Source organism: Blautia sp. NSJ-140, assembly GCF_022868965.1.
Classification (GTDB): domain Bacteria; phylum Bacillota; class Clostridia; order Lachnospirales; family Lachnospiraceae; genus Blautia_A.
Genome location: NZ_JALIFS010000012.1, coordinates 57672 through 115342, shown reverse-complemented (window position 1 = coordinate 115342; position 57671 = coordinate 57672). Strand labels below are relative to the sequence as shown.

The 57671-nt window shown below is 44.2% G+C and carries 39 protein-coding genes and 3 pseudogenes (2 of these 42 cut by a window edge); 22 read left to right on the top strand and 20 right to left on the bottom strand.

Annotation, left to right across the window (positions count from 1 at the left end; translation table 11 throughout):
* From serS to MUB50_RS13690, 5 genes are all read right to left on the bottom strand, one after another.
* Positions 1-547, bottom strand: partial view of a serine--tRNA ligase gene (gene serS / locus MUB50_RS13710; protein WP_015526534.1) — the 5' portion only. Its footprint begins 749 nt before the window's first position; the window shows 547 of its 1296 coding nt (coding positions 1-547); it begins with the start codon at positions 545-547; its stop codon lies off the left edge, out of view.
* A 44-nt stretch (positions 548-591) separates the two neighbouring features.
* Complete coding sequence (locus tag MUB50_RS13705) at positions 592-1113, bottom strand: DUF4446 family protein (protein WP_118516132.1); 522 nt, start codon at positions 1111-1113, stop codon at positions 592-594.
* Between the two features lie 8 nt (positions 1114-1121).
* The gene (locus MUB50_RS13700; RefSeq protein ID WP_118516133.1) at positions 1122-2054 is read right to left on the bottom strand and encodes a ParB/RepB/Spo0J family partition protein; all 933 of its coding nucleotides are present in this window, start codon (positions 2052-2054) and stop codon (positions 1122-1124) included.
* The gene (locus tag MUB50_RS13695) at positions 2054-2821 is read right to left on the bottom strand and encodes a ParA family protein (protein WP_244791652.1); all 768 of its coding nucleotides are present in this window, start codon (positions 2819-2821) and stop codon (positions 2054-2056) included. The genes MUB50_RS13700 and MUB50_RS13695 overlap by 1 nt, the downstream gene beginning before the upstream one ends.
* Positions 2822-5415: 2594 nt before the next feature.
* A complete protein-coding gene (locus tag MUB50_RS13690) occupies positions 5416-5592 on the bottom strand; it encodes a hypothetical protein (protein ID WP_158293314.1) in 177 nt (58 codons plus the stop codon).
* Between the two features lie 928 nt (positions 5593-6520).
* On the opposite strand from MUB50_RS13690, the gene MUB50_RS13685 reads away from it, so the two are divergent.
* Positions 6521-6970 (top strand): SseB family protein, encoded by a 450-nt coding sequence (locus tag MUB50_RS13685; protein WP_138276878.1) that lies wholly within the window; start codon positions 6521-6523, stop codon positions 6968-6970.
* A gap of 1164 nt (positions 6971-8134) precedes the next feature.
* Positions 8135-9088 (top strand): alpha/beta fold hydrolase, encoded by a 954-nt coding sequence (locus tag MUB50_RS13680; protein WP_138276877.1) that lies wholly within the window; start codon positions 8135-8137, stop codon positions 9086-9088.
* A 253-nt stretch (positions 9089-9341) separates the two neighbouring features.
* On the opposite strand, the gene MUB50_RS13675 is transcribed toward MUB50_RS13680, so the two are convergent.
* Positions 9342-9932 carry a TetR-like C-terminal domain-containing protein gene (locus MUB50_RS13675; RefSeq protein ID WP_015526541.1) on the bottom strand — a complete coding sequence of 197 codons (591 nt, stop codon included), beginning with the start codon at positions 9930-9932 and terminating at the stop codon, positions 9342-9344.
* Positions 9933-10437: 505 nt separating this feature from the next.
* Between MUB50_RS13675 and MUB50_RS13670 the strand changes: the two genes are divergently transcribed.
* The gene (locus MUB50_RS13670) at positions 10438-14103 is read left to right on the top strand and encodes a YhgE/Pip domain-containing protein (RefSeq protein ID WP_244791650.1); all 3666 of its coding nucleotides are present in this window, start codon (positions 10438-10440) and stop codon (positions 14101-14103) included.
* A gap of 542 nt (positions 14104-14645) precedes the next feature.
* Here MUB50_RS13670 and MUB50_RS13665 read toward each other — a convergent pair.
* From MUB50_RS13665 to MUB50_RS17250, 8 genes and pseudogenes are all read right to left on the bottom strand, one after another.
* Positions 14646-16205 (bottom strand): DUF4340 domain-containing protein, encoded by a 1560-nt coding sequence (locus tag MUB50_RS13665; RefSeq protein ID WP_244791648.1) that lies wholly within the window; start codon positions 16203-16205, stop codon positions 14646-14648.
* Positions 16205-17734, bottom strand: a complete 1530-nt coding sequence (locus MUB50_RS13660) for a GldG family protein (RefSeq protein WP_244791646.1) — start codon at positions 17732-17734, stop codon at positions 16205-16207. The genes MUB50_RS13665 and MUB50_RS13660 overlap by 1 nt, the downstream gene beginning before the upstream one ends.
* A 13-nt stretch (positions 17735-17747) precedes the next feature.
* On the bottom strand, positions 17748-18611 hold the full coding sequence (locus MUB50_RS13655) for an ABC transporter permease (protein WP_244791644.1): 864 nt from the start codon (positions 18609-18611) through the stop codon (positions 17748-17750).
* Positions 18608-19678 carry an ABC transporter ATP-binding protein gene (locus MUB50_RS13650; RefSeq protein WP_244791642.1) on the bottom strand — a complete coding sequence of 357 codons (1071 nt, stop codon included), beginning with the start codon at positions 19676-19678 and terminating at the stop codon, positions 18608-18610. The genes MUB50_RS13655 and MUB50_RS13650 overlap by 4 nt, the downstream gene beginning before the upstream one ends.
* A gap of 303 nt (positions 19679-19981) precedes the next feature.
* Positions 19982-20701, bottom strand: coding sequence for a 16S rRNA (guanine(527)-N(7))-methyltransferase RsmG (rsmG, locus tag MUB50_RS13645; protein WP_118625701.1), 720 nt, complete (start codon positions 20699-20701; stop codon positions 19982-19984).
* 189 nt (positions 20702-20890) lie between these two features.
* Positions 20891-22777: a tRNA uridine-5-carboxymethylaminomethyl(34) synthesis enzyme MnmG gene (gene mnmG / locus MUB50_RS13640; protein WP_118516185.1), complete on the bottom strand. Its 1887-nt coding sequence runs from the start codon at positions 22775-22777 to the stop codon at positions 20891-20893.
* A gap of 903 nt (positions 22778-23680) precedes the next feature.
* Entirely contained in the window at positions 23681-25057 is a 1377-nt protein-coding gene (gene mnmE, locus MUB50_RS13635) for a tRNA uridine-5-carboxymethylaminomethyl(34) synthesis GTPase MnmE (protein ID WP_022427294.1), read from the bottom strand.
* Between the two features lie 176 nt (positions 25058-25233).
* Positions 25234-25371, bottom strand: a pseudogene (locus MUB50_RS17250) (DUF6783 domain-containing protein); the annotation flags it as partial.
* Between MUB50_RS17250 and MUB50_RS17245 the strand changes: the two are divergent.
* Positions 25309-25530: pseudogene (locus MUB50_RS17245) on the top strand (DUF6783 domain-containing protein). The pseudogenes MUB50_RS17250 and MUB50_RS17245 overlap by 63 nt on opposite strands.
* A 143-nt stretch (positions 25531-25673) precedes the next feature.
* Here MUB50_RS17245 and jag read toward each other — a convergent pair.
* The 6 genes from jag to MUB50_RS13605 all read right to left on the bottom strand — a co-directional run bounded on the left by jag (position 25674) and on the right by MUB50_RS13605 (position 29326).
* Positions 25674-26681, bottom strand: a complete 1008-nt coding sequence (jag, locus tag MUB50_RS13630; RefSeq protein ID WP_118516184.1) for an RNA-binding cell elongation regulator Jag/EloR — start codon at positions 26679-26681, stop codon at positions 25674-25676.
* Between the two features lie 21 nt (positions 26682-26702).
* Complete coding sequence (gene yidC, locus MUB50_RS13625) at positions 26703-28019, bottom strand: membrane protein insertase YidC (RefSeq protein ID WP_330590889.1); 1317 nt, start codon at positions 28017-28019, stop codon at positions 26703-26705.
* An 86-nt stretch (positions 28020-28105) separates the two neighbouring features.
* A complete protein-coding gene (gene yidD, locus MUB50_RS13620) occupies positions 28106-28318 on the bottom strand; it encodes a membrane protein insertion efficiency factor YidD (protein ID WP_015526553.1) in 213 nt (70 codons plus the stop codon).
* Positions 28296-28658 carry a ribonuclease P protein component gene (gene rnpA, locus MUB50_RS13615; protein ID WP_059086518.1) on the bottom strand — a complete coding sequence of 121 codons (363 nt, stop codon included), beginning with the start codon at positions 28656-28658 and terminating at the stop codon, positions 28296-28298. Before rnpA ends, yidD begins: the two co-directional genes overlap by 23 nt.
* Positions 28659-28740: 82 nt before the next feature.
* Entirely contained in the window at positions 28741-28875 is a 135-nt protein-coding gene (gene rpmH, locus MUB50_RS13610) for a 50S ribosomal protein L34 (protein WP_005423866.1), read from the bottom strand.
* 205 nt (positions 28876-29080) lie between these two features.
* The gene (locus MUB50_RS13605; RefSeq protein ID WP_138276867.1) at positions 29081-29326 is read right to left on the bottom strand and encodes a hypothetical protein; all 246 of its coding nucleotides are present in this window, start codon (positions 29324-29326) and stop codon (positions 29081-29083) included.
* A gap of 121 nt (positions 29327-29447) precedes the next feature.
* Between MUB50_RS13605 and dnaA the strand changes: the two genes are divergently transcribed.
* From dnaA to MUB50_RS13515, 18 genes and pseudogenes are all read left to right on the top strand, one after another.
* Positions 29448-30815 carry a chromosomal replication initiator protein DnaA gene (gene dnaA / locus MUB50_RS13600; protein ID WP_118516181.1) on the top strand — a complete coding sequence of 456 codons (1368 nt, stop codon included), beginning with the start codon at positions 29448-29450 and terminating at the stop codon, positions 30813-30815.
* Between the two features lie 277 nt (positions 30816-31092).
* Positions 31093-32208: a DNA polymerase III subunit beta gene (gene dnaN, locus MUB50_RS13595; protein WP_138276866.1), complete on the top strand. Its 1116-nt coding sequence runs from the start codon at positions 31093-31095 to the stop codon at positions 32206-32208.
* 436 nt (positions 32209-32644) lie between these two features.
* Positions 32645-32851 (top strand): RNA-binding S4 domain-containing protein, encoded by a 207-nt coding sequence (locus MUB50_RS13590; protein WP_021650164.1) that lies wholly within the window; start codon positions 32645-32647, stop codon positions 32849-32851.
* Between the two features lie 4 nt (positions 32852-32855).
* A complete protein-coding gene (gene recF, locus MUB50_RS13585) occupies positions 32856-33947 on the top strand; it encodes a DNA replication/repair protein RecF (protein WP_118625799.1) in 1092 nt (363 codons plus the stop codon).
* Between the two features lie 55 nt (positions 33948-34002).
* Positions 34003-36888 (top strand): hypothetical protein, encoded by a 2886-nt coding sequence (locus MUB50_RS13580; protein ID WP_147419630.1) that lies wholly within the window; start codon positions 34003-34005, stop codon positions 36886-36888.
* A gap of 27 nt (positions 36889-36915) precedes the next feature.
* Entirely contained in the window at positions 36916-37791 is an 876-nt protein-coding gene (gene rsmA / locus MUB50_RS13575; RefSeq protein WP_118625713.1) for a 16S rRNA (adenine(1518)-N(6)/adenine(1519)-N(6))-dimethyltransferase RsmA, read from the top strand.
* Positions 37792-38237: 446 nt separating this feature from the next.
* Positions 38238-38705 (top strand): DUF1002 domain-containing protein, encoded by a 468-nt coding sequence (locus MUB50_RS13570; protein WP_118516176.1) that lies wholly within the window; start codon positions 38238-38240, stop codon positions 38703-38705.
* A gap of 1191 nt (positions 38706-39896) precedes the next feature.
* Positions 39897-40799: a 30S ribosomal protein S1 gene (locus MUB50_RS13565; protein WP_129975740.1), complete on the top strand. Its 903-nt coding sequence runs from the start codon at positions 39897-39899 to the stop codon at positions 40797-40799.
* A gap of 29 nt (positions 40800-40828) precedes the next feature.
* On the top strand, positions 40829-42499 hold the full coding sequence (locus MUB50_RS13560; protein WP_118625717.1) for a putative manganese-dependent inorganic diphosphatase: 1671 nt from the start codon (positions 40829-40831) through the stop codon (positions 42497-42499).
* Between the two features lie 13 nt (positions 42500-42512).
* Positions 42513-43100, top strand: a pseudogene (locus MUB50_RS13555) (flavin reductase family protein); the annotation flags it as partial.
* Positions 43101-43339: 239 nt separating this feature from the next.
* Positions 43340-43852, top strand: a complete 513-nt coding sequence (locus MUB50_RS13550) for a shikimate kinase (protein WP_044961515.1) — start codon at positions 43340-43342, stop codon at positions 43850-43852.
* 199 nt (positions 43853-44051) lie between these two features.
* On the top strand, positions 44052-45344 hold the full coding sequence (locus MUB50_RS13545) for a UDP-N-acetylglucosamine 1-carboxyvinyltransferase (protein WP_021651440.1): 1293 nt from the start codon (positions 44052-44054) through the stop codon (positions 45342-45344).
* Positions 45345-46167: 823 nt separating this feature from the next.
* On the top strand, positions 46168-47025 hold the full coding sequence (locus tag MUB50_RS13540; protein ID WP_244791636.1) for an Rpn family recombination-promoting nuclease/putative transposase: 858 nt from the start codon (positions 46168-46170) through the stop codon (positions 47023-47025).
* A 907-nt stretch (positions 47026-47932) separates the two neighbouring features.
* Entirely contained in the window at positions 47933-48637 is a 705-nt protein-coding gene (locus MUB50_RS13535) for a hypothetical protein (protein WP_244791634.1), read from the top strand.
* A 50-nt stretch (positions 48638-48687) separates the two neighbouring features.
* On the top strand, positions 48688-49068 hold the full coding sequence (locus MUB50_RS13530) for a helix-turn-helix domain-containing protein (RefSeq protein WP_244791632.1): 381 nt from the start codon (positions 48688-48690) through the stop codon (positions 49066-49068).
* Positions 49069-49434: 366 nt separating this feature from the next.
* Positions 49435-55458, top strand: a complete 6024-nt coding sequence (locus MUB50_RS13525) for a SpaA isopeptide-forming pilin-related protein (RefSeq protein ID WP_244791630.1) — start codon at positions 49435-49437, stop codon at positions 55456-55458.
* A 68-nt stretch (positions 55459-55526) separates the two neighbouring features.
* Positions 55527-56933 carry a SpaH/EbpB family LPXTG-anchored major pilin gene (locus MUB50_RS13520; RefSeq protein WP_244791628.1) on the top strand — a complete coding sequence of 469 codons (1407 nt, stop codon included), beginning with the start codon at positions 55527-55529 and terminating at the stop codon, positions 56931-56933.
* 160 nt (positions 56934-57093) lie between these two features.
* Positions 57094-57671 carry the 5' portion of a class C sortase gene (locus MUB50_RS13515; RefSeq protein ID WP_244791626.1) on the top strand. The gene runs 283 nt beyond the window's last position, so only the first 578 of its 861 coding nucleotides appear in the window; it begins with the start codon at positions 57094-57096; its stop codon lies off the right edge, out of view.

Below are 57671 nucleotides of genomic sequence, written 5' to 3'. Positions count from 1 at the left end.
AAATTACTGCGGAATGAAGGCGTGCGATATCTCCCATCAGATAATAAAATCCATTACCGGCAACACGTCTTGCGCTGTCAAGGTCGATTCCGTCAAAGTTCTCCATGATATCTGTATGATACGGAACTTCAAAATCCGGAACAACCGGCTCACCAAATTTTTCAATCTCTACGTTCTGGCTATCATCTTTACCAATCGGTACAGAAGGATCGATGATGTTCGGAATCACCATCATATCTTTCAGAAGCTCTTCCTCAACCTCTTTCTCTCTCTGAGAAAGTTCCTCAATACGAGTTCCGGATGCAGCAACCTGTTTTTTAACCTCTTCTGCCTCTTCTCTTTTTCCCTGGCCCATAAGAGCACCGATCTGTTTGGAGATCTTGTTTCTCTCAGCACGGAGAGCCTCAACCTCCTGCTTAATCTCTCTGTTTTCTTTATCAAGTTCGAGAACCTTGTCAACCAGCTCCAGTTTGCTATCCTGGAACTTATTGCGGATATTCTGCTTTACAACCTCCGGATTCTCTCTCACAAACTTAATGTCTAACATGATATTCCTCCTGTATTAAAAATATTCTTAATCTTTGCAGTTTTTTATTCCTTCTCAATCTCACCAAGACCAAAGTTTACTGCTTTTCTCAAAGCTTCCACTTCTTCCTGACTAAGTACAACATAGGACTCACCTTTTACGATCTCCTTTAAATAAAGGAAACAGTTATCGCGGCTGTGAACCGCATTCAAAATCAGACCTGTATTGTTTTTGTCAAGAAGCGCCAGTGCAAAGCTGAGTTTTCCACCTACATCATCAAATGCATCATACTTCTCAACGCCATATTTGCTGAACATTACATTCATATTTTTTTTGATAAAGCTGATGTCATGATCATGATCTTCCTTTGCTTCATACAGCCGGTCGATCTGTGCAAATTTTCTTACAAAAACTTTTTCCAGTGACTGTGCATCTCCGCCTCTCATAAACATCTTGTACTTCCGTTCCAAACGTCTGAGACGCATATTGCTGCTCACCACATTGATCAGAAGAATGATGGTAAGGATCAGCAAAATAATGATCACAATCCCGGAATCAATTCCCATGCTTTCAAAAATCCCGCTCATTCTGCCTCCTATCTGATAGATTCGAACAGATCAATGATCCTCTCCAGTTCATCTCTGGAATAATATTCAATTTCAATTTTACCTTTGTTGTTTTTCTTTCGCTGAATGGATACCTTTGTTCCCATGATACCTTTCATTTTTTCTTCCAGGCTCTCATAAATGGCATCCTCTGCTGTGTTTCTCTCTGTTTTTATTTTTTTCGCAGGAGAAACCAGATTCTTTACAAGTTTTTCCGTCTCACGAACACTGAGTTTTTCATCAAAAACCTTCATGGCTGTTGTTTCCTGAAGAGCTTCATCAGAAATTCCCAGAAGTGCTCTCGCATGACCAGCTGAGATCATATCTGCAATTACCATTTCCTGAACTTTTGAAGAAAGCTTCAGAAGACGCATGGAATTAGTTACTGCAGTTCTGCTTTTGGCAACTCTGTCTGCGATTTCATCCTGTTTCAGGTGAAACTCTTCCATCAGACGTTTGTATGCCATCGCTTCCTCTATAGGATTCAGGTCTTCCCGCTGAATGTTCTCGATCAGGGAAATTTCTACTATTTCCTGGTCTGTAAACTCTTTTACAACAACAGGAACTTCCTTGAGTCCTGCCATCTTGGCAGCTCTCCAGCGGCGTTCGCCTGCAATGATCTCAAAATAATCCTTCTTATCGGATACCAACAACGGCTGAAGAACACCATACTGTTTAATGGATTCCGAAAGTTCCAGCAGCGCATCCTCATCAAAATGTCTTCTGGGCTGATTCAGATTTGGTTCTACGCTGGAAATTTTCACAAGTCGTTCTGCGGCCAGATTATCTTTTTCAGTTGGTTTATCTTTTTTTACAACTGCAGATCTTGTCTTTTTTGCAGGTTCCTTTGATGGACCGCCTGCTTTGTTCGGGATCAGTGCGTCAAGACCTTTTCCAAGGCCTCCTGTTCTTCTTCCAGCCATCACTCGCCCTCCCTGCCTATAACTTCATCTGCCAGGAGGCGATAACTCTCCGCTCCTGTAGATCGTGAATCGTACAGATTGATCGGTTTTCCATAGCTGGGTGCCTCTGCAAGTCGTACATTTCTCGGTATGATCGTTTTGTATATATTCTGGTCCAGATTTTCTTTTACATTTTCTACAACCTGAAGTGACAGATTTGTTCTGGCATCATACATGGTAAAGACCACGCCTTCGATCTTCAATCTCTTATTCAATCGGTCCCTTACCAGTTCGATGGTATGTATCAACTGTGACAAACCTTCCAATGCATAATACTCACACTGAATCGGCACCAGAACGGAGGTTGCGGCTGTCAAAGCATTAATTGTAAGCATACTCAGTGACGGCGGACAATCCATGATTATGTAATCATATTTCCGGCGAAGTTTATCCGTGATCTTTTTCAGGATAAATTCTTTATCCTCAAGACCAACCAGTTCAATTTCTGCACCGGAAAGATTCATATTCGACGGTATCAGGTCAACATTATCTACAACGTTCCTTATAATAGTATCCTTGATCTCTGCTTCTCCAAGCAGCAGCTCATAAAGGGTGTTTTCTACTGCATTCTTGTCTGTGCCAAGTCCACTGGTTGTATTTCCCTGCGGATCAATGTCGATGGCAAGAACCTTTTTCCCTTTTTCAGCAAGGCAGGCCGATAGATTGATGGCTGTCGTTGATTTTCCAACCCCGCCTTTCTGATTGGCAACTGCAATGATTCGTCCCATTGTACCCCTCCTTTTTATTTTTTTAAGGGATTTTTACTCATTGGATATCATTATAACACTTTTATTTTTAAACTGCCACATAATGTTTCACGTGAAACAATAGAAAATAGGTTTTGAATTATTTTATTTATTGTATAGTATACCCAAACTCATTCTGACCTAAACAGGAGTTTTACAGTAACCGTACATCAATTGCAAAATCCATCAACTCTGCATAAATTTCCGGTTTTATTTTTTTCAATCAAACTATATATTTTATGCTATAAAAACGTGCTAAGAAATGAAGTTCCCTCTTATATAAATATTTTGATGAAATTGTTCTGATTTATCGTAATCTCAAAAATAATTCTATTTTCTTGGTATAGATCTATTATCTTTTATGGAAGCTTCCTACTGCTACATAGGCATCGAAATCCCTTGCTTTTACAGATTTTACAGCATTTTCAATTTTTATCTGCAAAAAAAACATTACTATAGCGATCCTCATAAATAATACATTTAAGACAGTTCAGCAGAGTGCAAAAAACAAGGAAGATATCTGCAGGCGTGCTGACGCACGGCAAAGATATCTGACGCAGGATTTCACACTCTGATGGGCTGGATTGAGATGTATTATTTTAGAGGATTGCTATAGTACAGCAAAGATATTTGACGCAGGATTTCACACTGTGATGAGCTGGATTGTTTGCATTAATTTATGGAATTGCTATAGAATGTCAAGCGAATAAAACCATTCTCAGATACCTTCGCAATTCTACAATGAATAACTGCTTCGCGATTTATCAGGAAGACTACAAACTTCCCTACCCTGATAAAAAGCAATTCCTCGATCACTGCTTATCGATTCCTTCAATGGAATCAGAAAATCAGATAATTTCCTGATTCGAGTCAAACAAACATTCGCAATCCGCAGTTGCTTCGCAGCTCTACACTGAATAACTTCTCTGTAATTTACCAGAACTTACTTGTTCTCTTCCTTAAGCAAGTACCCAACCGCTACTTATTGCGTTTTGCAATTAAGGCAGAGGACCTCCTGATTCAATAAAAAACTATATCATCGCTACCGTAAAACGCCTATAGCAAGTCACGCCCACCGCTTATTGCTTTTTGCAATTGAAGCAGGACATCTCCTAATTCGGTTAAAAAACTATATCATCGCTACCGTAAAACGCCTATAACAAGTCATACCCACTGCTTATTGCTTTTTGCAATTGAGGCAGGGGGACCTCCTGATTCAGTTAAAAAATTACATCATCGCTACCGTAAAACGCCTATAGCAAGTCATACCCACTGCTTATTGCTTTTTGCAGTTAAGGCAAGGGACCTCCTGATTCGGTTAAAAAACTATATCATCGCTACCATAAAACGCCTATAGCAAGTCATACCCACTGCTTATTGCTTTTTGCAATTGAAGCAGGGAGCTTACTTGATCCGGTTAAAAACTATATTAAAGTTACCATAAAGACATAGATACCAGACTTACAGCTGTTTTTATTTCTGCAATTGTAAAAGATGGGATTATATCTCTCTATTTTTAAGATACCTCTTAATGTTTCACGTGAAACATAAAAAAACAGATCATCAAATAGATATTCTTAATTGAAGCAGAGGCCTTACTTGATCTGGTTAAAAATAAAAATGCCATCAAGAAAATCACTCAAATATGTGATTTGACTTATAACTTCAAAAGTACTGAACAGTTACGAATACGTTATAAAACCAACAAGAAATATCAAAAAAACTCTGATATATGATCTCTGGTATTATCTGTATCACAAAAGTATGTAAAAAGTACAAGAAAATTCATCCACAAAATAATGTGGCAATTATCTTTATATTCCACCAAAACATCTATATATAGTAAATGGAAACATATATTTTTAGAGTGTTTTTCATAGTGTGAAATGCATGTATCTTTCAACCAGAAATATAATATTGTGAAACTTAAATTTTCGATTTTTGTTTATTTTATTATATTTACAAAAGATTTACGTATTTCTTTCATTTTTCTTCCAATCCTGTTATATATTCGTTATATACATGTTAAGTGAAGGTTTTTTCAAGCATAGTTTCATTTTGTAATATCCAATATCAAATGTATCTGAACAAGATTCTGGCACGAAACTGGCATAAAATAATTTCACCTAATAAGCTTTTTCTGCTAAGTCACGCCGAAAAAGCACTGCCTTGTCTTCCCTTTATCCCAGTCATGTGGATAAAAACATCTGCATTCGGTGCATAGTTTTACACCGAAGAGTTTTTTTACAGTTTGTCATGAATAGTACAGGTAATTTCACACCCAAAGCTTATTGTTTTTCATAATCGAAGCAAACGACTTCCTTTATTCGATCAATCATCATTTTACATGTTTAAAGTAGAGGCATATCTATATTTTATTTTTATCATACTATGATATTTTTCTTTTTAGCGTATGTGTGCAGGTGCACATTTCTATATTTCGCAGGTTTTTTATGTATTTTTGTATAAAGTACATTTTATTGTACTCTTTTAATTAAAGTACTATAATTTGTACTTTATCGTTTTTTTATTTTGCAAATATCCTATTACTTCTATTTATTCTCCAGTATTTTCTTTCATAAAGTACCTTTTATTGTACTTATCATTTGTATTTTAATCATTTTTGTAGTCATTTTATTATCATGGTGTGTTCTTCGCAGAAACAGTCTCTTCCTTCTCTTTATTTTATCCTTACTCTTATATCCCCCTACAAAGTCCATCTTATTTTCTGCCTTACTCTCCGTTTTTTTCATATAAATATATCTTTTTACTATATTCGCTTAACTTGTTAATTTCTCGTACAGTGGTACAGTGCATAAAAGCATCTGACCGGAACTCACAGAAAATACTGATAATCGTATCTGGCAGCTTACCTTCAAGCACACAAACATATCTACCCAACTTTGGATCAATCAGATAAAAGCATTCGCTACACAGTTCTACACCAAATAACTACTTTGCAATTTATCAGTAGGGGGCAATACTTCTCCTGATACAAGCAAGTCCTCACCCGCTGCTTATTGCTTTTCACAATTGAATCAGGAGACCGTTACTATTTACTCCGTTCTCAGCAACACGCTTCGCGCTGCGCAGAATTTATTCTGATCGCCTAAATTCGCGCAGTATGTCTCGGGTTTTCTGTGACCTTCACTCACAAAAAACACCTCGCGAAATGTTGCCAGTGAATAGTACAGCGAAAATTAAGTTTCTGCTATATTGACGCAGGATGATTTCTTCATCTACAAGGCAGAGGAATGAGGCATAGCGGTGACTACGGTGACCGACGACAACGCAGCAGATGGAAAATCAGACAATTCAATATGGCGGTTGGCGATTACTTAATATTCGCTGTACTATAGCAATCCTCGTAAATAATGCATTTAAGACAGTTCAGCAGAATGCGAAAGGCAAGGAAGATATCTGCAGGCGTACTGACGCACGGCAAAGATATCTGACGCAGGATTTCATCCTCTGATGGGCTGGATTAAGATGCATTATTTTAGAAGATTGCTATAGTAACAGAAGACTTACTTGATTCATTTAAAAACGCTTCTTCTCTTGCTTCATTTTCCCTTGAAATGCTATAATCCATAAAGAAAGTATTCGCAAACTCCCCGCAGTTTGCGGCTAGTGTACTGACCACTTGTAATTTATCATCTGATCGAAAGGAATATTTTATACATGAACACCACAAATAATCGCAACGATTTCTATAAAGAACAATTAGACAAGACTTTAAATGGCAATGAAAAGATTGAAACTGCCATCGCAGCACTCCAAAAAGAAACAAGCGAAGAAATGCTTGCTTATGCTCTCACAGTAATCCGCCGCAGAATGAAGGAGCAGGCGCAGCTGATCATTGCCATAGAACCTCCAAAAGGTGATGGTAAAATTTCTCTCCACGCGATCAAAACCAATGATGGAAAGCAATGGTGGGCTGCATTCACCAGCTTCGACGAAGAATTAAAAGGCAGTGACAAGATCATGTCCACATTTACTGCAGATATTGATAAGATTTTTGCTTCTGCATTGCAGGAACCGTCTATTGAGGGAGTCATTCTCAATCCATGGAACCGTACACTAATGCTGAACAAAACTCTTATCAACATTATCCTCGGCAATCCTGTATGACTCCAGGTCTGGCGGATAACAAGTCCAATGTTTCACGTGAAACACTTGGTATTTTACTGAAGTATAAAATCATTTAAGTAAACATTTGTTCCATATATTTTTTATAAAAATTGCGTGTCTAACTCATCACTGAAGTAACTGTAGCAATCCTCGTAAATAATGCATTTAAGACAGTTCAGCAGAGCGCGAATGACAATGAAGGTATCTGCGGGCGTGCTGACGCACGGCAAAGATATCTGACGCAAGATTTCACATTCTGATGGGCTGGATTAAGATGCATTATTTTAAAGGATTGCTATAGGATGCGATGCGCAGTTATTCAAGCGGATAAAAGCATCCGCTTCGCAACTTACTCATAACCAAATAACTACTTCGCAGTTTATCAGAAGGAACTTTCACTCCTTTTGATACAAGCAAGTCCCCGTCCTCTGCTTATTGCTCTTCGCAATTGAAGCAGGGGACTTACTTAATTCGGTTCAAAATCTGATTTCTATGTATCATGAAGCGTATTGGCGATGCCACTGTTCACTGGTAATATCGTAATATCCCGCAAAGTGGCTTTTGTGAACGAAGGTCGCAGGAAGCCCAAGACCATACCCCTCGACAATTTATGCGATTAACTTAGATTCTTTACATTGCGAAGCGTATTACTGAAAACAAACCAAACAGCAACTTAGCGATCGTTACAATATTCCGTAAGTTTTTTTGTAAACAACGGTCGCAGAAAGCCTGAGACCATACCGCGCCAATTTATGCGATTAACTTAAATTCTTTGCATTACGAAATGTGTTGCTAAAGACAGAACGACAGCACCTTGGCGGTCATTGTCAAGAACAGAATGGGCAGTAGTATCAGCAAACGTTACTGTTAACTGGTAATGTCCGGCGAGGTGTTTTTTGTGAGTGAAGATCACAGAAAATCCAAGACATACCGCGCCAATTTACGCGATCAGCATAAATTCTGTGCATCGCGGAGCGTGTTACTGAGAACGGAGCGAACAGTAGCCAGCAAACAATAACAAGGTTAGGGTTCCTACAAAAGCATTGTAAATTTTTCGTTCCTGTCGTATAATAAAGCAAAGAAATATTCAGAAAAAATCAGATCAGATACCTGAATTACGTTACATCTGTCTTGATTATTTTTACGAATTCCAGGAGGCTTTTTATGAAGAAAAATGGACACAGACTACTTACTCTTGCAGCTTTAGTCGGAACTGCCGCAGGTGTTATTCATATTGCTAACCGTTTCATAGATGCCACATCTCAGCTTAAAGACATGTTGGAACAGCCACATAGCAAAACCTATGACTGGCGTTTTGGAAAGATTTTTTATACAAAACAGGGACATGGCACCCCTGTTCTTCTTATTCACGATATCATGCCAGGTGCTTCCGGTTATGAATGGAATGCCGTAGAGAAGCAGCTCGCAACCGAACATACAGTTTACACCATTGATCTTCTTGGATGTGGACGTTCCGAAAAACCGGATATTACTTATACCAATTTTGTATTTGCTCAGTTACTCTGTGATTTTGCCAAGAATGTGATTCGCGAAGAAACCGATGTTATTGCCAGTGGTTTCTCAGGTTCTTTTGCGATCATGGCTTACCGTAACAATTCCGACTATTTCCGCAAGATCATGCTGGTCAATCCACCAAGCTTCAGTTCCCTGAAGCAGGCACCTTGTAAAGACAACAAGCTCTTTAAGTATTTTATCGAGCTTCCGATTTTCGGAACTCTGATCTACCATATGGTAGCTTCCCGCGAATCCATCAGCAGTCTGTTTATGGAAAAGCTTTTCTACAATCCCTTCCATGTAACAGATACACTGGTAGACACCTATTATGAATCCGCTCACAAGGGCGGTTCCAACGCCAAATATCTGTATTCCAGCTACATTGGCAAATACCTGAATATCAGCATTAATAATGCCGTAGAATCTTCCGATGCATGCATCTATATTATTTCCGGAGAAAAAGAAGCTTCAGCTTCTCTTATCGCAGAGGAATACCAGAAGCTAAATTCTTCCATTGAAACCGCTGTGATCTCGGAAACCAGACATCTTCCTCATCTGGAAGATCCGGAACATTTCCTGGAACAGGTATCTATTTTCCTGTAAAAACAGCTTATGATCCGGCAACAAAGACAAAATTTCTCTATAGTAATTTGGGAAATCAACGCATCAAAAGAACATTGTTCATGTTCGGAGCCGTTGAGCTTCATGCAGTAATTTGTGGAGATGCTATAAACCAGCAAAAAGCCAATAAAAAAAGAGTACTGTTTCACGTGAAACATGAATTTTCTCTCAAACAAACGTGAAACAATACTCTTTATTTTTTACCAGACTCACAGCATGCATCCGGACATTTCTCTTATCTAAGGGCCTGCTCCAGATACATGTGTGTTGTATTATCGATCAGCTTATGTGTCAACTCTGCCATATGCTGTGTACTCTCCTGATTCTCAGAAGACAACCATGTCTTAATCATTCCCACGCATCCATTCAGACAAAACGCATACGCATACTCAATATCACGGTTGTCCTTCGGAAGACGAATTGACAAGCGATGCAGCACTGTATCTGCGATCAGTTTTTCTATACGATTCACGAAAGCCATATCTCCATTCTTTCCAAGAAGTGCGATACAAATATCCTTATTATGATCCAGGATCGTAAATATCTGCTCAATAAAAGGATACGAGCTCTCCTTATTATTAAGAGGATCCAGAGGATAGTCTGCCACCAAATGCGTGATTTCCTCCATCAGTTCAGCCTCTATGGATTCCAGCATCTGATAGATATCTGTATAGTGAAGATAAAATGTGGAGCGGTTGATATCAACTTCTTCTACCAGTTCCTTTACCGTAATTTCCTTAATACTCTTCTTCTGCATAAGACGGGCAAGCCCCGCTCGCAACTGTGCCTTGGTCTTACGTACTCTTCTGTCAACTTTTTCCGCCATCTTAATCCCCCCTGCAATTCAAAAAAGCAAGCCTGTTTCCTCCATCACCTATTACTTACGATACTCTGCAACTGTCATACAATGTGCATCCTTCAAACGAGCAAAAGCATTCTCTTTCTCTACACTGATCTGCATGATACCAGAAATCTGCTGCGCAATTTAGTTGAAACAGAGGAATCCTGTCTGCATTTAATATTACCAACTGCACATAAATTCAAAGTAAATAAAGTACTTTTTGTCTATTATGCAGTTTTTTATTTGTAATAGACACTTCCATTATTTTCGTCTATTAATATACATTCAGTAAATTTTTAATGGTTGTATCTGTGGTATGTGTTTAGTATAATACATCACGTAAAGAAAATCAACACTTTGTTTGATAATGGAGTGCAAAGCTATTAATAGATTTTAATATGATTAATAGATTTCGTTACCATTACTGGAATAAAGTTTGATTAATCAACTATGTTTGATAATACAATTTAATAAGAAAGGGATAGGTAATATGATCAAAAACGAATGGAAAAGCTTACTTCGTAACAAGCTCATGCTTATCGTCGTAATCGCCATTATCGTAATCCCGATCATCTATGCAGGTCTGTTTCTGAAGTCCATGTGGGATCCTTACGGAAACGTAGACAGCCTGCCAGTGGCCGTGGTAAACGAAGACAAACCTGTCGAGTATAATGGCAAGACCCTGAGCATAGGTAAGGACATGGCGGATGAACTGAAAGACAACGACTCAATGGCATTTAACATTGTAGACAGCAAGACAGCAGAGGACGGTCTGGCCAACGGAACCTATTACATGGTTATCAAAATTCCGGAAAATTTCTCCGCAAACGCAGCCACTGTAATGGATGACGATCCAAAACAAATGGAACTGTCCTACGAGACTAACCCGGGAACCAACTATATCGCCTCCAAGCTCAGTGAGACAGCAATGCTGAAGCTTCGCGATAACATCGCTTCCAAGGTTACAGAAACCTATACAGAAACCGTTTTTGATTCTATCTCAGAAGCAGGTGACGGAATGCAGGAAGCAGCAGACGGATCCGGAAAGATCGAAGACGGACTGAATACAGCAGCTGATGGTAATACAACGATCACTAAGAACCTGAAAAAGCTTTCTACCAGCACTCTTACCTTTGTAAGCGGTGCTGACAGTCTCACAGAAGGTCTTAAGACCTACACCGATGGTGTTGCAAAGGTTAACGATGGCGCAAAGAGCCTGAACGATGGTGCAGGGCAGCTGAACAGCGGCGTTGCAACCCTCACAGAAAAGGTTCCTGAGCTGACAACCGGTGTGGATACTCTGGATAAAGGTGTTCAGCAGTACACCGCTGGTGTGGATGAGCTTAATAAAAATTCTGATGCATTGAAATCCGGCGCAAGCAGCCTGGAATCCGGTGCAAACCAGCTGAACAGCGGTGTTGCAGCTCTGACAGAAAAGGTTCCTGAGCTGACAACCGGTGTAGATACTCTGGATGAAGGTATTCAGCAGTACACCGCTGGTGTGGATGAGCTTAATAAAAATTCTGATACATTGAAATCCGGCGCAAGCAGCCTGGAATCCGGTGCAAATGCATTAAGTGCAGGTATTGATACTCTTTCCGACGGAGCAACACAGTATGTAGCTGGTGCTGACACTCTTGCAGATGGAACTGCCACCTATGTGGCTGGTGCTGGCAAACTCGCAGCCGGTGCAAAAAAGCTTGCCCCACTTGAAAACGGACTCACAACCGTTTCCAATGGTATCTCTCAGCTGAATACCGGTGTTACCAAAGGAACCGATGACTCACAGTCACTGATATCTGGAACACAGCAGTTGGAAGACGGACTGAAAACCCTGAATGATAAAGTTTCTGCTCTGAAAGAGGGAACAACACAGGAATCCATCAACAAGCTTGCAGCCGGCCTTACTTCCGCAAAGAATGGTATGGACACAGCCGCAGCTGGTATGAACAGTGCCGCAGCTGGCATGAACAATGCAGCAGACGGAATCAACAATGCGGCCGGATATATCACTCAGGCCGCAGGCATCACAAGCCAGACCAGCAGCAGTATCACAGACAGTCTGATCCCAGCTCTCCAGAATGCAGGCACACAGTTTTCACAGGTGGGTGATCAGGTCAGCAGCATCCTTACAGGATATGGACAGCAAACAACTGAAGCACTTACTGAGGCAAATACCAAGATTGGTACTGCCGGACAGACAATGACCGATTTAGCAGCACAGCTTCAGGCAATTCAGGCAACCGCTTCTGAGGACGGAACCATTTCCGCAGCAGCTCTGAATGATGTGATCAACGCTTTAAACAGCACAGCCGGTGGAATGACTGGCGTGGACGGTTCTTACATGAGCAGCTATTCTGATCAGGTTTCACAGCTTGCAGCTGGTGTATCCGGTCAGCTCTCTTCTACTCAGGAAAACCTGAATGCTGTTGCCTCCAAACTTAACGAAGCAGCTTCCGGACTGACTCAGATCTCCGGAGGACTGACTCAGGGTGCCGGTACACTTTCTGAGGGTGCAACAGCCATGACAGATGGTGCAAACCAGATGAGTGCAGGCGCAACAACCATGAATGCAGGTGCAGAGCAGTTATCCGCAGCTACAAGTCAGCTTCCTACAGATCTGATCGCTCAGCTTTCTGCAGGTGTTACCCAGCTGTATCAGGGTGCACAGGCTGTAAACACAGGAACCAAGAACGTTTCCGCAGGACTTCAGTCTCTGGAAGACGGCACTGCCAAAGCCTTCCCGGCTGCAGCAGCAGGAATCAAAGCTCTGAACAATGGATTTGACCAACTGACATCTTATGATAAGCAGCTCAACGACGGTGCAAAGAATCTGAAAACAGCCGGCAAACAGATCACTGACGCACTTCCAGATATCAAATCCGGTGCAGGTCAGCTGGCAGATGGTTCTAAGGCACTGACAGATGGAATCACAACTTACACCGATGGTATTGCAAAGCTTTCCGAAAACAGTGCTGCTCTTACAAATGGCACCAAGAAACTTTCAACAGGAGCCAAGGCTCTTTCCAGCGGTGCTGCTACTCTTGCAGATGGAACAAAAGCATTAGCCGATGGTTCCGGAACACTGACAACCGGAATCACAACCTACACCGATGGTGTTGCTAAGCTTTCCGAAAACAGCTCCGCTCTTACAGGCGGTACCAAAAAGCTCTCAACAGGAGCCAAAACCCTTTCCAGCGGTGCTACTACTCTTGCAAACGGAACTAAGACATTAGCAAACGGTACCTCAACACTTCTCAGCGGTACCGAGAAGCTTGTAAGCAACAACAGCACACTTAACAATGGTGCAAAACAGCTTGCAGATGGCGCTGCCCAGATTCAGAGCGGTTCCTCTCAGCTGTATGATGGCTCCAAGAAGCTTGGAAGCGGTATGAAAGAACTGAAGGACGGTTCCAAGACACTGACCACAAGCCTCAGCGATGGAGCTACCACTGTAAAAGACAATTCAGCAAGTAATGAAACGATCAAAATGTTCGCAACTCCTGTTGTAAACGACGAAACAAAACTTACCGATGTCCCGAATAACGGACACGCAATGGCACCTTACATGATGTCTGTAGGCCTCTGGGTCGGCGCACTGGCATTCTGCCTGATGTATCCTCTGGCTCAGTATAAGGGCAAACTGAAATCCGGTTTCGCATGGTGGGCAAGCAAGGCTTCCGTCCTTTATCCGGTAGCGATCCTTCAGGGAATCTGCCTGATCCTGCTGTTACGTGCATTTAACGGATTCACACCTGCAGAGATGGGCAAAACCGTACTCTTCGCCTGCCTGACATCAATGACCTTTACCTCTATCATGTACTTCTTCAACATTACTCTTGGTAAAGTAGGAAGCTTCCTGATGCTGGTATTCATGGTCGTTCAGCTTGCAGGATCTGCCGGAACTTATCCGGTTGAGGTTTCACCTTCATTCGTTGCAAAGATCCATGCATACGTTCCGTTTACTTATACGGTCGACGCATTCCGTGCAACGATCAGCGGTGGCCGGAGCATTACCACTTCCATTATTGTAATGGTTGCACTGTTAGTGATCTTCACGATCCTGACGATCCTTCAGTTCAATCACATGACCAAGAGAAAGAAAGCAGAAAAAGTTGTTCTCTTCGACTGGCTGGAAGAAAGAGGTCTTGCATAATACTTAGTTACTGACAGAAGCTCCCCCGAACCTTCTGTTAGATATAGAAAAAATTAAAACTGTACAGTTGCTCAGATGAGCTTCTGTACAGTTTTTTTATGTTGTCTCCACCAATTCTCCACGCTACAATTATAGCAGCTACAGAAAATCAAGCGGATAAAAGCATCCGCATTTGCTTAGATCTGATCAGGTAAATCCCTGCACAGTTACGCAAATCAAGCTGCGACAATTACAGAGACTTATCTGCAACATAAAATCTACGCATACATAAGAGACTTACATGCAACAAAAAATTCAACCTACACCGATAAAAAGCCAGGCACCGCAACCAAATACCGTATCCGTGCATACCGCATCACAAACGGTAAAAAAATATACGGACCTTATTCATCTGTAAGGACCGTAAAATAACAGCAACATAAAAACACCCCGGAAAATCCTGATCTGTGTGGTCTCCGAATATCTGATCATCAAACGGATATTCGGAGATCACCTTATTATTTGCGGATCTCCGAGGTGTTTTTATTTATTTTTTTAATATTTTATTTTTCCGCCTCAGCTGTTGGTGTTGCTGTGGCTTCTGTCTCTGTTTCACCGTTTACCATGGTTTCATATGCATTGAACATTTCTTTTACTGTCATTTTGTTTACAAGAAATACCTTGTCTCCAACGACAGCTGCATAATAGTTTGTGTCATATGTGTAGAAGGTAACGGTTGTCTGATTCTTGTCAGAGTCTGTGAATACAGCGGTCATCTCCGGGTCTGCAGCCGGTGTATAAGCCTCTGTCAGTCTCTTCTGTCCTGCCATGTTTATCAGCTTGTTGTAGAAAGTGGTAAAGGTGGTACTTTCTATTTCCTCCCCATCCAGCTGATAAGTTGTTGTTTCTTTCTCATTCCCGTCTTCATCTGTGGATGTTTCACGTGAAACATTTACAGTATTTGTTGTTTCACCGTAGGTAACCTGGAGCTGATCCAGATTTTTTACAGACAGATAATTGACGATCAGTGACCAGAGATCTGACGGCGTCTTGTCAATAACTGCACTCAGTGTATCTGTTGACATTGTATAAATCTGTTTATTATCTACCGTTACATATCTGCTGCCATCTCCTGCCTCATCACCGACGTAAATGACAAGCTGTTTATCCACTGTGGTTGTCTTGCTGTCTTCATCTTCTGAGCTGCTGTCCGTGTCTGTAGTGTCACTGTTCTCAGAATCGCTCTCAGAGGCCGTAGAATCGTTTTCCCCGGATTCTGTACTGTCTGTGCTGTCATCCTCCACCTCTTCCTGATAATCCACTGTAATCGTCGCATAGGGCTTATCAAGGCCATACTGGGAAAGATCCTCTGCATTGTAGTTTACAAACTGGTCAAATGCAAAGCTTCCAAGTCCGGAGGTTACGTTTCCTGCTGCCGTTGTATCGGCAGACTCTTTATCGCTGCTTCCGTCACCGGAAACATCCCAGGTAGCTCCGTCGGAATTTTCTTCCAAGACATAGGAATCTTTATCCTCGCTGACCTGGACCTTTTTCACTGTGGAAGAATCAATTGTCGGGAAATCTTCTCCCTGTGCATAATCGTAAAGGGAATTCATAAACGGAGATACTGTGTCCGCTGCCACTACATATACCGTGCTGTCATCATCAGCCCTGGAAATGTAATACTGATTCGTAGACGTATTCTCATCTCCGATGTTGAGCTTCGTTGTCCCATCAGCGGTATCCACAGTTACTGTGTTAGATGGAGAGTCCAGTCCGTATTCCGCAAGATTCTCCACATCCTCCAGGACTCTGTCCGCTTCCACCGTTTCGATGGCGGAAGCTGCGGAATCCAGAGTTGTCTGATTTACAGGAAAAGCAGTCTCATCCTTTTTCACCCAGGAATCATCTTTTTTCTCAAAGGTCACTTCCTTCTTGTCTACGATAAATTCCAGAGATTTAATGTCATCCGTTTTCACGGAAAACACTTCTGTTTTGCTTTCCTCTTCGCTGCTGCTCTCTGCCTTTTCTTCTTTGGATACATAGGTGTTCAGTCCCACATAAACGCCGCCGAGAACTGCCAGAACAACAACTGCTGAAACAAGTTTGGTCGATTTTTTCATTATGCTTTTCTCCTCTTAAGCCAGATCAGGAATCCTGCAACAAGGAACACTCCCGGGATCAGACCAATGGTACAGATCTTCCAGAAGGCTGCATCATAATCGGTTACTGTCAGACTTGTGGACTCAAGGCTCTTGGATGGAATAGAAACGGAATTACTGTCGTCCGTGCTGGTCATCCAGTTCAAGGACTCCAGAAGGAGCTTTTCATTTCCGCCGGATACCATCTGGTTCACCTGGCTCTCCATCAGATTTGCTGTGGAGTAGTAAACAATCTGTGTTTCCTTATCATCATCCAGTTTCTCTGTGATGGCAACCCCAAGATCAAACGGTCCGTCTACATCTCCGTCTTCCTTTTCGATATTGCTGCTCTGCATATTTGTTTTGGAGTAAGCCTTGTCAGAGGTTGTCAGGATACTGTCGATGGTTACAGTATCTCTTACATCATCTGTTTTCTGAATGCCCTGCGCATACGGTGCCAGCACATAGGAGCCTGCAGAAGCTGTCTCAGAGCTTGCATCTGTGCTGTTGACTGTTGGTACAAGATAATATGGCATTTGCATTCCATAATGCTGATTATCACCCTCAAATACGATTCCCTCTGCACACTTTACACCATAATTTTCAAGAACCGCATCAAAGTTCGGCAGATCATCCTGTGTATAATCCGAGAAGATCATAGCTTTTCCGCCTGCCTCAAGATAATCCAGGAGTTCTGTTTTTTCTTCCTCGGAAATATCGCTGGTCGGAGATACGATCATCAGGCAGTCTGCATCATCCGGAACTTTTCCCTCTGTGAGAAGGTTCAGCTCCTTGATATCAATGTTTGCTTTCTGGATATCTTCTTTAAAGCTGGAATCCAGATCTTTTTCTCCATGTCCGGATAAGGTATACATGATCGGAAGATCCTCTGATGTCACATAGCCGATCGCACTTGTGATCTGTCCTTCTCCATCAAATCCGGTAGTAGTCTGCTGCCAGGTATTATAGTCTACTGAAGAAGAATACATATCGTTGTAATTGATAACCTTGTTTCTGTCGCCGCAGACTACGATCAGGCTGTTTGACGCAAGATCATCGGTTGTATATTCCGATGTAAATTTCGGATTTACAACCGGGTCTTTTACCTCAACTTTAATATGCTTGGACTCATCTTTATAACGTGAAAGCAGATTGGAGATCGTGTCGTCCTCAGAACCGCTTGCCGCGATCTGATAAATGGTAACATCCTTATCCAGTGCCTTCAGTACCTTCTTTGTTTCATCACCAATGGTGTAAAGCTTGGATGAGCTTACATCCAGCTGTGAATATTTGGATGGGATCGCACCGACGATCATATTGATCACAACCACGATCACGATAAAGACAGCTGCCATAGCCATGCTGTAGGAACCGTTTTTGATATGTTTTTTGCTGATGGTGCCTACCAGCTTTTTCGGATCCGGTTTATGTTTCTTTTTGCCGGAGTCCTTTGCTGCCTCCGGTGCGGCTGCCTCACCTTTATTTTTCTTAAATTCCTCACTGAATTTCATTTCCATTCACCCCCTAGTTCCAGCGTCTCTTTTGAATGGACTGCATGGTAAGGAACAGGCAGATTGCAATAACAGAAATAAAATAAACAATTCCTGTCACGTCAAACACGCCGTTTGTAAAATTATCATAATGTCCACTCAGGTTAAATACGTTCAGTACCTTCTGGATACCACCCTGGAAAATACTGGATTTTACAACGTATACGATCACAAGGACAATCTCTCCCACAGCTCCGATCACTACAGAAATCAGGATGTTCTTGATCATGGTATAGATGATGATAGCGATCGCTACGATCAGAAGTCCGAATGCCACTGCGGTTGACATGGAGGTCTGTGAAAAGAATGAGGAAATTCCGTTCATCATGTAGAAAGCGAACAGGAATACAAAAGTAAGTACTGCTGCAATTACCTGGCTTTCTGTAAGCGCTGACATAAATACCCCTATCGCCAGATTCGCACATCCCAGAAGGAAAAATCCCAGGATCCCGGTGTATGCGGAAGCATAGGAAATCGTTCCGAACTTACTCATGATCAGAGGATAAACGCACATGATCACGACCGGAATGGCAAACACAGCTACCAGTGCAAGATATTTTCCAAATACGATATCCCATACAGATACCGGTGCGGTCAGAAGAAGCTGATCCGTTTTCTGCTTGCGCTCTTCTGCAAGTACACGCATGGAAAGGATCGGCACACCGATCAGGAACACAAAGGTCAGTGCGCTTAAAGTAGTTTCAAATTTTGAATAGCCGCCTGAAAGCTGATATGCGGAAAAATAAATTCCGGTCAGCACCAGGACAAAAAATATGAAGAGATATCCAACCATGGAGGTCAGATAGCTTTTCAGTTCTCTTTTAAAAATCGCTGTCATGACTGATCCCCCTCTTTCTCATCAGAAGCCTTCTCTGGTTCCTCAGTTTTTTCCTCCTGAGTTTTTTCTTCTTCCGATGATATATCTTCTACCGGTTTCCACTGTGAGCTTTCCGGTTTTCCGACGGATTTTTTCTCTCCTTCGGTAAGTTCAAGGAATACGTCCTCAAGGGAAACTCTCTTAACCTGCATCTCGTAGATCGGACAGTTCGCTTTTGCCATAGCGTAGAAGACTTTTTCACGGATATCCACATTTTCCTGAATGGAAAGTTTTGTTTTCCACAATTTCTCATCGCTGTCATAGGACATTTCCACTCCGGTTACGCCTTCGATCGTTTCCAGAGCTTTTCGAATCGTGTCTTTCTCGCCTTTTACCTTCATAAGGAGGCTGTTGGAGCCTGCTGCCAGACGTTCCAGATTATCCGGTGTATCGCTGGCTACCAGCTTTCCATGGGAAATGATCAGAACATAATCACACACTGCTCTTACCTCGGAAAGGATATGGGAGCTTAGGATAACCGTGTGCTTCTGCTTCAGACCTTTGATCAGGTCACGGATCTCGATGATCTGCTTCGGGTCAAGTCCTACTGTCGGCTCATCCAGGATGATCACCTCCGGATATCCCAGGATTGCCTGTGCAAGACCCACTCTCTGGCGATAACCTTTGGAAAGATTTTTGATCAGACGGTCTTTCATGTCTGTGATCTTTACCATATCCATGACTTCTTTTATCTGTTTGTCTTTTTGTTTTTTTGGGATTTTTTTCAGATCAGCCGCAAATTTCATGTACTCAAGAACAGTCATGTCAAAATAGAGCGGCGGCATTTCCGGCAGATAGCCGATACATTTCTTGGCTGCCTCCGGTTCCTCCAGAATATCATGACCATCGATCATCACTTTTCCTTCTGTGGAAGCAATGTATCCTGTGATCATGTTCATAGTTGTTGATTTTCCTGCACCGTTGGGGCCCAGGAATCCGTAAATTTTCCCCTTTTCGATCTGAAAGGAAAGATGGTCAACTGCAGTATGATCACCATACTTTTTGACCAGATTACTTACTTCGATCACTTTACTCTCCTCCTTTTATTCTCAGGGAAATACCTTTTTTAATTATCGATTTCCCATTTTATAAGATGCCAGAGGCAAAAGATCCTGAAACTGAAGCCCTTTGACTCTGGCGTCTTTTCAATACCAATAGAAAATGCCCCTGGATGAAACAGAGAATGGGGGAATCCAGGGGCATCTCTATCGGATTATAGTGTAGAAGTAATTTGTGATAAAAGTAGGATAAATTTGTGATAATTTTGTGAAACTCCCAGACAAAAGAATCTCCTGTCGGACAAATTTTGACTTTGTTCGACAGGAGGTATCTTATGCCAGTGGCTCTCTGAGCGGTGTTCCGGCTTTTCTCGGATATTTGCCCGGGGTGTTCTTTACCTTCTCGATAATGACCAGGGAGCGGCCGATCTCAGATCCCGGAAGGTCAAAGTACTGAATATCCCTGATCTTTCCACCAAGGATCTTTACTGCTTTCTCTGCTGCTTCTGCTTCTTCCTTTACAGAACCGGATTTATAGGAGACAAAAAGCCCTCCGACTTTTACATACGGGAGACAGTATTCAGACAGGGTTGCAAGTCCGGATACTGCTCTGGATACGCAGAGATCATATTTTTCTCTGTAGGCTTTGTTTTTTGCATATTCTTCAGCTCTTCCGTGAATGGCAGAAATCCCCTCCAGGCCCAGGAGTGCAAAGGTTTCTTCCAGGAATTTTACTCTTTTATTGAGGGAGTCCAGAAGGCAGGCTTCCACTTCCGGGAAGGCGATCTTCAGGGGAACACCCGGGAATCCGGCACCGGTTCCGATGTCCATAACGGTTTTTACATTGTTCATATCTACAGCCTTGACGCAGCAGAGGCTGTCCAGGAAATGTTTCACGAGAACCTCGTCAAATTCTGTGATACCGGTGAGGTTCATGACTTTGTTTTTTTCTACAAGATATTCGTAGAACCGGATAAACTGGTTTTTCTGCGTGTCATTGAGTGCGATCCCAAGCTCCTCGCAGCCTTTTTCCAGGATTTCTAAATTGTACATGCAGCTTCCTCTCTTATTTTCTGTGTTTTATTGTTATTCGTAACTGTTCAGTACCCTCACAGTTACGAGTCAAAATGCATTCCAAATCACCTTCGGTGATATCATTTTGCCTTATATGTCTCGGGATTTTGGCAAAAAAACGTGCCAAAATGCCTGCCTTCTGAATAGTTGCTGTTATTCTTTGTATTATCAGTGTTTGTGTCCGGATCTGCTTTCCAGATATACAAGAAGCACGGAAATGTCAGCCGGGGATACACCGGAGATACGGGACGCCTGGCCGATGGACACCGGTCTGTAGGCTTCCAGCTTCTGGCGTGCCTCAATGCGGAGGCTTCCTACATCTTCGTAATCAATGTCTTCCGGAAGCTTTTTCTGCTCCAGTTTCTTAAACTGCTCTACCTGCTTCATCTGGCGGCGGATATAGCCATCATATTTGATGTTGATCTCTACCTGCTCACATACATCTTCCGGAAGCTCCGGTCTTTCTTTATCAATGGGTGCAAGCACCTTATAGTTAAGCTCCGGCCGACGGATCAGCTCTGCAATGGTGGTTCCGGATTTCAGAAGGGTACTGTTCAGAGATTCCAGAAGGCTCTGTACCTCTGCAGAACCACCTACGGTTGCATGTTCCACTCTCTCGATCTCTTCCTGGATCCGGCGCTCTTTTTCCTGTAATTTATGGTATGTCTCATCATCGATCAGGCCGACCTCCCAGCCTTTTTTGCGAAGGCGGAGATCTGCGTTGTCCTGTCGGAGGAGCAGACGGTACTCAGCACGGCTTGTCATCATTCGGTATGGCTCATGGTTCTCCTTTGTTACCAGATCATCGATGAGAACGCCGATATATGCCTCTGAGCGGTCCAAAATCAGCTGTTCCCGGCCTTTTACCTCCATAGCCGCATTAATTCCCGCTATGAGGCCCTGAGCGGCTGCTTCCTCATATCCGGAGCTTCCGTTAAACTGTCCGCCGCTGAAAAGGCCCTTGATCTTTTTGAATTCCAGTGTGGGATAGAGCTGGCGCGGATTGATGCAGTCATACTCAATAGCGTAGGCATTTTTTACAATCTTGGCGTTCTCCAGACCTGGTACAGAATGGTACATCTCGTACTGAACATCCTCCGGCAGGGAGCTGGACATTCCGCCGATGTACATTTCATTTGTGTAAAGACCTTCCGGTTCGATAAATACCTGATGACGTTTTTTATCTGCAAAACGGACTACTTTATCTTCGATAGACGGACAGTAACGTGGTCCGGTTCCTTCGATCATTCCGGAATAAAGGGGGGATCTGTCCAGATTTGCACGGATGATCTCGTGTGTTTTTTCATTTGTATAGGTCAGCCAGCAGGATTTCTGCTCGATCTGTACGGATTCCGGGTCTGTGGAAAAAGAAAACGGTACGACTCTTTCATCTCCGAACTGCTCTTCCATCTTAGAATAATCAATGGTGTTTCCGGCGATTCTGGCCGGAGTTCCTGTTTTGAAACGGAACATTTCGATCCCCAGCTTTTTCAGGGAATCCGTAAGGTAATTGGCTGCCTGAAGGCCGTTCGGTCCCGTATAGTTGCTGACGTCACCGTAAATGCAGCGGGCCTTGAGGTAGGTTCCTGTACAGAGGACTACAGCTTTTGCGTGGTAGGTGGCTCCTGAGAAGGTTTTTACACCGGTGATGTGCCCGTCTTCTACCAGCAGTTCGGTCACTTCGCCCTGGCGGATGGTTAAGTTCTCTGTATTTTCCAGTGTCTTTCTCATTTGTGTGCTGTAGGCCTGTTTATCGGCCTGTGCACGAAGGGAATGGACTGCAGGACCTTTGGACTGGTTGAGCATTTTGGACTGGATGAAGGTTTTGTCTATATTTTTACCCATTTCTCCACCGAGAGCATCCAGCTCGCGGACGAGATGCCCTTTGGAGCTGCCGCCTACGTTGGGGTTGCAGGGCATAAGGGCGATGCTGTCTACGCTGACTGTGAACATGACTGTGTTGAGTCCTAAGCGGGCGCATGCCAGTGATGCTTCGCAGCCTGCGTGGCCGGCGCCTACTACTATGATGTCGAAAAACTGTTCCAGATTTTTCATGCTTTTTCTCCTTTATTTTTTTTCTTATTCTTTTTCTTTGTTTATTGTGTGATTGGGTTTTGGTTTTGTTTTTATTTTCTTGGCAGAGGGCCTGGTTTTTTTGCTTTGGGAAGCTGTGGAAAAACCGCAAAGGGGCCGTAAAGCCACGGCCCCTCTGCACACCCCTCGGGCTTTTTTTTAAGAGTTCTTGGGTTGTGGTGTGTGATACGGTGTTGACTTTTGTCTGTATGCTTCGGTATTGGATGTGGAACGTTGTGCCGAAGGGGTTTTGAGTTCTTGGGTTGTGGTGTGTGATACGGTGTTGACTTTTGTCTGTATGCTTCGGTATTGGATGTGGAACGTTGTGCCGAGGGAGTTTTGAGTTCTTGGGTTGTGGTGTGGGGTGCGGTGTTGACTTTTGTCTATATGCTTCGGTGTTGGATGCGGAACGTTGTGCCGATTGTTGTGATGGAACTGTAACGAGGTTCTCGATGTGCGGTGCACATCTGCGGGGTTGTTCCTGCTTCCGTCTGCCACATTTCGGCTCAGTGTTGAATTGCCAATACAGAAGCACACAGGCATAAGTTAGTATCTTTCAGCATTCCACAACCGCTGCACTATATAAAAAAAGGCCCAGGGGTGTGCAGAGGGGCGCGGCCTTGCGCCCCTTTGCGGTTTTCTCACATTCCAATGTGATCCTACCCTCTGCGGGGTTCCGCAATCCATGTGGCATACACAGCCGAGCTTTCGCAATCCATGCGGTTATACGGCCGGAATTCCACAATCCATGTGCCATATACGGCCAGATCTCCGCAGTCTATGCGACTATACGGCCGGAATTCCGCAATCTATGCGGCATACACGGCCAGATCCCCGCAATCTATGCGGCATATACAGCCGGGGCCTCCGCAGCCTATGCGCTTATTATTTCCCCATACAAAATTTAGAAAATATCTCATTAACAAGGTCTTCCCCAAGTGATTCTCCCAGAATCCGTCCCAGACTTTCGTATGCATCTGTCAGGTCTATGGAATAAAAATCCTCCGGCATTCCGCTTTCTATGCTATTTTCTACCAGAGAAAGACTTTCCTGTGCTTTTAAAAGCTCCTGTCTGTGGCGTTCATTGGTGATGTAGACTTCATCATTGAAGTCAATCTCCCCACTGAAGAACATTTCCCGGATTTTTTCTTCCAGATCTGTGATCCCGGTTTCTTCTTTTGCGGAGATTGGGATCACCGGCTGGTTTATTCTGCTCTTTAAATCCTCTATATCTATAGCAGATTCAAGGTCTGTCTTACTGTAGAGGACAATCGTCTTTTTCTCTTGCAAAATTTTTATGATTTCTTCGTCGTTTTCATCTAACGGTACGGAGGAATCTACGACATAGAGGATCAGGTCTGCGTCTGCTGCCATTTCTTTGGCTTTGGATACGCCGATTTTCTCTACGATGTCTTCTGTCTGGCGAATTCCGGCTGTGTCAGCGATCTTTAATGTGATCCCATGCAGGTTGATATACTCTTCCAGTACGTCTCTGGTGGTTCCTGCGATATCGGTCACGATGGCTCTGTCTTCTCCCAGAAGCAGGTTCAGCAGAGAAGATTTCCCTGCGTTCGGCTTGCCCAGGATCACGGTCCGGATACCTTCCTGTATGATCTTTCCGTCTCCGGCTGTTTTTAACAGGTTCTGTATTTTTTCTTTTTCTTCTGCCACGATCTGTTCTAATTCTTCCGAATATCCTGTCAGATCATAGTGCTCCGGATCATCTAATGCCGATTCGATGTACGCTATATGGTACAGTAGTTTTTCCCTGATCTGTTGTACTGTTTTTCGGACTGAACCTTTTAATTGTCCTACAGAATTCTTTAATGAGTACTCGTTTTTGGACTGTATCACATCCATAACGGCCTCCGCCTGGGAAAGATCGATCCTTCCATTGAGAAATGCACGCTTGGTAAATTCTCCCGGCTCGGCAATAATGGCTCCGTTTTTCAGCACAGTTTCAAGTACCTTTTTCATGGCTAAAACGCCGCCGTGGCAGTCAATTTCTATGGTATCTTCTCCTGTGTATGTCCGTGGTCCGCGCATGGCCATGACCAGCACTTCGTCTACCATTTCTTCGTTATCATAAATATATCCATAATGAATGGTGTGGCTTGGGACGTTTTTCAGAGATTTTTTTCCACCCTTGGAACGGTATACTCCGGATGCGATCTCAAAAGCCTCCGGGCCACTGATCCTGACGATCCCGATTCCCGATGCGCTCATGGCTGTGGAAATCGCAGCAATCGTTGTCTCTTCCATTTTTCATTCTCCTTTATCAAACGGATAAAAGCATCCGCTATATAACACTGCAGCTGATAGCTGCCATACCGTTTATCCTGGTCCAGCAGATAAAAGCATCCGGTTAAACGCTTAAACGCAAAAATGTTACTCCGGAAAAGCTTTTTACACGCAAAAAACACGTGTTATTCACGCTTTCACCTAGAATAACATCTTCTGTCAGTTTCCATATTTATAATGCTAGAGCGTGTTTGAAAAAGGCTTTCTGCAAGATGTGCGTCACAATTTGTGGGAGATTTTGTCCGGATGAAGGCGCCGTAGCGGGCTACGGCAACTGAATTCGGGCAAAATATACCGCAAAGTGGGGCGTGCAGATTGCGGGAATGCTTTTTCAAACACGCTCTAATCTCTGCGTTCCGGATTTCCGCTGCAGAAATATCTTTTATTATTTGCTCTTCAATGATTATAAAGAATTGTTGCGGAGATTGCAATGATAATTTTTAACAAATGTAGCAAGAATTCTCCCACCTCTTCAGGTGGTGAGATGAATTGCACATCTGAGCATATCTGCTAAAAAAAAGCCGTACCCTCGGAGCTTACGCTCCGGGATACGGCTTACAGCTTTACCGGTGGATCATCAATTATTGCGTTTCAGTTTTACTACTACATGTCTGTAAGGTTCTTCTCCCTCACTGACTGTCTCTACATAGCGGTTGCCCTGCAGAGATGCATGGATGATCCTTCTTTCGTACGGATTCATCGGTTCCAGAACTACCGGTTTTCTGGTTTTCTTTACCTTGAAGGCGATTCCTCTTGCAAGGTTCTCCAGAGTTTCCTTACGACGGCGTCTGTAGTCCTCGGTATCGAGTTTTACACGAATGTAGGTAGACTCGCCTTTGTTTACCACAAGGCTTGTCAGATACTGAAGAGAATCCAGTGTCTGGCCTCTTTTTCCGATGAGGATACCCATATCCTCACCTTCAAAATCCACATCCAGAGAACCGTCTGCAGTGTTATATTTCGATGTGATCTCCACTTCTCCAAGATCCATGGAGCCGAATACGTCACGAAGAAATACGACTGCTCTCTCCTCAACCTCTCTGATCTTCTCCGGATCGCTGAGGATCTCTACCGGTCTGCCCTGCTTCGGTGCTCTCTCACGTGTTTCCTTCGGCTGACGCTCCTTTGGAGCTCTTGGCTGTTTCTCACGTGCAGGCTTTGCTTTGCCCTGGAAATCCCTTGCAGGTCTTTCCTTTGGTGCTGCTGCCTTTGCAGGTGCTTCTTCGGATGCCTTCTCCACCTGTATAGCTTCTTTCTTCACCGGCTTCTTCTCCTCTGCAGGAGCTGCTTTCGGTGCAGATTCTTTCTTTACATCCGGAGTAAAAGGCTTTTCTAATTTCTTCTCTTCTTTGATAGCGTCCAGTTTCACGGACTCTACCAGTTCATCGATCTCCTGCATATCAGAAACTGGCTCGATTCTGCGAACTTTGATCACGGCAGGTTTGCTGCCGATTCCGAAGAATCCGGAGCTGCCTTCACTGATAACCTGAATATCAAGCTGGTCACTGGAAGTTCCAAGCTCAAGACACGCTTTTGTGATAGCTTCATTCTTTGTTTTTGCTGAAAACTGAATGTAATCCTCCATTACGAACCCCTCCGTTCCTGATTATTTCTTCTTATTTCTCTCATCAAAGTCTCTTACGAGATTTGCTTTGGCTGTGATGCTGCCCGGTTTTGCACTTCTTGCCTTCTCATAAGCAGTATCAACCTTCTGTGCTCTGTCTGAAGCACCGTTGTTTCCGCTGTTACCCTTATTGATCACAGGTTTATTGATATTCTTGGCGGACTGATGAGCCTGATTGGTGATCTTCTGCGGCGGAAGTCCTTCCTTCGCACGCTTCGCTTCGATCTTCTTCATATTCTCATTAACCAGATCATCAATGTTCATCTTATCAAGATGACGATTGATCGCAAACTGCTGGGCACTTCGAACGACAGCACTGGCGATCCAGTAGATACCAAGACCAACCGGGAATGTGAAACAGAAGAATGCAGACATCAGAGGCATAACCATGTTCATGGTTTTCATGGAGTTTGCCATTGCGCTGGCCTGATCATTTCCGTCTGCCTGCTGTGTTGCAGCCTGTGGCATAAGCTTCAGGTTCAGCATCTGAGTTGCCCATGCAAGAACCGGGATCAGAAGTGCTACGATCGCAAGTAACAGAGAACCATGATTTTTGAAGAATTCCATGATATAATACAGCGGCTGGTCTGCGATATTCAGGCCACAGAAGCCCTGCATCTTGGAAATATTGCCGGATGCTTTTGCGATCGCATCAGAAAATCCTGAAAACTGATCCATCTGTGCCAGCTCTTTCCACTGGGAAGGAGAAAGTGCATACAGAAAATCAACAATAGAGTTACTTGTAGCATTTCCGGCACTGTCCATAACGAGACGTACTCGTGTCATGGAATGGTCTGTGATAAACTGCTGCAGGATATCTGTGTATCCGTTTACAGCTACCAGGTTGTCAACTACACCAGTAAAAATGTTCTTTACACTTCCAACGTAAGCAGGAATCCGATAGATAACCTGATACAGAGCAAACAGAATAGGCATCTGAATGGCTAACTGTACACAGCTACCGGTTGGAGAAACACCATATTTCTGATAAACAGCCTGGGTTTCTTCGTTCATTTTCATCATGGAGTCCTGATCCTTTTTACCCTGATATTTCTTCTGGATCTTCTGAATCTCGGGCTGCATGATCGCACTTAACTTGGAGAATTTCTGCTGCTTGATCTGCAGCGGTGTCATAAAGGCAAAGATAAGAATACTGAAGATAATGATACAAAGACCAATGTTCTGGATTCCGAACAGGCCGTCAAGCATCTTATATATGCCATCCATGATCCATCCCATCACAGACGCGATCTGTCCGATAATAGGAGTTCCGGTTTTTGTTGCTAAAAACAGTTCCAAATTCATTTCCTCCTAGACTTCTTATTCAATTGTAAAAGTCCGGTAACTGCTCTGCCCGGGAAAAGGCTGAACAGTCACAAAATAATTCATGGCACAGGGTCATAGCCTCCATGGGAAAAAGGATTGCATCGCAGAATCCTCCATGCCGCAAGAAGACTGCCCTTAAACGCGCCATATTTTTCGATTGCTTCCAAACCATATTGAGAACATGTGGGAATATAAGGACATTTCGTTCTCTTCATCGGCGATATATATTTTTGATAGAGCCTTATCATCTTAATCAGAAATTTCTTTATCATGTTCGTTCCCTGTTATATGATGCTTTCTTGCAAGATGCAGAAAAGCACTCTCGATCTCGTGAAAGCTCTTGCCCTTGGCTGCGGCTCTCACTACTACTACAATATCAAGGTTACTGTCAAAATCTGTTTCGTTGAGACGATAGCTTTCTCTGATCAATCTGGTGAGTCTGTGGCGAACCACACTGTTCCCTACTTTTTTGCTTACTGATATTCCCAGACGATTCTTCATGTGCTGATTCTTCAGCACGTACATCACCAGAAGCCGATTTGCGTACGATGTTCCGTTCTGATATACAACTTTAAAATCTTGATTTTTCTTTAAGGACTCTGATCTGATCAAACGAATCCTCCTTAATTAGATTCCGCCTGCGCGGATATTTCTCCGGATAGAAGAAAAGACCACATAAATGCGGTCTTGCAGCTTATGCTGATAACTGTTTTCTTCCTTTTAATCTTCTTGCAGCTAATACTTTACGTCCGCCCTTTGTGCTCATGCGAGCTCTGAAGCCGTGAACCTTAGCTCTGGATCTCTTTTTTGGCTGAAATGTCATCTTCATAGGTAAAGCACCTCCTTTATCTATTTTTAATTGTTATGAAATAACTTATCATTCAGAACATCGTTTCAATTATATAAATAAACCTCCTTTTCGTCAAGTAAAAATTGCAAAAAACCCGATAAAATCAAGGGTTCTGTAAAATACCCCCACCTTACGGTATTTATTTTTTTCTCTTATGTGGAAAGCTCTTATGGTTTACGTAACATTATCCACATTTTGTGGATAACTTGTGGATAACTTGTGGATTGACCGGAAATCTATCCACTTTTTCGGAGGGTTTGTTCACATCGTTTTCAAAAAAAACCTTTATTTGCGGTATTTTTAAGGTGGATTTTTTTATACACATAATTCTTCCACATTTTCCACCAATTCTCGACTTATGGAAACCTACAGGACTCTTATCCACAATAATCCACCCTAATCCACAGTAATTTCCCCACATTATCCACATTCTTTTCCCCAAAATCTCAAGGATTTTCCATTGCGAAAACCCCATTTTCATTGTAATATATAAAAGGATATCTATCTCCAGTCGCAGACTGGGGTTATTATAATACTCATGGGAGGAAAAAATGGACGCTGTTATTGAAAAATGGGAGGAGATCCTGCAAACTGTCAAATCTGAATATGAGGTGACTGATGTCCCTTTTAATACCTGGCTCAAGCCGCTGAAAGTTTATGAGGTTGACGGAAAGCTGATAACAGTGGTTGTTCCCTCTGAGCAGGCAGCGATCGGAGTCAATTACATCAGTAAACGCTACAAAATACCTCTCCAGGTTACTATCTGTGTACTGACAGGCATGGAAGAATGCGAGGTTCGCTTCGTTCTGGAAAAAGATCTCCCCAAAAAAACAGAAAAAAACACTTCTTATGATAAACAGGTTCAGGATACACGTTACGAAGAGGCGCATTTAAATCCAAAATACACCTTCGACACCTTCGTTGTAGGAAGTAATAACAAATTCGCCCAGGCCGCAGCTCTTGCAGTTGCCGAATCACCGGGAGATACCTACAATCCACTGTTTATCTATGGCGGAGCCGGTCTTGGTAAGACGCATCTTATGCATTCCATCGCTCATTTCATTCTGGAACACGACGAAAACAGCCGTGTTTTGTATGTAACCAGTGAGGAATTTACCAACGAGCTGATCGAAACCATCCGAAACGGAAATAACACGGCAATGAGTAAATTCCGTGAAAAATACAGAAATATCGACGTTCTTCTCGTCGATGATATTCAGTTTATTATAGGAAAAGAATCCACACAGGAGGAATTTTTCCATACATTTAATAGTCTTCACAGTGCCAAAAAGCAGATCATCATATCCTCTGATAAACCACCAAAGGATATGGAAATCCTGGAAGAGCGCTTCCGTTCCCGGTTCGAGTGGGGTCTGATCGCAGATATCACGCTGCCTGACTACGAAACCCGAATGGCGATCCTTCATAAAAATGAAGAAATGAACGGCTACAGCATCAGTGAAGATGTTATCAAATATATCGCTACCAATATCAAATCCAATATCCGTGAGCTGGAAGGTGCCTTCAACAAGGTCATGGCCGGAGCCAAGCTTGAAAAAAAGGAAGTAACTCTGGAGCTGGCAGAGCAGGCACTGAAGGATATTATTTCTCCGGATGAGAAAAAAGTGATCACACCGGAATACATCATCTCCGTTGTTGCAGAGCATTACGGAGTCACACCTGCGGACTTAAGCGGAAACAAACGAAACTCCAAAATCGTCATGCCCCGCCAGGTTTCCATGTATCTCTGCCGTGAGATCATATCCACACCTTTGAAAAATATCGGAAAAGCTCTCGGAAACCGTGACCATACCACCGTTATGCACGGTATTGAAAAGATCGAAAACGAATTGCAGAACGACGATAACTTAAAAAATACCATTGATATATTGAAAAAGAAGATTAATCCACAAGGTTAGGGAAGTTTTCCACATTACTGGTGTATAACGTGTTGATTGTATGTGGAGAGATGTGTACAACTTTTTTGCCAAAACGCGGCGGTAATTTTATCCCCGGTTTATTCACATGCGAAACTACCACTTTTACACAAAGTTATCCCAACGGAAAACCCCTGAAAACATCAGGCCTGCGGGAGTTTTTCACAAAATCTGGCCCCCTACGGCTGTTACGGCGGATTTTTTCTATAAATATATTTATAAAAACCACAATTTGTTCAGAAAGGGAGTTATACACACTATGAAAATCATCTGCTCCAAATCAAGTCTGTTAAAAAGTGTAAGTATCGCACTTAAAGCAGTTCCATCAAAAACCACAATGCCGATCCTGGAATGTATTCTTATGGATGCAACCACAAACCAGATCAAATTTACCACCAACGATATGGAGCTGGGAATTGAAACTATCGTTGAGGGTATTATTGAAGAAAAAGGTAAAGTTGCTCTTGATGCAAAAATCTTCTATGAAATCATCAGACGACTTCCGGATAATGATATTACCATTAAAACTGATGATAAATATGCAGCAACCATTACCTGTGAAAAAGCAAAATTCAATATCCCCGGAAAATCAGGAGAAGATTTTGCTTATTTACCGATGATCGAAAAGGATGAACCACTGACGATCTCTCAGTACACACTGAAAGAAATGATCCGCCAGACTATTTTTTCTATTGCTGTAAATGAGAACAATAAGCTTATGACCGGTGAACTTTTTGAGATCAAAAATAACTGTCTGAAGGTAGTTTCTCTGGATGGACACCGTATCGCTATCCGAAAAATGCCCCTTAAGAAAGATTATTCTGACCGTAAGGTGGTAGTTCCGGGCAAAACTTTAAGCGAGGTCAGCAAGATCCTTTCCGGAGAGGTGAATGATCAGGTCAGCATTTACTTCACAAAAAACCATATTTTATTTGAATTTGATCAGACTATGGTAGTTTCCAGACTGATCGAGGGAGAATATTTCAGAATTGACCAGATGCTTTCCAGTGATTATGAGACAAAACTGAAGATCAACAAAAAAGAGTTCCTGGATTGTATCGACCGTGCCACACTTCTGGTACGTGAGGTTGACAAAAAACCGATCATCATCAACATCACAGATGATGATATGGAGCTGCGCATTGATTCTGCAATGGGTTCCATGAATGAGGAGATCGATATTGAAAAAGAGGGTAAGGATATCATGATCGGCTTCAACCCGAAATTCCTGATCGATGCTCTTCGTGTTATTGATGATGAAACCGTGACGATCTATCTTGTAAATCCGAAGGCCCCGTGCTTTATCCGTGACGATGAGGAGAACTATACTTACCTGATCCTTCCTGTAAATATCAACCAGAATCAGGCCAGATAAAACCTGGGTATATAAGAAATAAGGGACAAGAGGTGGCGCGGCAGCTTCGGGAGTGCGGGTGTACGTGTGAGACGCACATACTTGAAGCTGTGAACAGAATTGATATCGATAGCCAGGATATGTAAGTGTCCGTATGGTGCGTACAGCCTGACGGCTGGTATCAGGATTGACAGAAACAGGTACACCTAAAATGAGTGACCGTTTTTGACCGATTTTATATGGGAATGCGATCGTGTTCTGAGAAGTGTTTCGTGTGTAAACTACTGGAAGGGGGTATTTAAATTACCACCTTCCGGTGAAATTTGTATTGGGGGATTTTCAAACGGATATCCACGATTGAAGCAGAGGACTTACCTGATGCGGTTAAATACCGCCAGGAGATCAGAAAAGATTGATCTGACGGAGAAAATATCCCCGGAGATAAGAGGAGAAAAAATTGGAGATCAGAATTAAAGACGAATTTATCAAGCTTGGCCAGGCGCTGAAGCTGGCCGGTGTTGTGGAGGACGGCGTTGAGGCGAAATATGCCATCAATGATGGTCTGGTACTGGTGAACGGTGAGGTGGAGAACCGCCGTGGCCGCAAGATCCATCCTGGAGATACCATTTCCTACGATGGAAAAGATATTTATGTGATTGGGTGAAGGAATGTACATTGAATCCATCAGACTGAATAATTTCAGGAATTATGAGTCGCTGGAGATGAATTTTGATCAGGGCACCAATATTCTCTACGGCGACAATGCCCAGGGAAAGACCAATATCCTGGAGGCGGTTTATCTGGCAGGTACCAGCAAATCCCACAAGGGAAGCAAGGACCGGGAGATGATCCGCTTTAAGAATGAGGAATCCCATATCCGAATGATGGTGAAGAAGGGCGAGCTTTCATACAAAATAGACATGCACCTCCGGAAAAACAAAGCAAAGGGAGTTGCCATCAACGGGCTGCCGATCCGCAAGGCAAGGGAGCTGCTGGGGGTGGTGAATCTGGTGTTTTTTTCTCCGGAGGATCTTAATATTATCAAGGATGGACCGGGAGAGAGAAGACGTTTTCTGGATTCGGAGCTTTGTCAGCTGGATGGTGTTTATATCACGGAGCTGGCCGGCTACAACCATATCGTGAACCAGAGAAACCGTCTTCTCAAAGACTGTTATATGAACCCCGGGCTGAAAAGTACCCTGGATGTCTGGGATATGCAGATGGTCGATTACGGAAAGAAGATCATCGGGAAGCGGGAAGCCTTTGTGGAGGAGCTTAACGAGATCGCAAGGGGGCTCCATAAAGGCCTTACCGGCGGGATCGAGGAGCTGGAGATCCTGTACGAGCCAAGTGTTACGGCGGCGGAGTTTGAGGATAAGCTTTCCAGGAACCGGGAGCGGGATCTTCGGATGAAGCTGACCTCTGTGGGACCGCACAGAGATGATTTCTGCGTAAAAGTCAACGGGATCGACATCCGGAGGTATGGTTCCCAGGGGCAGCAGAGGACTGCAGCTCTTTCTCTGAAGCTTTCGGAGATCTATCTGGTGAAGAAAAAGATCCGGGATACACCGGTGCTTCTGCTGGATGATGTTCTTTCAGAGCTGGATAGCAGCAGGCAGACATATCTGCTGGAAAGCATCCACGATATACAGACTCTGATCACCTGTACAGGACTGGATGATTTTGTCAGCCATCAGTTCAAGATCAACAGGGTTTTTCAGGTGGTAAAGGGGCATGTTTATATGCCTAAAGGGTTTTGACAAGCCCGTATGCATATGGTAAACTGATTCTGATTATGGAAAGTTGGTGAATATTTTGGATAAAGAGGAGTTTCGCGTTAAGCTGGGACAGATCAATAAGCTGGTCGAGACCCAGGATTACAAAGGCGCCATGCAGATTGTTGACAGTATTGACTGGCGTCGTGTGAAAAACGTCCGTACCCTTTGTGTAGTGGGCGAGATCTACGCGGCCAACAAGCGTTATGAAGAGAGCAAGGAAATTTTTCTTCTTGCCTACCACAGAGCGCCGATCGGCAAGAACATACTTTACCGTCTGATTGAGGTTTCCCTGAAAATGGGACAGATCAGTGAAGCCACAGAATTCTTTGATGAATACAGAGAAGTGGCAGGTAATGATAACAGCCAGTATATACTGAAATATAAGATCGCCAGAGCGAAGAATGCATCTCTGAATGAGCAGATCCGTATTCTTGAGGAATATAAGGAGAAGGAATTTACGGAGCGCTGGTCCTATGAGCTGGCCAAGCTCTATTACAAGGCAGGAGACAAGCAGAAGTGCCTGGATCTCTGCAATGAGATGATCCTTTGGTTCAATGACGGAACTTATGTGATAAAGGCCCTTGACCTGAAACAGCGGATGGGTGTTCTCACTGGCGAAGAGAAAGAGAAATACGAGCAGCGTTTTATCCCGAAGCTGATCCCGCCGGAAAAGGCGCAGGAGATCAGGGAGAGCAAGGAAGCATCCGGCGAGTATGAGGAGGCAAAACCGGTCACAGATACCATCCAGGTAGATGATGAGCGGGATCTGAACAGTGCGGAGACATTCCAGGAGAAGCTTTCCAAGGGATTCCGTGATATCTTTGGCGGACATAAGAAATCCGCGGAAGAGGATATGGAGGAAAAAGAAGCTGCGCAGGATGAAGAGCAGGAAGAGGTTTCCACAGGCTCTGAGGATGTGACGGAACAGGCTGAAGTGCCGGAGGCTGAGACTGCTGCGGCAGCAGAACCGTCAGAGGAGTTTACAGATTCTGAGGAGATCGAAGCAGCAGAAGGAAGTGATGAGCCTTCGGAAGAGCAGGAAGAGTTTTCCGGACAGGAAGTGGATGAGATTCCCCTGGCATCAGGTGTTGAGAACCTGTCATCCGGAAGTATGAAGCTGCAGGCTCAGGAACAGCAGGATAAAGAGGAAGAAGAGGCTTATCAGGAAGCGGAAGAAGCTGAGGCTGAGAAAGCTACAGAGATGTCTTTGTCCCAGAGTGTTGCAGAGATCATGAAGGAGAAGGCTGCCGGAAATGAGGAAAGTGAGGAGAAGCCTGCAGGGGTTCCGCTCAATGAGGAAGGCAAGCCTGATTTTTCCGCAACGATCCGTATGCCGGAGCTGAAGATCCCGAAGTCCATGATCAATGTGGACCCGGAGAATGCAAGCAGTTCCGCGGAGATGCCGGATGCGTCCGGAATTTTCGGAAGTATCGAGGATATTGCGGCATCTGTAGGTGACAGGTCCGAGAAGGATAAGGATAAAGACTTTAACCTGGAGGATACCATTCTGGCAGCAGCTACACAGCAGGGAATCGATATCCCGGAGGAAGAGAAATCTCCGGATGTCCAGCAGTCCGACGTAACGGAAGAGCCGGATGGTATTGAGGATCTGGATATTGCGGCTGATGAATTTGTTCCGGAGGAGCCGGATGCGGCAGATATCGAGGATATCATGGCGCAGATCTCCGCTCAGCAGGAGGAAGAGGTAACGGAGACTTCCGATACCAGAATTCCGGATATCGTATTTGATGAAGATGAGGAGCCGGTTACTGAGGAGGATCTTCAGGCTGCAGAAGCAGAGTTCCTGAATGGTCCGTCAGGAGTACAGAAGCCGGTGGAAGAAGATGATGTGCTTCCGGAGATTCCTTCACTGGAATCTGAGGCGCAGGTGCAGAAGTCGGCAGCAGAGCCTTCTGCGAAGCTTCATCATGAGGAACCGGTGGCTGCAGCGGAAGAGGAAAATCTTCTTGATGAGGAAGAAGAATACAGTGATGACGCCTTTAACTTCCAGGATGAGGATGACGAGGATGACTTTATCAGCAGTCCCATCGGTGATGATTCTGATGAAGCCATGGAAGAGGACGATGAGGAAGATGAGCTCAGCGAGGAAGAGCAGCTTGAGAAATTTATCGCTACGATCCATCCGGAGAAGGATCCTACAAAGATCGTTTCCAGAAAGAAAGAGCTCACAGAGGAAGAGAAGAAGCTTTTCACCTATTTTGTTACAGTTCCCGGAATGAAGGAACAGCTGCTTGATGTACTCTGCGATGTGCAGATGGGCGCAGCAGACAAGACCTCCCAGACCGGAAATGTGATCGTTATGGGCGGCAGAGAAACAGGTAAGACGAGACTGATCTCAAGTCTGATCCCGGCAATCTGTAAAGAGCTGAATATCGAGGCTTCCAAGGTTGCCTATATATTTGCGGATGATCTCAACGGAAAGGATATTCCGGAGATCGTATCCAAGCTTGCCGGCGGTTTCCTTGTTATCGAGGATGCAAACCAGCTTTCCCAGGAAACAGCAGATGAGCTTGAGGAAGCTATGACCGGAAACACAAAGGGAATGATCGTGATCCTGGAGGATGAAAAGATTGGTATGCGTAAGCTGATCGCAAGATATCCGAAGCTTGCGAAGAAGTTTACATCCATGATCAACATTCCTGTATTTACAAACGATGAACTTGTTAATTTCGCCAAGGTCTATACCATGGAGAATGGATTCCGTATCGACCAGATGGGCATGCTTGCTCTGTATAATCTGATCGGGATCAACCAGAAGGAGGATCAGCCGATGTGCATCGGTACTGTGAAGACCATGCTGGATAAGGCTATGGAGAGAGCTCAGAGCGGATTGTTCAAGCGTTCCAAGAAGCGTGTGGACCGTGATGGCTACACGGTACTTTTTGAAAAGGATTTCAGCTGAAAATAAGAAAAAGCAGAGGTAAAAAATATGGCCAGACCTTATCTTGGTAACCCGAAATATACCATTGAAGTCCTTCAAAAGTATCATTTTGTTTTCCAGAAAAGGTTTGGTCAGAATTTTCTGATCGATGAGCATGTTCTGGAAAAGATCATTGAGTCTTCGGGTATCACGAAGGATGATTTTATACTGGAGATCGGTCCGGGTATCGGAACTATGACCCAGTATCTTGCGGAGGCTGCCAGAGAGGTGGCTGCTGTGGAGATTGACAGTTCGCTGATCCCGATCCTTAAGGATACGTTGAAGGACTGGGATAATGTTTCCGTGATCAATAACGATATCCTGAAAACGGATATCAAAAAGATCGCAGATGAGAAAAACGGCGGTAAGCCTGTGAAGGTGGTTGCGAATCTGCCGTATTACATTACGACTCCGATCATCATGGGGCTTTTTGAGAAGAATGTTCCTGTGGATTCGATCACTGTCATGGTGCAGAAGGAGGTTGCAGACCGTATGCAGGTTGGTCCCGGTACCAAGGATTACGGTGCGCTTTCCCTGGCTGTGCAGTATTATGCGAAGCCGGAGATCGTTGCGAATGTACCGCCGAACTGTTTTATGCCGCGGCCGAAGGTCGGAAGTGCGGTGATCAAGCTGACGCGTTATGAGAAGCCGCCGGTGGATGTGAAGGATGAGGGGCTTATGTTCCGTCTGATCCGTGCATCTTTTAACCAGAGGAGAAAGACGCTTGTGAACGGTATCAGAAATTCCGGAGATTTTTCCCTGAGTAAGGAGGAGATCGAGGATGTGTTCAACAGGTGTAACCTTCCGCTGAATATCAGGGGTGAGGCGCTGACACTGGAGCAGTTTGCGATGCTTGCCAACTGTATTTATGATGAGAAAAATTAATATATGATAAACGCAAAAAGAGCCCGGGCAGCTGTTCCGGGTTCTTTTTGCGTTTCCGGACGGGAATGTTGGAGAGGTTTCCTGTCCGGATCTATATATCGTCATAGAAAGGAGGTTATGTCTGAGGTGTCAGACATAAGTAAGTAATGAAAAATTTACATTTTCTATTTTACTGACGAGATGTTAGGAAAGTTTGTTTAAAATATGAAAATATTGTGAATATATTTTTGACGATATGTATATAGTCTGAATGGTATGGATGGGATTGGGGAAAATTACGGTTTACAGAGGGGTGGGGGTGTGTGGTATACTGAGGGGCGTTAAAGAGGTAATAAAAAGTAAAAGATAGTAAAAGGTAATAAAGGGCCGTAAATGGCAATGTGAAGTCGATGAGGCTGATGGAAATTTTTTGATAAGGGCTGGTGCCCGTATGGAGGTTGAATATTATGAGAAGATTGAACAAGTTTACAGCTTTGATTGTTGCGGGTGTTATTTCATGTACATCTCCGATGATGGTTATGGCGTCTGATTCCGGTTCTGTTATGAGTCAGGCGGAGGAGATCCTGAAGGATAATGAGGTTGGGTCTCTTGCTTCTGACCCGGATAAGGTTGGGGATATCATTGTTTATGTGAAGGGACTTTTTGATTCTAACCAGATCACGGATGATGAGATTTCTCAGGGGATCGATGAGGCTGCGGATCATTTTGGGGTGAGTCTTAATGAGGATGATAAGAGTTCTCTGGTCAATATTATCAGTAAGTTCCGTGGAATCGAGATGAGTGATGATCAGATCAAGGGGTATGTGAGTGATGCTTATAGTACTTTGAAGGATATGGGTGTTACGAAGTCTGATGTGAAGAATATTTTTGAGAAGGCGATTGAGTTTATTAAGGGAATGCTTTCACGGCGGTGATGGGCGGTGATGGCTGGTTCCTTGGATGGTGTTTTTGATGATGTTTTAGATGGAGTTTGAGTTAGAGGGTGAGGGTTGTGGCTCTTTTGTTGGGGTTGTTGTTGGTTTGTTTGTGTGAGATGTACAATATGTACAATATTTAGGACTTTGGTTTTGTTTGTGAATGTGGTGTTTTTATAAAATGTTGGAGGTTGTTTTGGAAAAAATTGTGCAAATGCGCTAATTGTTTACGGGATGTTCATTGTTTGTTCATATTTGTCTGGTAGTATAGGGATAGTTCGAAAGAACGTTACGAAAGACGCTGTAATGGTGTGTATCTGTATCATTACACATACAATTTTTTTCATAATAATCGCCCCGGTAAGCCACTACCGGGGCACTCCTCGTTTTTGGGCCTTTTTGGGGCTCTTTTTTTTATGGGTGGGGAGGGACGGACGGACTGCCGGAGGGGCGGCTGCATGGTCGTGCCTGGTGCGGTCGTTTCGCCGGGTCATACTAAGCGTCTGAGTCTTCTGCCGTGCAGGGCGCCCCATAACTCGCCATGTACGCTGATGCGTACCTGGCTCAGACAGATGGGGCTTACTCTGCGGCTTGTGGCCGCAGAGTACCTTCCCGTCAGAAGCCTCAGGCGCTAAGTATGACCAGCGGCTTACTCCGACGCACCGGGTCCCGACCATGCAGCCGCCCCTCCGGCAGTCCGTCCTGTGCGTTGGTTATGGGAGTGATAAGTTTGTGTGGTGCTTGTGTGGGTAATTTATGTTGGATGTATAAACTGTATCCTTTGTTAGGGATATTTGTAGTATTGAGGGGAGTATTTTCTGCTGAGGGGATGTTTTGAGTGAGGGATTTTTTTGGTTGTGTGGGGATTGAGTGGTCTGACGGGAGGTGGTGGGCCATCAGCGCTGCGCTGGATGGCTGCAAGGGCTGAGTTTCCTTGTGGTCTGACGGGGGGATGTGTGGCATCGGCGCTGCGCTGGATGCCTGTGAGGTGTGTGTGGTGTCGGTGGTGTGCTGGAGGTGAGTGATGTATGTGTGGCATCGGCGCGTGCTGGATGCCTGTGAGGTCTGGGGCTTGTGGAAAAAAATATAGCGCGGGTGGGGTGTGCATGCTATAATGATTAGGATTATAGTGCTGTCGGCTGTTTTGGGGGCGGCGGTGGTTGGTTTTTTGTTTGAATGGGAGGTCTGGATATGGCGGAGTCTATGAAGGATTTTGAGAGGGAGCTGGAGGCTTCTTTTAAGAGGATCGATGAGGGTGATATTATCTCAGGGACTGTTGTGAGTGTGGATGAGTCGGGGGTTGTTCTTGACCTTAAGTTTTATGCCGAGGGTTTTATTCCGGTGGAGGAGTTTTCCCGGGTGCCGGGGTTTAATATTAAAGAGGCTGTTCAGCCGGGGGATGAGGTTCAGGCGATGGTTCTTCGTAGGGATGATGGTCAGGGGAATATTCTTCTTTCCAGAGCGGACGCTGCGGATGTGCTTGCCTGGGACAGGCTGAAGGAGCTTCAGGATTCGGGTGAGGTGCTGGATGTTGTTGTGAAGGGGATCGTTAACGGGGGTGCCATTGCTTATGTTGAGGGTGTCCGTGGGTTTATTCCGGCATCCAGGCTTGATCTGGAGTTTGTTGAGGATACTGAGGTGTTTCTGAATAAGCCGATCCAGGTGCGGGTTATCGAGGCTGATAAGGCGAAGAAGAGGCTGGTGCTTTCGGCCAGGGAGATTCTTCGTGAGAGGGCTGAGGTGGAGAGACGGAATAAGATTTCCAATATCCAGGTTGGTTTTGTGACTGAGGGTACGGTTGAGAGTTTGCAGCCGTATGGTGCTTTTGTGGATCTTGGGAACGGGGTTTCCGGGCTGGTGCATATTTCTCAGATCTGTGAGAAGAGGATCAGGAAGCCTTCTGAGGTTTTGAATGTTGGGGATAAGGTTAAGGTGAAGGTTATCGCGATCAAGGATGGTAAGCTGAGCCTGAGTATTAAAGAGGCATCGGATCTGATGGCTAAGGAGGTTGAGGAGGAGTCTTTTGAGCTTCCGGAGTCGGGGGAAGAGGCTACTACTTCCCTGGGTGCTTTGTTTGCAAATATTAAATTATAATTATTTTGGATGAAAAAGGATGGATGTGTATGAAAAAACCGGAGAGAATATTTGTAATCGGACATAAGAATCCGGATACGGATTCCATCTGTTCGGCTATTGCTTATGCGGATATTAAAAACAGAACTACGCAGAATAAAAAATATATCCCGAAGAGAGCGGGGCAGATCAATGAGGAGACCAGGTATGTGCTGAACCGTTTTGGCGTACAGCCGCCGGCTTATCTGGGAAATATCGGTACTCAGGTCAAGGATATGGATATTCGGACCAGTCCGCAGGCGGATAAGAGTATGTCGCTGAAGAATACCTGGGATCTGATGCAGGAGAACGGGATCGTTTCTCTTCCAATCCGGGATAAGGATGGGTGTCTGGAGGGGCTTGTGACTATTGGTGATATAGCAAAGACCTATATGGATACTACAGACAGTTATCTTCTTTCCAACGCGAGGACGCAGTATCGGAGAATTGCCGAGACTGTTGGCGGTGAAGTGGTGGAAGGTAACGGGCACGGATATTTTGTGAAGGGGCGTGTGCTTGTCGGTACTGCCAACCCGAAGATGCTGGAGGGCTACGTTGAGGAGAATGATATGATCATCATGGGTGACCGTGAGGAGGATCATCTTCAGGCGATCAGCCAGAATGTAAGCTGTATCATCGTGGGGCTGAATATCGTGGTTTCCGAGAAGGTTGTGAAGCTTGCTCATGAGAAGAATATCGTGATCATCCGGTCTCCATATGATACGTTTAATATTGCGCGTCTGATCAACCAGAGTATTCCGGTCAGCTTTGTTATGAAGCGGGATAACATGGTTACGTTTAATACCGAGGATTTTACGGATGATATCCAGGATGTTATGATCAAAAACCGTCACAGAGCGTTTCCGGTGATCAATCCTCATGGTAAGTGTATCGGTACGATCTCCAGACGTAATTTTCTGGATATGCATAAAAAGAAAGTGGTTCTTGTGGATCATAATGAGGTGGATCAGGCTGTTGATAATATCGAGAAGGCGGAGATACTTGAGATCATTGATCATCATAAGCTGGGTACCTTGCAGACCATGACGCCGGTTGCTTTTCGTAATGAGCCGGTGGGATGTACGGGCACGATCCTTTATGAGATCTACGGAGAGCAGAGACTGGAGATCCCGGAAAAGATCGCGGGGCTTCTCTGTGCGGCTATCATTTCGGATACATTGATGTTTCGTTCACCGACCTGTACGCAGACGGATAAGATCGCTGCCAGTGCTCTTGCGCTGATCGCGGGGATCAAGATCGAGGAGTTTGCCCGGGAGATGTTTTCTGCGGGAAGTAATCTGAAGGATAAGTCTCCGGAGGAGATTTTTTACCAGGATTACAAGAAGTTTATCGGTGAGGGTAATGTTTCCTTTGGTGTTGGTCAGATCAGTTCCATGGACAGCGAGGAGCTTAAGGAGATCAAGGAGAAGCTGATGCCGTTTATGGTGAGTGAGTGTGGCCGTCATGATATCACGAGAGTTTATTTTATGCTGACGAATATCCTGGAGGAGTCTACAGAGCTTCTGTTTTACGGGGAGGGCAGCCAGCAGATGGCGGAGATCGCTTTTGAGCGGAAACCGGATGGAGATACCTTCAGTCTGCCGGGTGTGGTTTCCAGAAAGAAGCAGCTGATCCCGGCTATGATGGAGGCTGCTCAGATGATGAACAGCGATTATGCATAAGAGGTGACGGAAAATGGCGAAACAGTTATGGAAGCCGGGGAACATGATCTATCCGCTGCCGGCTGTAATGGTGAGTGTTACCGATGGTGAGGGGAACGATAATATCATAACGGTTGCGTGGACGGGTACGGTGTGTACCAATCCGGCGATGGCTTATATTTCTGTCCGACCTTCCCGTTATTCCTATGATATGATCCGGAAAACGGGTGAATTTGTGATCAATCTGACAACGGAGGAGCTGGCGTTTGCAACGGATTTCTGCGGGGTCCGTTCGGGACGTGATGTGGACAAGTTCCGGAAGCTGAACCTTACGAAAGAGAAAGCGCAGTTTGTTTCTGCACCGATGATCGGAGAGGCTCCGGTTTCAATTGAGTGCAGGGTGCGTGAGGTGAAGGAGCTGGGGTCTCATGACATGTTTCTTGCTGATGTGCTTGCGGTCCATGCGGATGAAGCTTATATGGATAAAAATAACAGGTTTTGTCTCAATGATGCAGGTCTTCTGGTCTATTCCCATGGGGAGTATCTGGCGGGTGGCCGGAAAGTGGGAACCTTTGGCTATAGCGTAAAGAAGAAGCAGCAGAAATCGGAGAAGGCAGAGAAGGCCGGAAAGTCAGGGATGTCAGGGAAGTTAAAGACGTCGGGAAAGCCAGGGATGTCAGGAAAGTTAAAGACGTCGGGAAAGCCAGGGATGTCAGGGAAGTTAAAGACGTCGGGAAAGCCAGGGACGTCAGGGAAGTTAAAGATGTCGGGAAAGGCAGGGAGAGAGAAACGGTAGGTTCTGCGGAGCCGTAGCGTTTGTTGAGATTTGGCAGCTGTTATGCTAAAATGAAAGGGTACAGTATGAATAATATTACACTGATAGGGATGCCTGGTGCGGGGAAGAGCAGCATCGGTGTCGTACTTGCGAAGGTACTTGGTTACCAGTTTATTGACTCAGATCTTCTGATCCAGAAGGCGGAGAAAAGGACTCTGAGTGAGATCATCGCGGATGAGGGGACGGAAGGCTTCAAGGCGATCGAGAATCGTGTGAATGCTTCGATCCAGGTGGAGAATACGGTGATCGCTACCGGTGGAAGTGTGGTTTACTGCGATGAGGCTATGCAGCATCTGAAGTCTGAGGGTGTTGTGGTGTATCTTAAGATCTCGCTGGAGCTTCTTTCCAGGCGTCTTGGTAATCTTAAGGGACGTGGAGTCGTGCTCAAGGAGGGACAGACGCTGGCGAGTCTTTATGATGAGCGTGTTCCTTTGTATGAGAAATATGCGGATATTGTGGTGGATGAAGAGGATAAGGATCTGGAGGGGAGTCTCCAGGTTGTGCTTGAGGCATTGAAGAACAGGGGAGATAAGGCGTAACTGTTGGATTGTGGAAACGGTTTGCTGGAGTGTTTCGGGTCATGGGTTGTGACAGGTTTTCGTCATAAATTGTTTACAAATCTGAAATATGTGTTATAATATACAACTGACCTAAAAAACGGTATTGCGGAACGGTTGTTCCTGCAGTAAATTCAGAGAAAGTTTCTGCTCATAGAGGAGTAAATAATAGAGGTGTGTTATGGAACAGTATGTGATTAAAGGCGGCAATCCTCTGGTTGGAGAAGTGGATATTGCGGGTGCGAAGAATGCGGCGCTTGCGATATTGTCAGCAGCCATTATGACTGATGAAACTATATTGATCGAGAATCTGCCAGATGTAAGGGACATCAATGTTCTGCTTGAGGCGATCTCCGAGATCGGGGCTCAGGTTGAGCGTATTGATAAGTCTACTGTAAAGATCAACGGTTCTACTATCGGCAATCTCAGCGTGGATTATGAGTTTATCAAGAAGATCCGTGCTTCTTATTATCTTCTGGGTGCTTTGCTTGGTAAGTATAAGCATGCGGAGGTTCCGCTTCCGGGTGGATGTAATATCGGCAGCAGGCCGATCGACCAGCATCTGAAGGGTTTCCGTGCTCTTGGTGCGGATGTTGATATCTGTCATGGTGCTATTGTTGCCAAGGCGGAGAATCTGCATGGAAGCCATATTTTCCTAGATGTGGTTTCTGTTGGTGCTACTATTAATATCATGATGGCTGCTTCTATGGCGGCTGGTCGTACGATCATTGAGAATGCTGCGAGGGAGCCGCATGTTGTTGATGTGGCGAATTTCCTGAACAGTATGGGGGCGAATATCAAGGGTGCCGGTACGGATGTGATCCGTATCCGTGGTGTTGAGACGCTTCATCGTACGGAGTATTCGATCATTCCGGACCAGATCGAGGCTGGTACGTTTATGTTTGCTGCTGCGGCTACTCGTGGTGATGTTACTGTTCGTAATGTTATTCCAAAGCATCTTGAGGCTACTACGGCTAAGCTTGAGGAGATCGGGTGTGAGGTTGAGGAGTTTGATGATGCGGTTCGTGTCCGTGCGCCGCATGTGCTTCATCGTACGCATGTGAAGACGTTGCCTTATCCTGGTTATCCTACGGATATGCAGCCGCAGATCGCGGTTACTTTGGCTTTGGCTGAGGGTACGAGTATTGTTACTGAGAGTATTTTTGAGAACCGGTTTAAGTATGCGGATGAGCTTTCACGGATGGGTGCCAATATTAAGGTGGAGGGGAACTCTGCTATTATTGATGGTGTGAGGAAGCTTACGGGGGCGCGTGTGAGTGCGCCGGATCTTCGTGCGGGGGCTGCGCTTGTTATTGCGGGGCTGGCTGCTGAGGGTGTTACGGTTGTTGATGATATTGTTTATATCCAGCGTGGGTATGAGAATTTTGAGGAGAAGCTCAGGAGTCTTGGGGCTGAGATTGAGAGGGTTTCCAGTGAGAAGGAGATTCAGAAGTTTCGGCTGCGTGTTGGGTGATGGTTGGTGACAACTGGTAATGACTGGTAGCGATTGATGATAATTGGAAATTTGAGTTTTGCGTTTTGGGGAGAGTTCCTGGGTGTTTGTGCCTGGGGGCTCTTTTTTTTGTGTGGGTGGGGATGGATGGAGGGAGGGACGAACGGTCAGTCTGCCAGCGGGGCGGCTGCATGGTCGTGCCTGGTGCGGTCGTTTCGCCGGGTCATACTAAGCGTCTGAGTCTTCTGCCGTGCAGGGCGCCCCATAACTCGCCATGTACGCTGATGCGTACCTGGCTCAGACAGATGGGGCTTACTCTGCGGCTTGTGGCCGCAGAGTACCTTCCCGTCAGAAGCCTCAGGCGCCAAGTATGACCAGCGGCTTACTCCGATGCACCGGGGCACGACCATGCAGCCGTCCCGCTGGCAGTCTGTCCGTTCTGTTTTTTGGGGGTGTGAGGTGTGGTGGTTTGCCGGAAGGGAGTGAGCCATCAGCGCTGCGCTGGATGGCTGCAAAGGCTGAGTTTCCTTGTGGTTTGCCGGGAGGTGGTGGGCCATCAGCGCTGCGCTGGATGGTTGCGGGGGTTGAGTTTTCTTGTGGTGTGCTGGGAGGGTGTATGGCGTCGGCGCTGTGGTGGATGTAGTGGTGGATTGGCGGTTTTTGTCGAAGGGTTTTTGTTGACTTTTGATGGTGGGGTGGTTATACTGAAGATACATATCTGGGAACATTCTGGGCCGTTCGGCTATCTGATCCCCATATGGTTGGTTGTATAAATATGGCGGGGAGGAGCCGGTTGGTTGTGTGAGGTTTTTTCTTTTGCCATCATAGTGAAAGGAGGAGTCTTATGCAGAGGAAGCGGCTTGAGGATATGAATCTTCTGGATGATTTTTTGTTTAATGCGGTGATGACGTTTCCTGGTATTGGTGAGAGGTTTTGCAGGTTGCTGCTGCAGGTGGTGCTGGGGCGTGAGATCGGGAGGCTGCGGGTTGTTGCGCAGAGGGCTTTTGGTGGCCGGGATGAGGGTTTTCGCGGGGCGCGGCTTGATGTTTTGGCTGAGGAGGAGCTGATGGATGTTTTGGCAGATCCTTCTGTTTTTGATATTGAGCCGGATAATAATGGTGATGTTGTGAGTCTGAAGGATCTGCCGAAGCGGGTGCGGTTTTACCATGCGATCATCGACAGCCGATGTTTGAAGAAGGGTGAGGGTTTCGGGAAGCTTAAGAGGGTTTTTGTTATTTTTGTCTGTTCGTATGATCCGTTTGATCGGGGTAGGATGGTGTATACGATCCGGAATATGTGTGAGGAGATTCCGGAGATGGAGTATGATGATGGGCTGAGGACGGTTTTTTTGAATACGAAGGGGGATGGTGCGGGTGTGCCTGAGGAGCTGGTGGCGCTGCTTCATTTTTTGGAGGATACCAGGGAGGTGAATGCGGTAAATGATGTTTTGAGGGAGTTGCTGGAGATGGTCAGGGTTGTTAAAGATGATGGAAAGGTTACGGTGGCGTATATGAAGAGTTTTGAGATTGAGCAGATGTGGATTAATAAGGGAATTGAACAGGGAATTAGTCAAGGAATCAGCCAAGGAATCAGTCAAGGGATTGAACAGGGTCGGAGTGAAGAGAGGGCGAATACATTGAGGGAGAAGGCGCGTGCGGATCGGTTGGAGAGGGAGTTGAGGAAGCTGCGGAGGGGGAGATGATGTTGTTTTTGGGAGAGTTCCCGGGTGTTTGGGCCTGGGGGCTCTTTTTTTTGTGTGGGTGGGGAGGGATGAATGGAGGGAGGGACGAACGGACAGTCTGCCAGCGAGGCGGCTGCATGGTCGTGCCTGGTGTGGTCGTTTCGCCGGGTCATACTAAGCGTCTGAGTCTTCTGCCGTGCAGGGCGCCCCATAACTCGCCATGTACGCTGATGCGTACCTGGCTCAGACAGATGGGGCTTACTCTGCGGCTTGTGGCCGCAGAGTACCTTCCCGTCAGAAGCCCCAGGCGCCAAGTATGACCAGCGGCTTACTCCGACGCACCGGGTCCCGACCATGCAGCCGTCCCGCTGGCAGTCTGTCCGTTCTGGTTTTTGAGGTGTGAGGTGTGGTGGTCTGACGGGAGGGTGGTGGGCCATCAACGCTGCGCTGGATGGCTGCAGGGGCTGAGTTTCCTTGTGATGTGCCGGGAGGTGGTGTGGCATCGGCGCTGCGCTGGATGTGGGTGGGGTGAGTTTTTTTGCGGTTTGTCGTGAGGGGATTGGGGATAGAGGCTGTTTTGGATAGGGTGTGGTGTTTTTGTGTAATATTTAAATTTATTTTTGGAGTATTTTGGATTATAATTATGGAAAAGATGGTTGGTCTGATTGGTTGACTGATTGACTGGTTGATTGATATCCGGAGTTTTGGTGACTGTTTTGTGGGACTTGAGAGATGAGCTTCGGATGTGTGCTGATGTGACTTGAGAGAAGAGCTTCGGATGTATGCTGATGTGGCTTGAGAGATGAGCTTCGGATGTACGCTGATGTGGCTTGAGAGAAGAGCTTCGGATGTATGCTGATGTGGCTTGAGAGAAGAGCTTCGGATGTATGCTGATGAGGGTTGAGAGAAGAGCTTCGGATGTGTGCTGATGTGGGACTTGAGAGATGGGCTTCGGATGTGTGTTGATGTGGCTTGGGTGAAGGGCTTTGGAGGTTTGTGTTGTTCTGGTTTTGAGGGTGGTCTTTTTGGGGGCTGCCTGGGTTTTGGAAGGGGAGTGGGTTGTTTGTGTGATTATATGGTTTTGCCGCTTTTGAATTCGTCTTTTGAGCCTGGGAGGGCTCGGGAGGTTGTTGAGGGGTTTGTGGATGTGGATTTGAGGAATATTGCGCGGGCTGAGCTTTTTTATTTTACGGGGCGGGCTGAGGAGTGTTGTGAGATCACGAGGGGGTATCTGTCCAGCAGGGTTATTGAGCTGCGGCTTTCGGCGTGTATTTTGTATGGGTATTCTAATCTGACGCTGGGGAATGTGGCGGCGGCTAAGCGGGGGATGGAGGGAATCCAGTCCTGTTTGAAGCTGGCTATGAAGAAAAAGGTTCCTGCGGATGTTTATGCGTCCTGTCTTCTGGCGGGGTATGTGGGGGCGGTTTTGCTTCATCTGCCTACGGATGGGATGCCTGCTTTTGGGGAGTACAGCAGGATGCTTCCTGAGGGGCTGAGGCTTTTTGCAACGTATGTGATGGCTCACCATACTTATCTTAACGGGGAGATATGGAGTGCTTATGGGATGGGTAAGGCTGCTTTGTTTATGGCGGAGAGGCCGTATCCGATCAGTATGACGTATATCACTGTATGATGGCGGTGTGTGCGATAAACCGAAAGCATAAGCAGGAGGCGCAGGAGGAGATGCTCCGGAGCTGGGAGCTGGCGAAGATGGATGGGTTTCTGGAGCCTTTTATTGAGCATCATGGGCTTTTGCGGGGGCTGGTCGAGGCTTGTATTCGGAATCGGGATCCGGAGGCGTATCAGCGTATCACGAAAGGGGTGATTTCTTTCAGCAGGGGCTGGATGGCGCTTCATAATCCGGAAAACCGAAGAAAGGTTACGGGGGAGCTGTCGACGATGGAGTTTTCTATTGCCATGCTGGCAAGTGGGGGATGGAGCAATAAGGAGATAGGAGAGCATTTGGGGATTTCCATTAATACTGTCAAGCATTACCTTACGGATATCTTTTGCAAGCTGAATGTCAAGAAGCGGGATGAGCTGAAGAAATTCATGTTAAAATAGTGACAGAGGCACTTTTTTATGAAAAAAAGTGCCTTACAAAACAACTATTAGTGTTGTATAATAAATACCACGAATAGTCAGATTTTATTGAAAAATCAGGCGAAAAGAACCAGTGAACGAGTAAGTTAAGAAGGAGGAGTTGAAGGCTGATTTTCGATAGCATCTGATAATGTCAGTATCCTTACCAAAAATGTCTGGTATATTGACACTACAATCACATAAGGGGTAAAATATTGTAAAGGTGTAACCTGTTTACTCACCGGCTAAAAACATGAAGCTTTTTTAAGAGAAAGGAATATAAACAGAAGTAAAGTAATAAGAAATACAGTACACGTTAATGCACACACACAGGAAAGCGGGAAAGGTATGAAAAAATTAAGGAATAATAAGATCAGAAAACTCCTGGCATTTATGGTGGCTTTGGCGTTGATGGTATCCTGTATGCCGAGTGCATATACGATCTCCGCGAGTGAGGCGTTCGGAGATGGAACGGAGGATATATTTACAGATGGCGAATTTACATCTGAACCAGCGGCCGAAGAATCGACACCGGATGTAAGCAGCGCTGACCAGGAGGAAACGGAACAGGCGCAGCAATCGACGCTTACATATGAGAATGATTCTGTTAAAGTAACAGCAGAGGCACTGGAGGACGGAGCTCTTCCGCAGAATACAGCATTGAAGGCTGACAGCGTAAACGAGAATTCATCCGTATCTTATGATACAGTTTCTCAGAAGCTTTCAGCAGCAGCTACAGACAAGGGCAGCAGCCTGAGAGGTTTTTTTGCGTATGATGTGTATTTTGCTGATGGCGATGGAAACAGAGTCGAGCCGAACGGCAGAGTCAGAGTAACTTTTGAGTACAAGACACCGGCAGCACCGGAGCTTACCGATGCAGCCAGCACGAGTGTAACCGTTGAGAAGCTTCATTATAACAGCAGTACCGGTGATACTGATGTTAACACCTTACAGGCCAACGAGGATCTGAAGGTTCTGAATGTCAACGAGAGCAAACAGATCCAGACACTTCAGGTTGAGACTGGCAACGCAGCTGTTTTTGCCGTTATGTGGGATTCTCCTGAGACAGCAGATGTCGAGGCGGAAGCTGTTTCCGGTAATGAGGACGAGGTGTCTATCGCATCAGAGGAGCTTACGGACGGAGTGGATATTTCGGACGAGCCTGAGCAGGATGCAGCTGAGACACCGGCAGCAGAGAATCCGGAGGTAACTCCTGAGGCAGAGCCTTCTGAGGCTCCGGCGGAGAATCCGGATGCTGAACCTACCGAAGCGCCGGCAGAGGATATTGCGAGCCCGGAGGATGTTCCGGCAGCAGATGAGAATGGTGAGACAAGCCTGATCAAGGTTCTGGGAGACGATACGAATCTTCGTGTCAGCCCATCTACCGAGGCAGAGGTTCTGGCAACTGTAAACGCAGGAACACAGCTCACACTTCTGGATACCGTAACAGCAGAGGATGGAGCAACCTGGTACAAGGTTTCCTGGGAAGGAACCGAGGCTTACATAAGAAGTGATATGGCACAGGTTGTTGACAGCAGTGATGAGGCAGAAGAGCCTGAGGATGTGCAGGAAAGCGAAGAAGTTTCTTATTCCCAGGAAGTTGGTAATGTAGTTGTAACTGCAACAGCAGCGAAGGGCGTTATTCCGGAAGGTGCACAGTTTGTTGTGACTCCGATCGAGAAAGGTTCTGACCAGTATGCAGATATCGAGAAACAGCTTCACGAGGGTGCAGAAAATGAGAGTTATACAGTAGCAGGTTTTCTTGCATACGATATTAGTTTTCTGAATGACGATGGAACTAAGATCGAACCGCAGAACGGAAGTGTCAGGGTATCTATAGCCTACAAAGAAGCAGAAATCCCAGAAGATGTAGCTGAAACAGATACAGCACAGGAAAACATGAATGTATCTCTGGTACATTTTGTGGAGGATGCAAATGGTAATGTCACAGAAGTTGTTAATATGAGCAACGATGGACAGGCTGAAGTAAGTACAACCGACAATGGAGAGATTGAAAGTGCAAACTTTGAAACAGAGAGTTTTTCTACTTTCTCAGTTGTATGGTTGGCAGATAATTTCACTTCTGTACAGACAACTAGTAGTTATGGTGTGGAGGAAACTGTTGATAGTGCTAAAAGAGGTATTACTATCAATATGTTTAATTACAATACTGATGAAATAAATGCAGGTCATTCTTTGAAGTTTAGTAATGGAAAGGATGGAGTAAAGGAGGATTATAATAGGTATAGAGGGCCAGCTGATCTCTCTACTGGCATTATGCAAAAGAAATTGGGACAAGATTCATATCCGATAGTAGATAAGGATAATAAAGAGAGTAGTTCGTATTTATTCTCAACGAAGGAAGGTACGGGCAAGGAGTTTTATTCTGATGCAAATTACTTATTTAAACAAGATGCAGATGGTTACTATGAATATGATAGTACTAAAAATTTTGCACAGTTTAATAAAAATACAAAAGAGTTTACTGTATATAAGGTACCAGGAAGTAGTAAAGATCCAATAGACCTACAACAAGGTTCGAAACATGGAAGTTTCTTTCCATTCAATACATTAGGTGATGATAAATACTGGGGTATTCCTCAAATTTCAGAAAAATCTCCAGATTTCCATTTTGGTATGACAATGTCAGCTAAATTCATTCAGCCAAAAGACGGAAAAATTAATGGTAATAATATGGTATTTGAGTTTTCTGGAGATGATGATGTATGGGTTTACATCGATGGCGTTTTGGTGTTGGATATTGGTGGTATTCATAATGAAGTGCTTGGTTCTATTAATTTTGCTGATGGTACAGTTAAAGTTGGTAGTAACATTAATACAAATTTAAAAAAATTATTTAATGATGCAAATGCAAATGCAAATATAAAAGGAGATTTTGTTAGCGGAAAGAGTATTTTTAAAGATTACACAGCGCATACAATCAATTTCTATTATCTCGAAAGAGGTAAGGGTGATTCCAACTGTAAGCTTAAGTTCAATCTTCCAACAGTTCCGAAGAAGTCGGTTACGGTTGAAAAACAGTTGAGTAATACGGATAAGGAGAAGTATGCAAATGTAGAGTTTAAATTTCAGTTACTTCTTCAGGATGACAAAGGGGAGTATGTTCCATCAAATACTGCAGGTACTTTAAGCGATGATAGCGAAGTTGAGTTCAATCGTGAAGAAATAAATGGCGTTCCCTACGATAATGTGTTTACGTTGAAACCTGGTCAGAAGGCAAAATTCTCTGGACTTGAGGAAAATACGAAGTATAAGGTTCAAGAACTTGGTGTATCAAAGGACAGATATGATCGGGTTTTAATCAATGATGAAGAGACAACAAATGAGAATGGAAATGTTATTTCTAGGGAAGCTACAGTTGACAGTAGACCAGTGGTAGTGGTTACCAATGTACTTGCCAGTGTTGCAGAACTTGATTTCAAAAAAGTCAATACAAAAGGCGCGGCTTTATCCGGAGCAGGATTTACTCTTACTTCTCAGGCTGACAATTCTAAAACTTATAGAGCAGAGTCAGGTGACGATGGAATCATAAACTTTGAGAATCTTCCTTTAGGAACTTATACTTTAACAGAAACGAAGGTTCCGGATAATTATGAGAATCGAAATACCTGGATCGTAAAAGTTGAAAAGGATGAAGCAGGTACTGTTGTTGCCACACTTTATGAGGCTGATGGTAAAACAGCAGTTGAGAAAGATTCGAAGGATAGCTATTATCACATTGTAAACTATACGCATCAGGAACTGATCGAATCTGATGTGGAATACTCGAAGAAGGCACAAGTTATAGACTGGAAGAACAGAACGTATAAGATTGATATCTCTGCAGAGTCCAAGAGTAGAAGCTCATCAACTGTAGTTACTGGAGCAGCAGATATAATGCTTGTATTGGATGTATCTGGTTCAATGAGTAATGCTATTTATGAAAAAGTAGCAGATAATACAGAAGAAGGAAGAAGTAGCTTAGAATCTGGTAATACATATTATTTAAAATATAATAACGAGTATTATCAGATATGGAAATATAAGAATAGATATTATATTTCCGTAGGTTTAAAAAGGCGTGATATATCAGATAGTCGGTATGAAAATTGTGAAATTTTTACAACAAAGATGACAAGACTCGATGCATTAAAAGAATCCGTTAAACAGTTTATAAATTCGACTGCTGACAAATCATCAAATAGTAAGATTGGAATTGCCACATTTAGTTGGAATGAGCATGGAACAACAACTGATTTATTGGAACTTGAGAATAATAAGGGTACATTAATTGAGAAAGTAAATGGATTAAATGCAGATGGAGGAACTGATCCTGATTTTGGCCTTAGCAATGCATATGATAAATTAACTGAGGCAACTGAAAAGGGTGATACACTTCCTAAATATGTTATTTTATTTACAGATGGAGAGCCAACGGGAAATTCTGACGATATTTCACAAGGAACTACTTGGAGCACTGCTGCACAAAATAGAGCAGAAGCTACAGCAAAGAAGTTAAAAGATAATGGAGTTAGCATATATACCATAGGCTTTGCACTTTCATCGAGGGCTGAGAAATTCCTAGCGGGCGATAAACCAAATGGTTATCCGGGAATCGCATCCAGTGCGGAATGTGCTAAGGAAGCGTATGATGCCGCCGGTCTGAGTGAACTGTTCAGAACATTTGAGCAGACAATCTTTAATGATATTGATATTACAAATGCGACCATTACCGATACGATTGATCCAAGATTTGATCTTCTTGATGATAAAGGAAATATCATTACTGAAAAATCGCTTACAAATGGAACTCTTACACTTGAAAATGGCGGAGTGGTAAGTCTGGTTCATGGAAACTGGCAGGTACAGTGGACGAATGTTACAATCCCAAACAAGAATAAAAAGGAGCCATGGACTAAATCTCTTAATATTAAAGCGAAAGATACTTATATTGGTGGAAATGATGTTACAACCAATGTGAGGGATGGATCCAATATTACGTTTGGTAATGAGAAGATTTATTTGCCACAGCCGAAGGTTAATGTAAATGCCAAGATTTTTATCAACGATAAAGAAATTACCATTTACAAGGGTGATGAGATTCCGACAAATGAAGCAATTCGGAATGAGTTATTTAATGCGAGTGAGGTAACATCGTATAAAGATGGTAAGGTTGGAAAAGCAGACATTGGTAAGATTCAGTTGAAGTGGTATAAGAATCCGGAGTGTACGCAGCCGGTTGCAACAGATACAAAGGGAAATCCTGTATATGATTTGAGTCGATTAAGTGATTCAGATAAACAGCCAACAGCGGACACAAACTACTACCTTAAAGTAACGTATGATGCCGGAGCTCCATCGAAGCAAAGTAAGGAAAATACAGGTAATAATGTTGCTGGTGGAGAGGATAATATTCAGGAAGCAATAAATAATAACAATCCTTATGGAATCTACAAAATCCATGTGATTTCCGGTCAGATTGATATTATCAAGAAGGTAAATGAAAAATCCTCTGAATCTCGAACATTCCAGTTTAAGGTAACAAAAACTGAGAAGGGTAAAGCTGAAGCAATTGAGGGCAGTCCATTTACTGTTACTGTTCCAGCAAACTCCGATACAGGAACGGTTTCCGCTGCAGATAAAGAAAAACTGAGCAACCTTTCAAGAGGAACCTATGTTGTATCAGAGGGTGTTCCGGCTGGATATAGGATTACAGCTACAGATGTAGAGGAAACAAATTGTCAGAATTCAGTAAAAGATAATAAAACAACATTTATTCTTGGAAATGGTATTAGCACTAAGAGTGATGTTATTTCAACAGATTACAAATATGATCCAGCTGACGGAGGTGTATTGGGAAAGGTTTCCTACACCAACGAGTATTCCGTAAATCTTGACCTGAAGAAAGTTGATTCTAGTGGTAATAATGAATTGAGTGGAGCAGAGTTTACACTGGAAGTAAAAGATGGTACTACAGGGCAATTTGACGGTAATGCTTATAAGTCATTCGAGATTGAGAAAGATACTGTTGAGTTGAAGGATCTGAAACCTGGATTGTATAAACTGACAGAAATTAAAGCGCCAAAAGGATATTCATTATTAGGAACTAGTATCTATTTCCAGGTAAGACTTGGAAAAGTTACGCTTGTTAAAGAAGATGGAACCCCAATCGAAGTTCAATCTCAGTCAATGTGGACTTTGGATGAAGATAAGAATGTTTTGACAATTAAAAACACGAAACTTTATTCCTTACCAGAATCCGGTGGACCGGGAACCTATGGATTTACAATCAGTGGTGTAGCGATTCTTGCAACTGCACTCCTGTTGTTTATAAATAATAAACGAAGGGAGGAAGAAGCAAAGAGATCGTAACACATTAATTGTAAATGGCCGATGAAGGGCGAAAAAGAAAAATGCAGAGAAAGAAAGGAGCAAACCTTATGAAAAATTTATTTAAAAAGATTGGTGCATTATTAGTGGCAGCGGTTATGGTACTGTCTATGTGCACAGCAGTATTTGCAACACAGGTAAAAGATCATTACGCAGATAAAATTACTGTTACAAATTTAGCAGCTGATGTAGCGACTACATTGAATGTGTATAATATTATTTATCTTGATGTGGATAATGCTGGAAACCAGACATGGAAGGTAGTTGATTGGGCTAAAGACTATATTGAGGAAGATACTACGAATGGTGAATTCAAGATTAAGGATAATAAGTCTGAGGACTTAAAAAATGCGGCAGATGCTCGAACAGCAGACTATACTGCAATAGAATCTGGAACAAGCCATGAATTTACTAACCTTCCAATCGGTGCATATGTTATTCGTGCATTTGACACAAAAGGTACTTATAGTCTTATGGTAGCTAATACCTATGATAAAGCCGGTGATACTTATATGGCTAGTAAATCAGCTAACGTAGTTGCTAAAATGTCAGAATATAAGGTTACAAAAGCTGCTGATGATAAGTTTGTTCGCAGAGGACAGCGTGTAAACTTTACAGTAACTACACAGATGGCATCAAAAACAAATGCTAAGAATGAGGAGTTAAAAACGTTCAAGGTAGTAGATACTTCAAAAGGTCTGAAGGCAGACAGCTTTGTTCTTGATAGTGTTAAAATTGCTGGAGAAGCTAAAACTGTAGATACATTAAAAGTAACTACTGTTCCTAATGAGGATGGAACTGTAACATATACTGTAGATTTAAGTGATTTTATTTCAGCTACAGAAGCTGGTACAACAATTGAAGTAAAATATAGTGCTATAGTAGAAAATGATCACACATATAACAACAGTGCTACAGTAGATTCAAATACTGTTGACTATGTACCGGGTATTGTAAATGGTCATACAGGAACTGTTACTTTAAAGAAAGTTGATATAAAGGGAAATACACTGAATGGCGCAGAGTTCCAGTTATTAAAGGTAACTTCTGCTGGAAAAGAAAGTGCTGAGGCAACAAAAACACCAGTTAGTGTTGTGAGAGTAAGCGCTGGTGAGTACAAGGTTGCTCTGGATGGAGAAAAAGATGCTACAACTACATTAGTAGCAACAAACGGTACATTAACAGTTACAGGTCTTGATGAAGGCAACTATGAATTCAAAGAGACAAAAGCACCGACAGGTTATAAAGTAAGTTCTGAGAATAAAGCATTTACAATGACAGCAGATGAAGAGAAAGAAGTAACTGTTAATGCAGGTGAATTTGTCAATACCAAACTCTCCTCCCTTCCATCCACAGGTGGCATGGGAACATACCTCTTCACTATCATCGGTGTTGTAGTTATGGCTGGCGCTGCTGGTGCTTTCTTCATCAGCCGCAGAAAAGGATCTGAGGAGTAATCGTTTGATTGCCGGATTGATTCAATTCAAAGATTATTTATAAGCAACGACAAAGCAAGTATTAAAACAGAATAGTTTCTGATTATTCTGTTGAAGAAATCATTACCGCCCGGCCCCTTCGGGGGCCGGGAGTGGTAAATACAACAGTATGGAGAAACCTATGAGAAAGAATAAGAAGAAAAATTATATTGGACTTGGTTTGCTGTTTCTGATAGGGTTGTCCATACTGCTGTATCCAATGGTCAGTGATGCCTGGAACCGGTACAGGGACAGCCTGCTGATCAGTGATTATAGCAGCAGTGTTTCTTCGGATGATAATGCGGAGAAGATTGACAGCATGTGGAAGGCAGCACAGGAGTATAACGAACAGATCAAGCAGGAAAGTGTGCCGGATGCTTTTTCCGTGAGGGATGGACAGACGGACAGTACATATGAGTCTCTTCTGAACCTGAATGGTGATGGAATGATGGGGTATGTGGAGATTCCTGTGATCGATGTGAGTATTCCAATCTATCATTACACGACAGATGAGTCTCTGGAGAAGGGTGCCGGTCATTTGTTCGGCAGCAGTCTTCCGGTTGGCGGCAAGAGTACCCATTGTATTTTGTCGGCACACAGAGGACTTCCAAGTGCGAAACTTTTTACAGATCTGAATCTTGTGGAAGAGGGAGATGTTTTTTACCTGCATGTGCTGGGTAAGACTCTTGCCTACGAGGTGGATCAGATTCTTACCGTTCT

What these genes read in the sequence shown, in the direction of transcription:
- MUB50_RS13705 (WP_118516132.1), bottom strand. Translation starts at nt 1,113, where the DNA reads ATGAGCGGGATTTTTGAAAGCATGGGAATTGATTCCGGGATTGTGATC.
- MUB50_RS13700 (WP_118516133.1), bottom strand. Translation starts at nt 2,054, where the DNA reads ATGGCTGGAAGAAGAACAGGAGGCCTTGGAAAAGGTCTTGACGCACTG.
- MUB50_RS13695 (WP_244791652.1), bottom strand. Translation starts at nt 2,821, where the DNA reads ATGGGACGAATCATTGCAGTTGCCAATCAGAAAGGCGGGGTTGGAAAA.
- MUB50_RS13690 (WP_158293314.1), bottom strand. Translation starts at nt 5,592, where the DNA reads ATGAAAAAAACGGAGAGTAAGGCAGAAAATAAGATGGACTTTGTAGGG.
- MUB50_RS13685 (WP_138276878.1), top strand. Translation starts at nt 6,521, where the DNA reads ATGAACACCACAAATAATCGCAACGATTTCTATAAAGAACAATTAGAC.
- MUB50_RS13680 (WP_138276877.1), top strand. Translation starts at nt 8,135, where the DNA reads ATGAAGAAAAATGGACACAGACTACTTACTCTTGCAGCTTTAGTCGGA.
- MUB50_RS13675 (WP_015526541.1), bottom strand. Translation starts at nt 9,932, where the DNA reads ATGGCGGAAAAAGTTGACAGAAGAGTACGTAAGACCAAGGCACAGTTG.
- MUB50_RS13670 (WP_244791650.1), top strand. Translation starts at nt 10,438, where the DNA reads ATGATCAAAAACGAATGGAAAAGCTTACTTCGTAACAAGCTCATGCTT.
- MUB50_RS13665 (WP_244791648.1), bottom strand. Translation starts at nt 16,205, where the DNA reads ATGAAAAAATCGACCAAACTTGTTTCAGCAGTTGTTGTTCTGGCAGTT.
- MUB50_RS13660 (WP_244791646.1), bottom strand. Translation starts at nt 17,734, where the DNA reads ATGAAATTCAGTGAGGAATTTAAGAAAAATAAAGGTGAGGCAGCCGCA.
- MUB50_RS13655 (WP_244791644.1), bottom strand. Translation starts at nt 18,611, where the DNA reads ATGACAGCGATTTTTAAAAGAGAACTGAAAAGCTATCTGACCTCCATG.
- rsmG (WP_118625701.1), bottom strand. Translation starts at nt 20,701, where the DNA reads ATGTACAATTTAGAAATCCTGGAAAAAGGCTGCGAGGAGCTTGGGATC.
- mnmG (WP_118516185.1), bottom strand. Translation starts at nt 22,777, where the DNA reads ATGAAAAATCTGGAACAGTTTTTCGACATCATAGTAGTAGGCGCCGGC.
- mnmE (WP_022427294.1), bottom strand. Translation starts at nt 25,057, where the DNA reads ATGGAAGAGACAACGATTGCTGCGATTTCCACAGCCATGAGCGCATCG.
- jag (WP_118516184.1), bottom strand. Translation starts at nt 26,681, where the DNA reads ATGGAGGATTACATTCAGTTTTCAGCAAAAACAAAGAATGAAGCTATC.
- yidD (WP_015526553.1), bottom strand. Translation starts at nt 28,318, where the DNA reads ATGATAAAGAAATTTCTGATTAAGATGATAAGGCTCTATCAAAAATAT.
- rpmH (WP_005423866.1), bottom strand. Translation starts at nt 28,875, where the DNA reads ATGAAGATGACATTTCAGCCAAAAAAGAGATCCAGAGCTAAGGTTCAC.
- MUB50_RS13605 (WP_138276867.1), bottom strand. Translation starts at nt 29,326, where the DNA reads ATGTGGATAATGTGGGGAAATTACTGTGGATTAGGGTGGATTATTGTG.
- dnaA (WP_118516181.1), top strand. Translation starts at nt 29,448, where the DNA reads ATGGACGCTGTTATTGAAAAATGGGAGGAGATCCTGCAAACTGTCAAA.
- dnaN (WP_138276866.1), top strand. Translation starts at nt 31,093, where the DNA reads ATGAAAATCATCTGCTCCAAATCAAGTCTGTTAAAAAGTGTAAGTATC.
- recF (WP_118625799.1), top strand. Translation starts at nt 32,856, where the DNA reads ATGTACATTGAATCCATCAGACTGAATAATTTCAGGAATTATGAGTCG.
- rsmA (WP_118625713.1), top strand. Translation starts at nt 36,916, where the DNA reads ATGGCCAGACCTTATCTTGGTAACCCGAAATATACCATTGAAGTCCTT.
- MUB50_RS13570 (WP_118516176.1), top strand. Translation starts at nt 38,238, where the DNA reads ATGAGAAGATTGAACAAGTTTACAGCTTTGATTGTTGCGGGTGTTATT.
- MUB50_RS13565 (WP_129975740.1), top strand. Translation starts at nt 39,897, where the DNA reads ATGGCGGAGTCTATGAAGGATTTTGAGAGGGAGCTGGAGGCTTCTTTT.
- MUB50_RS13560 (WP_118625717.1), top strand. Translation starts at nt 40,829, where the DNA reads ATGAAAAAACCGGAGAGAATATTTGTAATCGGACATAAGAATCCGGAT.
- MUB50_RS13550 (WP_044961515.1), top strand. Translation starts at nt 43,340, where the DNA reads ATGAATAATATTACACTGATAGGGATGCCTGGTGCGGGGAAGAGCAGC.
- MUB50_RS13545 (WP_021651440.1), top strand. Translation starts at nt 44,052, where the DNA reads ATGGAACAGTATGTGATTAAAGGCGGCAATCCTCTGGTTGGAGAAGTG.
- MUB50_RS13540 (WP_244791636.1), top strand. Translation starts at nt 46,168, where the DNA reads ATGCAGAGGAAGCGGCTTGAGGATATGAATCTTCTGGATGATTTTTTG.
- MUB50_RS13535 (WP_244791634.1), top strand. Translation starts at nt 47,933, where the DNA reads ATGTGGGACTTGAGAGATGGGCTTCGGATGTGTGTTGATGTGGCTTGG.
- MUB50_RS13530 (WP_244791632.1), top strand. Translation starts at nt 48,688, where the DNA reads ATGCTCCGGAGCTGGGAGCTGGCGAAGATGGATGGGTTTCTGGAGCCT.
- MUB50_RS13525 (WP_244791630.1), top strand. Translation starts at nt 49,435, where the DNA reads ATGAAAAAATTAAGGAATAATAAGATCAGAAAACTCCTGGCATTTATG.
- MUB50_RS13520 (WP_244791628.1), top strand. Translation starts at nt 55,527, where the DNA reads ATGAAAAATTTATTTAAAAAGATTGGTGCATTATTAGTGGCAGCGGTT.